At 69.4% G+C, this 57,067-nt stretch carries 54 protein-coding genes and 2 pseudogenes (2 of these 56 running past the window's edge); 7 read left to right on the forward strand and 49 right to left on the reverse strand.

What is annotated here, in order from left to right:
- The 5 genes in view from U4012_RS02170 to U4012_RS02190 are tightly spaced (at most 20 nt apart) and all read right to left on the reverse strand, a layout consistent with a single transcriptional unit that may run on beyond the window.
- Positions 1–1,026, reverse strand: partial view of an alkene reductase gene (locus U4012_RS02170; protein WP_321795772.1) — the 5' portion only. Its footprint begins 81 nt before the window's first position; the window shows 1,026 of its 1,107 coding nt (coding positions 1–1,026); its start codon is at positions 1,024–1,026; the stop codon falls past the left edge of the window.
- A 20-nt stretch (positions 1,027–1,046) separates the two neighbouring features.
- On the reverse strand, positions 1,047–1,682 hold the full coding sequence (locus U4012_RS02175) for a nuclear transport factor 2 family protein (protein ID WP_321795774.1): 636 nt from the start codon (positions 1,680–1,682) through the stop codon (positions 1,047–1,049).
- Positions 1,679–2,530 (reverse strand): SDR family NAD(P)-dependent oxidoreductase, encoded by an 852-nt coding sequence (locus U4012_RS02180; RefSeq protein WP_321795776.1) that lies wholly within the window; start codon positions 2,528–2,530, stop codon positions 1,679–1,681. Before U4012_RS02180 ends, U4012_RS02175 begins: the two co-directional genes overlap by 4 nt.
- A 9-nt stretch (positions 2,531–2,539) precedes the next feature.
- A complete protein-coding gene (locus U4012_RS02185) occupies positions 2,540–3,367 on the reverse strand; it encodes an SDR family NAD(P)-dependent oxidoreductase (RefSeq protein WP_321795779.1) in 828 nt (275 codons plus the stop codon).
- A 12-nt stretch (positions 3,368–3,379) separates the two neighbouring features.
- Entirely contained in the window at positions 3,380–4,462 is a 1,083-nt protein-coding gene (locus U4012_RS02190; RefSeq protein ID WP_321795781.1) for a Rieske 2Fe-2S domain-containing protein, read from the reverse strand.
- Positions 4,463–4,844: 382 nt separating this feature from the next.
- Here U4012_RS02190 and U4012_RS02195 point away from each other — a divergent pair, with 382 nt between their 5' ends.
- Positions 4,845–6,005 (forward strand): helix-turn-helix transcriptional regulator, encoded by a 1,161-nt coding sequence (locus U4012_RS02195; protein ID WP_321795784.1) that lies wholly within the window; start codon positions 4,845–4,847, stop codon positions 6,003–6,005.
- Between the two features lie 69 nt (positions 6,006–6,074).
- Positions 6,075–6,257, forward strand: a pseudogene (locus tag U4012_RS02200) (MFS transporter); the annotation flags it as partial.
- Positions 6,258–6,405: 148 nt separating this feature from the next.
- Here the strand turns inward: U4012_RS02200 and U4012_RS02205 are convergent.
- From U4012_RS02205 to U4012_RS02365, 33 genes are all read right to left on the reverse strand, one after another.
- Positions 6,406–8,478 (reverse strand): Na/Pi symporter, encoded by a 2,073-nt coding sequence (locus U4012_RS02205; protein ID WP_321795786.1) that lies wholly within the window; start codon positions 8,476–8,478, stop codon positions 6,406–6,408.
- Between the two features lie 692 nt (positions 8,479–9,170).
- Positions 9,171–9,434, reverse strand: coding sequence for a translation initiation factor IF-1 (gene infA, locus U4012_RS02210; protein ID WP_006483034.1), 264 nt, complete (start codon positions 9,432–9,434; stop codon positions 9,171–9,173).
- 461 nt (positions 9,435–9,895) lie between these two features.
- Positions 9,896–10,099 carry a cold-shock protein gene (locus tag U4012_RS02215; RefSeq protein WP_006751843.1) on the reverse strand — a complete coding sequence of 68 codons (204 nt, stop codon included), beginning with the start codon at positions 10,097–10,099 and terminating at the stop codon, positions 9,896–9,898.
- 304 nt (positions 10,100–10,403) lie between these two features.
- Positions 10,404–11,483, reverse strand: coding sequence for a Rieske 2Fe-2S domain-containing protein (locus tag U4012_RS02220; protein WP_321795789.1), 1,080 nt, complete (start codon positions 11,481–11,483; stop codon positions 10,404–10,406).
- Between the two features lie 77 nt (positions 11,484–11,560).
- The gene (locus tag U4012_RS02225) at positions 11,561–14,038 is read right to left on the reverse strand and encodes an efflux RND transporter permease subunit (protein ID WP_321795791.1); all 2,478 of its coding nucleotides are present in this window, start codon (positions 14,036–14,038) and stop codon (positions 11,561–11,563) included.
- A gap of 74 nt (positions 14,039–14,112) precedes the next feature.
- The gene (locus tag U4012_RS02230; RefSeq protein ID WP_321795793.1) at positions 14,113–15,072 is read right to left on the reverse strand and encodes a sialidase; all 960 of its coding nucleotides are present in this window, start codon (positions 15,070–15,072) and stop codon (positions 14,113–14,115) included.
- A gap of 168 nt (positions 15,073–15,240) precedes the next feature.
- Positions 15,241–16,446, reverse strand: a complete 1,206-nt coding sequence (locus U4012_RS02235; protein WP_321795795.1) for an acetyl-CoA C-acyltransferase — start codon at positions 16,444–16,446, stop codon at positions 15,241–15,243.
- Positions 16,447–16,468: 22 nt separating this feature from the next.
- Positions 16,469–16,954, reverse strand: coding sequence for a MaoC family dehydratase (locus U4012_RS02240; protein ID WP_044845711.1), 486 nt, complete (start codon positions 16,952–16,954; stop codon positions 16,469–16,471).
- Positions 16,954–17,754, reverse strand: a complete 801-nt coding sequence (locus U4012_RS02245) for an SDR family oxidoreductase (protein WP_321795797.1) — start codon at positions 17,752–17,754, stop codon at positions 16,954–16,956. Before U4012_RS02245 ends, U4012_RS02240 begins: the two co-directional genes overlap by 1 nt.
- Positions 17,751–18,950: an acyl-CoA dehydrogenase family protein gene (locus tag U4012_RS02250; RefSeq protein ID WP_321795800.1), complete on the reverse strand. Its 1,200-nt coding sequence runs from the start codon at positions 18,948–18,950 to the stop codon at positions 17,751–17,753. The genes U4012_RS02245 and U4012_RS02250 overlap by 4 nt, the downstream gene beginning before the upstream one ends.
- Positions 18,947–20,188 carry an acyl-CoA dehydrogenase family protein gene (locus U4012_RS02255; RefSeq protein ID WP_321795802.1) on the reverse strand — a complete coding sequence of 414 codons (1,242 nt, stop codon included), beginning with the start codon at positions 20,186–20,188 and terminating at the stop codon, positions 18,947–18,949. The genes U4012_RS02250 and U4012_RS02255 overlap by 4 nt, the downstream gene beginning before the upstream one ends.
- A 2-nt stretch (positions 20,189–20,190) precedes the next feature.
- Positions 20,191–21,069: an SDR family oxidoreductase gene (locus tag U4012_RS02260; protein WP_044845667.1), complete on the reverse strand. Its 879-nt coding sequence runs from the start codon at positions 21,067–21,069 to the stop codon at positions 20,191–20,193.
- Positions 21,070–21,110: 41 nt separating this feature from the next.
- Positions 21,111–22,262 (reverse strand): acetyl-CoA C-acetyltransferase, encoded by a 1,152-nt coding sequence (locus tag U4012_RS02265; protein WP_044845668.1) that lies wholly within the window; start codon positions 22,260–22,262, stop codon positions 21,111–21,113.
- Entirely contained in the window at positions 22,259–23,329 is a 1,071-nt protein-coding gene (locus tag U4012_RS02270) for an acyl-CoA dehydrogenase family protein (RefSeq protein ID WP_321795807.1), read from the reverse strand. The genes U4012_RS02265 and U4012_RS02270 overlap by 4 nt, the downstream gene beginning before the upstream one ends.
- 35 nt (positions 23,330–23,364) lie before the next feature.
- Positions 23,365–24,534, reverse strand: a complete 1,170-nt coding sequence (locus tag U4012_RS02275) for an acyl-CoA dehydrogenase family protein (protein ID WP_044845670.1) — start codon at positions 24,532–24,534, stop codon at positions 23,365–23,367.
- Positions 24,531–25,340, reverse strand: coding sequence for an enoyl-CoA hydratase family protein (locus U4012_RS02280; RefSeq protein ID WP_044845671.1), 810 nt, complete (start codon positions 25,338–25,340; stop codon positions 24,531–24,533). Before U4012_RS02280 ends, U4012_RS02275 begins: the two co-directional genes overlap by 4 nt.
- 25 nt (positions 25,341–25,365) lie before the next feature.
- Complete coding sequence (locus U4012_RS02285) at positions 25,366–26,454, reverse strand: nitronate monooxygenase (protein ID WP_321795811.1); 1,089 nt, start codon at positions 26,452–26,454, stop codon at positions 25,366–25,368.
- On the reverse strand, positions 26,451–27,377 hold the full coding sequence (locus U4012_RS02290) for an enoyl-CoA hydratase (protein ID WP_321795813.1): 927 nt from the start codon (positions 27,375–27,377) through the stop codon (positions 26,451–26,453). Before U4012_RS02290 ends, U4012_RS02285 begins: the two co-directional genes overlap by 4 nt.
- Before the next feature lie 8 nt (positions 27,378–27,385).
- A complete protein-coding gene (locus U4012_RS02295; protein WP_124484681.1) occupies positions 27,386–28,183 on the reverse strand; it encodes a CoA-transferase subunit beta in 798 nt (265 codons plus the stop codon).
- A 10-nt stretch (positions 28,184–28,193) separates the two neighbouring features.
- Entirely contained in the window at positions 28,194–29,087 is an 894-nt protein-coding gene (locus U4012_RS02300) for a CoA transferase subunit A (RefSeq protein WP_124521988.1), read from the reverse strand.
- A 9-nt stretch (positions 29,088–29,096) separates the two neighbouring features.
- Complete coding sequence (locus tag U4012_RS02305; RefSeq protein ID WP_044845676.1) at positions 29,097–29,993, reverse strand: VOC family protein; 897 nt, start codon at positions 29,991–29,993, stop codon at positions 29,097–29,099.
- A 249-nt stretch (positions 29,994–30,242) separates the two neighbouring features.
- Positions 30,243–30,659, reverse strand: coding sequence for a type II toxin-antitoxin system VapC family toxin (locus U4012_RS02310; RefSeq protein WP_193759899.1), 417 nt, complete (start codon positions 30,657–30,659; stop codon positions 30,243–30,245).
- Positions 30,646–30,882, reverse strand: coding sequence for a FitA-like ribbon-helix-helix domain-containing protein (locus U4012_RS02315; protein WP_014899176.1), 237 nt, complete (start codon positions 30,880–30,882; stop codon positions 30,646–30,648). Before U4012_RS02315 ends, U4012_RS02310 begins: the two co-directional genes overlap by 14 nt.
- Positions 30,883–31,156: 274 nt before the next feature.
- Positions 31,157–32,476 (reverse strand): glycosyltransferase family 87 protein, encoded by a 1,320-nt coding sequence (locus tag U4012_RS02320; protein ID WP_321795819.1) that lies wholly within the window; start codon positions 32,474–32,476, stop codon positions 31,157–31,159.
- Positions 32,477–32,483: 7 nt separating this feature from the next.
- A complete protein-coding gene (locus U4012_RS02325; RefSeq protein WP_321795821.1) occupies positions 32,484–33,137 on the reverse strand; it encodes a hypothetical protein in 654 nt (217 codons plus the stop codon).
- Between the two features lie 811 nt (positions 33,138–33,948).
- The gene (locus U4012_RS02330; RefSeq protein WP_321795823.1) at positions 33,949–34,722 is read right to left on the reverse strand and encodes an SDR family NAD(P)-dependent oxidoreductase; all 774 of its coding nucleotides are present in this window, start codon (positions 34,720–34,722) and stop codon (positions 33,949–33,951) included.
- 37 nt (positions 34,723–34,759) lie between these two features.
- A complete protein-coding gene (locus U4012_RS02335; RefSeq protein ID WP_321795825.1) occupies positions 34,760–36,346 on the reverse strand; it encodes a FadD3 family acyl-CoA ligase in 1,587 nt (528 codons plus the stop codon).
- 46 nt (positions 36,347–36,392) lie between these two features.
- On the reverse strand, positions 36,393–37,460 hold the full coding sequence (locus U4012_RS02340; protein ID WP_321795827.1) for a ferredoxin--NADP reductase: 1,068 nt from the start codon (positions 37,458–37,460) through the stop codon (positions 36,393–36,395).
- 10 nt (positions 37,461–37,470) lie between these two features.
- Positions 37,471–37,692, reverse strand: coding sequence for a hypothetical protein (locus U4012_RS02345; protein ID WP_124570887.1), 222 nt, complete (start codon positions 37,690–37,692; stop codon positions 37,471–37,473).
- A gap of 39 nt (positions 37,693–37,731) precedes the next feature.
- Positions 37,732–38,250, reverse strand: a complete 519-nt coding sequence (locus U4012_RS02350) for a flavin reductase family protein (RefSeq protein ID WP_044845681.1) — start codon at positions 38,248–38,250, stop codon at positions 37,732–37,734.
- Positions 38,247–40,007, reverse strand: a complete 1,761-nt coding sequence (locus tag U4012_RS02355) for an FAD-dependent oxidoreductase (RefSeq protein WP_321795831.1) — start codon at positions 40,005–40,007, stop codon at positions 38,247–38,249. The genes U4012_RS02350 and U4012_RS02355 overlap by 4 nt, the downstream gene beginning before the upstream one ends.
- A 10-nt stretch (positions 40,008–40,017) precedes the next feature.
- Positions 40,018–41,211, reverse strand: a complete 1,194-nt coding sequence (locus U4012_RS02360) for an acyl-CoA dehydrogenase family protein (protein ID WP_321795833.1) — start codon at positions 41,209–41,211, stop codon at positions 40,018–40,020.
- Positions 41,212–41,387: 176 nt separating this feature from the next.
- Positions 41,388–42,527, reverse strand: a complete 1,140-nt coding sequence (locus U4012_RS02365) for an LLM class flavin-dependent oxidoreductase (protein WP_044845714.1) — start codon at positions 42,525–42,527, stop codon at positions 41,388–41,390.
- 260 nt (positions 42,528–42,787) lie between these two features.
- On the opposite strand from U4012_RS02365, the gene U4012_RS02370 reads away from it, so the two are divergent.
- On the forward strand, positions 42,788–43,138 hold the full coding sequence (locus U4012_RS02370; protein ID WP_124484670.1) for a VOC family protein: 351 nt from the start codon (positions 42,788–42,790) through the stop codon (positions 43,136–43,138).
- A gap of 89 nt (positions 43,139–43,227) precedes the next feature.
- Here U4012_RS02370 and U4012_RS02375 read toward each other — a convergent pair.
- A pseudogene (locus tag U4012_RS02375) lies at positions 43,228–43,374 on the reverse strand (LysR family transcriptional regulator); the annotation flags it as partial.
- A gap of 146 nt (positions 43,375–43,520) precedes the next feature.
- Between U4012_RS02375 and U4012_RS02380 the strand changes: the two are divergent.
- A complete protein-coding gene (locus U4012_RS02380) occupies positions 43,521–44,909 on the forward strand; it encodes a DHA2 family efflux MFS transporter permease subunit (RefSeq protein ID WP_321795837.1) in 1,389 nt (462 codons plus the stop codon).
- 25 nt (positions 44,910–44,934) lie between these two features.
- On the opposite strand, the gene U4012_RS02385 is transcribed toward U4012_RS02380, so the two are convergent.
- Positions 44,935–45,315, reverse strand: coding sequence for a DUF4377 domain-containing protein (locus U4012_RS02385; protein WP_321795839.1), 381 nt, complete (start codon positions 45,313–45,315; stop codon positions 44,935–44,937).
- 241 nt (positions 45,316–45,556) lie between these two features.
- On the opposite strand from U4012_RS02385, the gene U4012_RS02390 reads away from it, so the two are divergent.
- Complete coding sequence (locus U4012_RS02390) at positions 45,557–46,732, forward strand: helix-turn-helix transcriptional regulator (RefSeq protein WP_321795841.1); 1,176 nt, start codon at positions 45,557–45,559, stop codon at positions 46,730–46,732.
- 227 nt (positions 46,733–46,959) lie between these two features.
- On the forward strand, positions 46,960–48,153 hold the full coding sequence (locus U4012_RS02395; protein WP_321795843.1) for a tyrosine-type recombinase/integrase: 1,194 nt from the start codon (positions 46,960–46,962) through the stop codon (positions 48,151–48,153).
- A 21-nt stretch (positions 48,154–48,174) separates the two neighbouring features.
- Here the strand turns inward: U4012_RS02395 and U4012_RS02400 are convergent, their stop codons facing one another.
- The 8 genes from U4012_RS02400 to U4012_RS02435 all read right to left on the reverse strand — a co-directional run bounded on the left by U4012_RS02400 (position 48,175) and on the right by U4012_RS02435 (position 54,400).
- Positions 48,175–48,393, reverse strand: coding sequence for a YXWGXW repeat-containing protein (locus tag U4012_RS02400; protein ID WP_124484665.1), 219 nt, complete (start codon positions 48,391–48,393; stop codon positions 48,175–48,177).
- Positions 48,394–48,491: 98 nt separating this feature from the next.
- Positions 48,492–49,655 carry a DUF1501 domain-containing protein gene (locus tag U4012_RS02405; protein ID WP_321795845.1) on the reverse strand — a complete coding sequence of 388 codons (1,164 nt, stop codon included), beginning with the start codon at positions 49,653–49,655 and terminating at the stop codon, positions 48,492–48,494.
- Positions 49,656–49,657: 2 nt separating this feature from the next.
- Positions 49,658–51,052 (reverse strand): DUF1800 domain-containing protein, encoded by a 1,395-nt coding sequence (locus U4012_RS02410; protein ID WP_044845689.1) that lies wholly within the window; start codon positions 51,050–51,052, stop codon positions 49,658–49,660.
- Between the two features lie 229 nt (positions 51,053–51,281).
- Entirely contained in the window at positions 51,282–52,127 is an 846-nt protein-coding gene (locus tag U4012_RS02415; protein ID WP_321795848.1) for a GNAT family N-acetyltransferase, read from the reverse strand.
- Between the two features lie 75 nt (positions 52,128–52,202).
- Positions 52,203–52,706, reverse strand: coding sequence for a periplasmic heavy metal sensor (locus U4012_RS02420; protein ID WP_321795850.1), 504 nt, complete (start codon positions 52,704–52,706; stop codon positions 52,203–52,205).
- A complete protein-coding gene (locus U4012_RS02425; RefSeq protein ID WP_321795852.1) occupies positions 52,703–53,122 on the reverse strand; it encodes a hypothetical protein in 420 nt (139 codons plus the stop codon). Before U4012_RS02425 ends, U4012_RS02420 begins: the two co-directional genes overlap by 4 nt.
- On the reverse strand, positions 53,119–53,883 hold the full coding sequence (locus U4012_RS02430; protein WP_321795854.1) for an RNA polymerase sigma factor: 765 nt from the start codon (positions 53,881–53,883) through the stop codon (positions 53,119–53,121). Before U4012_RS02430 ends, U4012_RS02425 begins: the two co-directional genes overlap by 4 nt.
- Before the next feature lie 217 nt (positions 53,884–54,100).
- On the reverse strand, positions 54,101–54,400 hold the full coding sequence (locus U4012_RS02435; RefSeq protein ID WP_321795856.1) for a YXWGXW repeat-containing protein: 300 nt from the start codon (positions 54,398–54,400) through the stop codon (positions 54,101–54,103).
- 305 nt (positions 54,401–54,705) lie between these two features.
- On the opposite strand from U4012_RS02435, the gene U4012_RS02440 reads away from it, so the two are divergent.
- Entirely contained in the window at positions 54,706–56,391 is a 1,686-nt protein-coding gene (locus tag U4012_RS02440) for a purple acid phosphatase family protein (RefSeq protein ID WP_044845717.1), read from the forward strand.
- Positions 56,392–56,598: 207 nt separating this feature from the next.
- Here the strand turns inward: U4012_RS02440 and U4012_RS02445 are convergent, their stop codons facing one another.
- Positions 56,599–57,067 carry the 3' portion of a LysE family translocator gene (locus tag U4012_RS02445; RefSeq protein ID WP_321795859.1) on the reverse strand. The gene runs 164 nt beyond the window's last position, so 469 of the gene's 633 nt are visible here — the last part of the coding sequence; its start codon lies beyond the right edge, outside the window; the stop codon is at positions 56,599–56,601.

Below are 57,067 nucleotides of genomic sequence, written 5' to 3' on the forward strand. Positions count from 1 at the left end.
TGGCGTATAGAGCGTCGCGCGGTCGAATGCGGCAAGCGGCGCGCCGTCGCGCAAGCGGGCGACGAGGTCCGGGTTCGCGATGAAGTGTCGCGCGAACGACACGGCGTCCGCGTGGCCGGCTGCCAGCGCATCGGCCGCGCTGTGCGCGTCGAATCCGTCGTTCGCGATCAGCGCCCCGCGAAAATGCCGGCGAGCGAGCGCGAACGCATCGAGCCGCCGGTCCGGCGAGCGACTCACGTGCAGATACGCAAGCCCGAGCGGCGCCACCGCATCGAGCAAGGTGCCGTACGTCGACGCGGGATCGTCGTCATGCATGTCGTTGTACGGATTGCCGGGGCAGATCCGCAGCCCGACGCGCTGCGCGCCGATCGCACCGGCCATCGCGTCGAGCGCGTCGATCGTGAAGCGCGCGCGCCGCGCGGGCGTACCGCCGTAGTCGTCGGTGCGGCGATTCGAACATGCGAGCAGGAACTGCATCGGCAGATAACCGCTGCTCGCGTGCAGTTCGACGCCGTCGAAGCCGGCGGCCATCGCATTGGCGGCCGCCTGCCGGAAGCCGTCGATCACGTCGGGAATCTCAGCGCGCGTGAGCGCGCGCGGCATCTCCATCGGCACCGCGCCGTGCCCGTCCGCGTGAATCGTGCCGTTCGCACGCAGCGCGGACGGTGCGACGGTCTCGGCCTCCGGCGCCTTGTTGAAGCGCGATGCGACTCGCCCGACGTGCATCAGCTGCAGCACGATACGGCCGTGCGCGCGGTGCACGGCGTCGGTCACGCGTCGCCACGCATCGATCTGGTGTTGCGTCGCGATGCCGGGCGTGCGGCAGTAACCCTTGCCGTCGGCGTGCGGATACGTGCCTTCCGCGACGATCAATCCGGCGCCCGCGCGCTGCGCGTAGTACGCGACATGCAGGTCGCCGGGCGCGTCGTGTTCGTCCGCGCGGCTGCGCGTCATCGGCGCCATCACGATGCGGTTCGGCATCGCGAACGCACCGATGCGCGCCGGTTCGAAAAGCGGCATGCTCATGGTCGGCCTCCGTGCGCCCGTCAGCGCGTGCGAATCTTCGGGAACGGCGAACCGCGCCGCATCGTTGCGAGGAACGCATCGAGCGGTGCGGGCGGCGCGACGTCGGGCAACCCTTCCGGCTTGTCGTTCCAGAACGCCTGCCACGACGGCCACAACGCGTGCCACGAACCGTCGTACGGCTCGCGGCCCGGCCAGCGCATCTTGCGCTCGCCGATCGGCGGCCGGTTCAGGTCCGACGCGTACAGGTAGCATGGATAGCGCCGGCGGAAATACCAGCGTCCGTCGATCCGCTCGTAGTCGTCCCAGTAGAGCATCTGCATGACGACCCACTCGGGGCCCGTCTCGTGCTCGTTCTTTGAATAGACGACGCCGCTCGCGTGGTCAGCGTCCGAGAACTCGATGATGTGGCCGCCGATGTGATGCGACGTGACGGTGAACTGGTGGCGCAAGGTGTCGTCGATCCAGCGTTTCAGGTGCGCACGTCCGACCTGGTCGCGGCTGACCACGACGTCCTCCGGAAACAGGTTCGTCCATGCGTCGAGATCGCGCATGTCGAGCGCGAGCGCGTATTGCGCGGGCAGCATCCGGATCGCCTCGATCGATTCGAGCCGGTCGATCCGCGCGAGCAGGGCTGTGTCGCTCGTCGTGTCGTTCATCGCGTAGCGGCTCCGGCCGGATCGGGTTGCAGGCCGGATTGCGCGCGCCGTTCGGTCGACGTGTCCGACACGTAGTCGGTCGCGCCGACATCGAGGCGGCAGGTCTTGCCGCCGTCGACGACGAGGCTTTGCCCGGTGATGTACGACGCTTCGTCGGATGCGAGAAACAGGATCGCGTCCGCCACCTCGCGCGGCTCGCCGATGCGCCGCAGCGGCACCGCGCGCGCGGTGCCGTCGCGCATCGCGTCGTCCTGCAGCGCTTCGCGCGTGCCCTCGCTCCATATCACACCCGGAATCACGACGTTCACGCGGATTCCGTCGGCCGCGCCTTCGAGCGCGACCGCGCGGCTGAAATTCAGCACGCCGGCCTTCGCCGCGCCATACGCGGACAGCCCCGGGCTGCCGAGCAGCCCCGCGACCGAGCCGAGGTTGACGATCGCGCCGCCGCCCTGCTCCTTCATCGCGCGCATCGCCGCACGCGTGCCGAAGAACGCGACGTCGAGCGTGCCGCGCAGGCAGCGATGCCAGTCGTCGGTGCTCACCTGGTCGACGAGGCCCCACGTATAGTTCACCGCGTTGTTGACCATCACGTCGAGTCGGCCGAAGCGCTCGCGCGTCGCGTCGACCGCGCGGCCGACCGCCGCCTCGTCGGTCACGTCGGCCTGGACCCAGCCGGCCTCGCCGCCCGCCGCGACGATCGCGCGCGCGACCTGCTCGAGCGGTTCGCGGCGCCGGCCGCACAGCATCACGCGCGCGCCTTCCGCCGCGAAGCGCTGCGCGGTCGCCGCGCCGATTCCCGTGCCCGCGCCGCTGATCAGCGCGATTTTGTGCTGCAAACGTCCTGTCATGCCGGTCTCCTAGATCATGTACATGCCGCCGCTGACCGACAGCGTCTGGCCGGTCATCTGCCGCGCGTCGTCGGATGCGAGGTAAAGGATCGTGCGCGCGATGTCGTCCGGTTCGGCCATGCTGCCGAGCGGAATCGCGCGTTCGAGTTCGCGCGCCCATTCGTCGGGAATCGACTGCATCATCGGCGTGCGGGTCGGCCCCGGGCAGATCGCGTTCACGCGAATGCCGCGCGGCCCGAGGTCGCGCGCAAGACAGCGCGTCAGCCCGAGAATCGCGGCCTTCGACGCGCAATAGGCCGGCGGCCCTTCGCCGGACAGCGCCGACACGCTCGCGATGTTGACGATCGCGCCGCGCACGCCCGCGGCAATCATCAGCCGCACGGCGGCGCGCGAGCAGAAGAACGTGCCGTTCAGGTTGATGTCGACGACGCGGCGCCAGCCCGCGTCGGTGAGATCGACGATCGTGTCGGAAAACACAGTCGGCGTTTCGCCGTTCGCCAGTTGCTGCGCACGCTGCGCGATGCGCTGCTGCGCGAGTTCGAAGCCGTCGCCCGGCACCTGCCCCGCGCCCGCGTTGTTGACCAGCACGTCGAGCCGCCCGTAGCGTTGCGCGATTGCGTCGAACAGCGCGGCGACCGCGTCGCTGTCGGCCACGTCGCACGCGCGGGCGAGACCCGTGCCGGCGGCCTGTGCGAGACGCAGCGTCTCGTCGGCGCGTGCGCCGTCCAGATCGGCGGCCACCACCGTCGCGCCGTGCGCGGCGAACCGCAGCACGGTCGCGCGCCCCATTCCCGAGCCCGCGCCCGTGACGAGCACCACCTTGTCGTTGAATGACATCGTCGCGCTCCGTCAGATCGTATGCAGCCGGCTGGCCGCGAGCGGCGGCACGTCGTGCAGCGTGCGCCACGCGCCGTCGTGCCATTCGAAGACTCTCTTGCGGTCGAGGTCGGCGGGCAGCTTCGCGATGTCGGTATAAAACTGCCGGTACCAGTCGCGCAGCTGATAGATCGGGCCGTCGCCTTCGCACAGCACGGGGAAATCGATTCGCGTCTTGTTGTGCCAGATCTCGACGTCCTGGAAGAACGAGCGGTGCGCCTGCTCGACGTACGCATTCGCGATCGCGCGATTCTCGTCGTCGGACAGCGCCGGATCCTTGCGGATCATCACGCCGTAACGCAGATCGAAGCTGTGCTGGTCGATCGGCACGTGGCAGTTGAGCAGGATGCTGTCGACCGCGCGACCGTCGACGTCGGCCGTCATCCGCGTGACGTGATACGCGGGGCCGAAATACGCGCTGTCCGCGACGAGCCCGTTGCCGAGCAGCTCGCTCTGGCCGCCGCGAAACATCTGGTAGCCGGTATGGCCGACGAAGGTATTGCAGAAGTAGTTCGCAGGCGAGCCGTGGACCGGGCCGAAATGGGCGACGTCCGCGAGGTTGTCGACGAGTTCGCGACAGTTCGTGTGGATCGTCATCTTGCGGACCGCCCACGGCGTCCACTCGCCGGAGAAGCACGCCTCGATGCGCGGGATCGCGACGTGCGGCGGCGGCTCGCCGCCTTCGTGGTCGTGCCACACGAACAGCAGCGCGTTCTGCTCGCACGCGTGCCACGACCGGATCCGCGCCTTGTGCGGCACGCGGTTCGCATACGGCACGTGCTCGCAACTGCCATCGCCGCCCCAGCGCCAGTGATGGAACGGGCAGACGAGCGCGTTGCCGCGCACCTCGCCCTTCGACAGGTCGGCGCCCATGTGCGGACACCACGCATCGAGGATCCGGATCGCGCCGTCGTCGCCCGCGAACGCGACGAGCTGCGTGCCGAAGATGTCGAGCCGGTGCGGCCTGCCGTCCCGGTAGTCGGCGGCGAGCCCGAGGCAGTGCCAGCCGCGCGCATACCGGTCGCCCAACACCTGGGCGGCGTGTTGCAGTTCCATGTGTCTCCTCCGTGATCGAGTCGTGTGCGGGCCCATTGTCGGAACCGGGTCGGGGCCGGACATACTCCGGATGGACGAGATCGCCGTCCGCGCGCGGAACCGGCGCAAGTTCGTGCGCGAAGCGGGCGTAAACAACCCCGGTTTGGACTAGAAACGGCACGTCGCCACGCCGATCGCGCGACGATGGCCGGCGCCGACGCCACCGCCGCCGACGACGCCGGCGGCACGCGGGACCCGCCGGCTCCGGCGATCTTTGGCGATCGTTCGACGCAGCTAATGGCACGCCCGCATTCCCGTTCCCGCCCGCGTGCGGCAACCTCGCGATATCGCCCGTCGCCCTCGAACGCGGCGGCGACACCACGACAGGACAGGAGACACCGCAGTGCCCACGATCGCCCCACCGCCCGCGCACGCCGGCGCCGACCTCGCCGCCGCGACGCCCGACGAACTGAGCGACCTGATCGGCCTCGTCTACGAAGGCGTGACGTCCGCCGTCCCGTGGCGCGGGCTGCTCGACGCGCTCCGCATCCGGCTCGCGGCCAACTACGCGACGCTCGTGCTGCGCCCGCCCGCCGATGCGATGAAGGGGCTGATCGTCACGTCGAGCCTCGTCGATACGTCGGTTGGCACCGGCGCGTATCTGCAGCGCTTCTACACGCTCGACGCGTTCGTCGACCTGCCACGCGACACGGTCACGACCGTCCATGAAATGCTCGGCGAACGCTGCTGGCTCGACAGCGAGAAATACCGGAACTTTGATCGGATGTACGACGTGCTGCACGTGATGGGTGCCGACATCCACGTGGACGCCGACAATGAGTGCCGGCTGCGCATCTGCCGGCCGCACGGCGCGCCGGCGTTCGACGCGAACGACAAGCGGCTGTGCCGGTTCCTGCTGCCGCACCTGAAGCGCGCCGCGGCCCTGCGCGCGAGCCTCGAGGTGACGGCGCACGAGCGCCACCTGTATGCGGAGACGGTCAGCCAGTTGCGAATCGGCGCGATCCTGCTCGACGAGCAGGCGCGCGTGATGAAGACCAACGACGACGCGGCGCAGGTGCTGGCCGAACGCGACGGGCTGTTCATCGTCGACGGCAAGCTCGCCTGCGACGGCGCTGCGAACCAGCGCACGCTGCACGCGCTGATCCGCGACGCGCTGGCGCGCAAGGCCGGCGCCGCGCGCGGGATGACGCTGGCGCGCCGCGCCGGGCGCACACGGCTGGGCCTGCTCGTGCGGCCGCTGCCGATCGACGAGCAATCGGGCCGCAAGCGGCGCGCCGCGGCGGTCGTCCTGGTGCGCGATCCCGACTGCCGGCCGCAGATATCGGGCGAAACGCTGCAGGCGATGTTCAACCTGACCCGCAGCGAAGCGTCGCTGGTGCTACACCTGACGCAAGGGCTGTCGCTGCAGGACGCCGCCGAAACGATGGCGATCCGCCACAACACCGCGCGCTCGCATTTGCGCGCCGTCTTCTCGAAAATGGGCGTGACCCGGCAGACCGAACTGATCCAGGCGATCGAACATTGCGTGATCCCGCTCCAGTGATGTCGCGCTCGCGTCGATGCGGCCCTGCGTTCGATATCCCCCGCCGGCTACTGACGGCACGGTGTCGGCAGCATCGGCCGTCTCGACTCGACTGGTGCGGGCCTCGCGCTGCTGCCGACGGCGCTCGTGTTCGTCGCCGTGTCGCCATGCTCGGGGCCGTTGTCGGAACGCGTCGGCATGCGAGTGACTACGGCCCGCGGCGGCGCGGTGATCGCGAACGGCCTCGCGATGATCGGCGCGTCGGCCGCAGCACGCGCGGCAGTCGACATGATGCGAGCCGTTCGTCGAAGATTTCCTGCGAGACGCGGCCGCTCGAGCATTGCGCACGCTTGAGGCAGTGATTCGGAGCCGGTAGCCGAATCGGCCGCCACGCGATCGGCAGCCCCCGGCTTCCTTGTTGTCACCGCCCCTTGCTCAGAAGCACGACAACCAGGATCGCGACCAGCGCAGCGAGCCACTTCAAGCCGGTGGACACCTTGTCGAGCCTTTCCGTCAGCGCCACGACGGGATTCCCGTCGTCCGTGCGCAGCGGCATCCGCGCTGACCGGCCATCTCGCGGCAGACTGACCTTCGGGAGATCGATGGCGAGATACACGACGTATCCGCTGGCGATCGGCGCCGCCTTCAATGCGTTGCCATCCTCGCCGGGCCTCAGGAACACGCGCAATCCCCCCGTCAGCACGGCACCGGGCGGGATCGACGTGTAGACGTCCCGCAGGCACAGCCCGGCCTTGACGGCTGTGACCTGCCCCGCCTCGACGCCGTCGGCAAGCGCCTGCATGCTGCTCGCCGGCACGTCGCACCATGCCCACCACTGAGCCGGTTCCTGCATCTCGTCATCGGACTCGTTGTAGCCGAGCCGTGCCGTGCCAAGCGGTTCGTCCGAATGGGTGATGCCCAGTTCGTCCTGCAATTCGCGAAGGCCGTGCCGTTCAGGCTGGCCGATCTCGCGAGCCGCGAAGGTGATGTGTATCGTGCGCGTGCTGTTCTGCACGTCACCCATGATCGACAGACAGCAGTCGTCCAGACTCGCCGTCCCCTGGACATAGGTCGAAAGCGTCGAATGCGTTGTCCCGCCGGCCGGCTCCAGTCGCCTGACGACCTGGATGTCCTGCAGGGTGAGCCACAGCGACTTCGCCGGGTAGTACGTCTGCACGTTGCCGTCGGCGCCAAGGTGCTCGATCGTATGGCCGGCGCATTTACTGATTTCGATGCAATGCCGCGCGTCCTCCTGTAGCCGGTCGTCGCCTGCATGCCGGTGCCGTCCCTCGTAGCCGGCAAGTTGTCCGGCATCGGGGCGCGTCAGCGGTGTCCGGGGCGCAATCCTGACATTGTCGAGAACGTCGTCGTGGGTACGGACTTCCGTGACCGACGCTCCGGCACGGGCGATCGATGCGGCACGGGCTCGTGAACGTATCCCGTATCCCGCGTCGACGACGGGAAGCACATCACGGGCTTCCATGCCGAGCGTGATCCCGGGCGCCTGTTCCGCGAGCGGATCGGCGTACTGCGATCGGGACGCGGCCGAGACCTTCACGAGCGAAGGAAGCAGTCGGGTCAGCAGGTCGGCGTACGGGACCAGCAGCGGCAGGAACAGGCCGGCCAGCGACAGGTTGAACAGCGTATGGAAATCGGCCACCACCCGCCCGTTGTCCGGTTCGATCCTGACCATGACGCAACCGATCGGCGTCAGTGCGACAAGCGCAATCACCACGCCGGCCGACAGAATGAGCAGCATGCCGACCGGCACGCATCGGGAGGCAGGATCGTGTGTCGCGGTCTCCTCCAGCACCGGGCGGATGGCCACGCCCAGGTTGGCACCCAGCACCAGTGCGAAAGCCGTATCGGGGGGAATGACGTTTTGCGCGCACAGTGACATGATCAGGAGCACGATCGCGACGTTCGAATCGGCGGCCCAGGCCAGGCCGGCCGCCAGCAGGACGTCGATCAGCGGTATCGTGGATGCGTCGCTCAGCAACATCCGAAGATTCGGCGCATCCTCGTAGTCCGTCATCAACTCCTGCAGATGATGCAGTGCGAGCAGCAACAGACCCAGGCCGATGAGCGTGCGCCCCAGTTCATGAGCGCATGTATTCGATACCTTGCGGAACATCAGCACGCCAACGAGGATCAGGGCGGGCGACACGGCGCCGACTTCGAACGAAAGCACCTGCACGAGCAACGTCGTACCCACGTTCGCGCCGAGCACGACGGCCAGTGCCGGGACAAGGCCAACGCGCCCCTGCGCGGCGAGCTCGCTCGTCATGACCGCGGTCGTCGTACTGCTCTGCAGCACCGCTGTTACGCCCATGCCGCCGAAGAAGGCAGGGAGTCGCCCGAAAAGCGCCCGTTCCAGCAGCGACCGCAGGCCAGCGCCGAACGCGCGCTGCATGCCGGTCTGAAGCATCTGCGTCCCGAGCAGCACCAGCGCAATCGAGCCGGCGAGATCGACCAGCGTGAACGTGAATGTCATGACTCTGGGCCCCAGACGCCGACCGGTTGTTCTTGTAACGTTTCCCGTCGTGAAGTTCGATCACGCCCGTCGCCGGCCGGCGAGGAAAGGCGAACTCGAATACGTCTTGTCACGACGGAGAAACGCACGACCGAACCGTAGATCACGCGACGGGCCTTCCCCCGAAGACGCCGTGCGCCACGTTACGGTCACCCACGGCGGTTTCCATGAAATCATGCGCCGGCAGGCACATCCCCGCTGCAAGTGGCATGCCACCAATGCGGGTCGGGTGCGCAAGGCGCGTTGAAACCGAAAAATACGGAGATGGGCCCGCTGGGCGAATGAATGTGTTGCAGCGTTGATACAGGCCTGACTCTCTCCTGCATCGGCCCGCGTTGATTGCCGCCATCACGCGCGCCCGGCGACCACGTGGTGGCGTCACCGTCACGAGCGGGCCGAGCACGCCGCTGTGCCGGCGCATCGGCACGTTTCGAATTTGAAACGCGCAGTGCGGCACGTGGATGCGTACAACTGGATGGGAGCGGAGCGCGCGCTTTGGGCCGGCGCTCGTCGGAGATGGCTCGCCGATGCCGAATCCGCGAACCAGACCGGCGAACGGCGCGACCTGCGCCGTCCATCCGGTGTGCCCGGCTGCATGACCGGGCCGGACGGGTTTCGATCGGTACGGCGTTGCGCCGCCCGATCGCTACTGCTTAGCGACGCGGTTGCCCGCTGCGCGGCGGACGCGGCGAATTCGCGTCCTTGTGGCGGAAGTTGATGCGCCCCTTCGTCAGGTCGTACACCGACAGTTCCAGCGTCACACGGTCACCCGCGAGAATGCGGATGTGGTTCTTGCGCATGCGGCCCGACGCATACGCGCCGACCACGACGCCGTTTTCCAGCGTGACACGGTATTTGCTGTCCGGCAGCACTTCGTCGACGATTCCGTCCAGTTCCAGCAGTTCTTCTTTTGCCAAACCAATTCCTCCAGACAAGTGAGTGACCGCGGCCGCGGCGAGCCACCGGCGCCGTGTCCCGCAACGGGACGGCGGCCGGCAGGATGCCGGGTATCAATTCGTTCAGGCGGGCGACGGGCCCGCCTTGCAATCGGAGCCCGGCGCGTTGCGGCGGTCGGGCGGTCAGTGGCGGCGATGCAATCGGCACCGCGCAAAGTCGGGACCGCGCCGCGTGCGGCATGGCGACGGTCTACTCGGGTTGCAGCATGGGCCGCTGGCGACACGGCGAACGCGTCGCGAGGGCGTTGGATCGCACGTCGTACGGACGTGCGATGGATGAGGGAAGCACACGACCGATGCATCGTGAATGCCGCGATGCATCGGTCGTGTGCGTCGGAACGCGCTGGACGCCGGCTCGGGCCGGCCTCCGCGCGAGATCCGTCCGGCAGCGGCCGCCGCTTGGCGACCGGTGCCGATACGGCTTACTGCGGCGTGATGTTCGACGCTTGCAGACCCTTCGGGCCGCGCTTCACTTCGTAGCTGACCTTCTGGCCTTCGGCCAGGGTCTTGAAACCCGTGCCGCGGATTTCAGAGAAATGGGCGAACAGATCGTCGCCGCCGTTGTCCGGGGAGATGAAACCAAAGCCCTTGGTTTCGTTGAACCACTTGACGGTACCGGTATCCACAAATACTTCCTTAATACGAATGAAATGAACATGCGCCCGTGACGGGCACAGAAAGAATCAAAGAGGGAGAGACCAACGACTGCCGCACGCCGTGCGGCCAATGATGAGCAATCGAGCTTCTTGAAGACTTCGGTCTCGGACACTACGCGGTGCAAGCCGATCCGTCAAGTCCTTTCGATGCGACGCGTGCGCGCGGCAGCATGCGCCGCCTTGTCCGGCGGGCGTTTGCGGCAATCGGAGGCGTAGCGATACGCCCCCATTTTTCCCGCCACTCGCCACGCCGCGCCGTGACTGCGCTATTGCATTACTGCGGTTCGAACACGTGATGCAGCGCCGGCGGCGTCTCGCCGTCGCGGATCTTCATCTCGAACGACTTGCGCGCGACGCTCGACGGCCGCACGTCGGCCGCGTCCAGATAGAACTGCGAATACCAGTCGCGCATCTGGTACAGCGGCCCGTCGCCTTCGCACAGCAGCGGGTTGTCGATCCGCGTCTTGCTGTGCCAGATGTCGACGTCCTCGTAGAACGCGCGCTGCGCTTCCTTCACGTAAGCGTTCGCGATCTCCAGGTTCTGCGCGTCGCTCAGGCCGGCCACCTTCTTCACGATCACGCCGTAGCGCAGCTCGAAACTGTTCATGTCGATCGGCACGTGGCAGTTCAGCAGCACCGAATGGATCGGCTGCCCGCCGCTCTGCCCCGTCATCTGCGTGATGTGCACGGCCGGCCCGAAATACGTCGACAGCGCGGTCAGGCTGTCACCGCCGAGCCTCTCGCTGCGGCCGACCATCAGCTGCGTCGCCTTGTGATCCTCGAACAGGTTCGCGAAATAGTCGATCGGCGCGTGGTGCACGGTCGCGAAGTGCGCGACGTCCGAGATGTTGTCGACCAGCTCGCGGCAGTTCGCGTTGATCACCATCTTGTCGACGACCCAGTCCGACCATTCGTCGGAGAAGCACACGTCGAGCCGCGGAATCGCGACTTCCGGCGGCGGCGCATTGCCTTCCGGGTCGTTCCACACGAACAGCAGGTTGTTCTCCTCGCAGGTCGGCCACGCGCCGATGCGCGCCTTCGGCGGAATCCGCTTGCAGTACGGGATCGACGCGCACTGCCCTGCGCCGTTCCACGCCCAGCCGTGGAACGGGCAGACGAGGTTGTCACCTTCGACCGTGCCGAGGCTCAGGTCGGCGCCCATGTGCGGGCAGTATGCGTCGACGATGTTGATCCTGCCGGTCGAATCGGCGAACGCGGCGAGTTTGCGACCGAAGATGTTCAGCGTGTGCGGCTTGCCGTCCTTGTAGTCGCGGGCGAGGCCGAGGCAGTGCCAGCCGCGCGCATAGCGCTGCGCGAGCGGCTGGGCTTCGATCTTGTAAGGGCGTGCGGACATGTGGGTTGACTCCTCTTTGGGGGACGCGCGGCGGCCCGCCGCGCACCGGGGTAATGGGGGTTCGGGGGTTGCGTCGTTCAGCGCGCCGGATTGCCGGGTTCGAGCGCGCGCGTCGGTTCGCGCGCGGGTGCCGGCGCAGACGACGCAGACGACGCGGACGGCTGCGGCAGTTGCGCCACGCGGCGCTCGGCACGCTCGACGCCGAGCCACGCGGCCAGCGCGGGCAGCAGGAACACCGCGCCGAACAGGTTCACGAGGAACATGAACGCGAGCAGCACGCCCATGTCGACCTGGAACTTCAGCGCGGAGAACGCCCACGTGCCGACGCCGATGAACATCGTGACGGCCGTGAACAGCGCCGCGGTGCCGCGCTGGCGCATCGCGTCGGCGAATGCGTCGGGCAGCGTCGCGCCGTGGCGCAGGTCGTGCTGCAGGCGTTCGTACAGGTAGATCCCGTAGTCGACGCCTACGCCGACACCGAGCGTGATCACCGGCAACGTCGCGACCTTCAGCCCGATGCCTAGTCGCGCCATCACCGCGTTGCACAGGATCGACACCAGCGTGAGCGGCACGATGATGCACAGCACCGCGCGCCACGAGCGGAACGTGACCGCGCACAGCAGCGCGATCGCGCCGAAGATCGACAGCAGCATCGCGACCTCCGCGTCGCCGACCGCCTCGTTGGTCGCGGCCATCACGCCGACGTTGCCGCCCGCGAGCCGGAACGCGACGTTCGGCGTCGGGTTCTCGGCCGCGTAGCGCTTGATCTCGTCGACGATGTGCGCGATGGTCGTGCCTTCGTGGTTCTTCGTGTAGATCAGCACCTGGATCGCCTTGCAGTTCGCGGTGTTCATCCCGTTGTCGGGGTCGAACGCGTTGGAACCCTGCGTGAGCCCGTCGCTGGAGCGCGGCAGCGCGGCCCAGCGCGGATTGCCTTCGTTGAACGCGGCGATGAACACCTTGCCCTGCGACGCGACGCTCGTCACCGACTGCACGCCCGCCACGCCGCGCATGTTCATCTCGAACTTCTCGATCGCGCTCATCACCGGGTAATGCAGGCACGCGTCGTCGAAGCCGGTCGTCTCGACGATCACCGACAGCACGTCGACGCCGATGTTGTACTGGTGCGTGATCGCCGCGTTGTCGACGTTGTAGCGCGAGTTCGCGCGCAGCTCCGGCGCGCCGGTGCCGATGTCGCCGATCTCGAGCCTGCGCGACTCGAGCGTGCCGTACGCGAGCAGCGCGAGCGCGACGGCGAACACGCCGAGCGCGGGCGCCGGGCGCGCGAACAGCGCGAAGCGCGACCACATCGGGCTTCCGCCGGCCGCCGCGGTGCGCTGCGCCCGCGCGAGCGTGCCGCGTTCGAGGCGCGTGTACGACAGCAGGATCGGCAGGAACACCTTGTTGGTGACGATCATCAGCAGCACGCCGAGGCACGCGGTGATGCCGAGCTCGCGCACGATGTCGATCTTGATCCGCATGATCACCATGAAGCCGAGCGCGTTGGTCAGCAGCGCGACCGTGCCCGGCACGAACAGCTTGCGGAACGCGTCGCGCGCGGCCTCCGCCGACGATGCGCCGTGCACCAGCGCCTGCTTCCACGCATTGGTCATCTGCACCGCGTGCGACACGCCGATCGAGAAGATCAGGAACGGCACGAGGATCGACATCGGATCGATGCCGAGCCCGAGCAGCGGCAGCGCGCCGAGCAGCCAGACGACCGGCAGCAGCGCGACGACGAGCGCGAGCACGGTCGTCTTCAGCGAGCGCGTATAGGCGAACAGCAGCGCAGCCGTCACGAGGAACGCGAGCGCGAAGAACGCCATCACGCCGGCGATCCCGGCCTCGACGTCGCCGACCAGCTTCGCGAAGCCGATGATGTTCACGTCGATGCCCTGCTTCGCGTAGCGCGCGCGGATTTCCTCGAGCTGGCGCGCCACCGCGCTGTAGTCGAGCCGCTTGCCGGTGGCCGGATCGGTCTCGCGCAGCTCCGCGCGGATCAGCGCCGACTTCAGGTCGTTGCCGACCAGCCGGCCGATCTGCCCGGAGCGCGCGACGTTGCGGCGCACCTTCGCGAGGTCGTCCGGGTTCGCGCTCGAGAACTGGCCGGGCACGACCACGTCGCCGCGAAAACCGGCTTCCGTCACCTCGGTGTAGTGGACGTTCGGCGTGAACAACGAGAACACGCGCGAGCGGTTCACGCCGGGGATGAAGAACACGTCGTCGGTCGCGTGGCGCAGCGCGTCCATGAACGTCTGGTTGTAGATGTCGCTGTCGCCCTTCCAGCGCAGGCTCACGAGGATCGTGTTCGCGCCGGGGAACGCGCCCGCATAGCGCTCGAACACCTGCATGTACGGGTGCTGCATCGGGATCATCTTGTTGAAGCCCGGATCGAGCTTCAGGCGCGTCGCGGACAGGCCGAGCGCGAGCGTCACCGCGACGCACAGCAGCATCAGCAGCCGGCGCTGCCGGATGATGGTATCGGCGCAGCGCTCGACGAACGCGGCGAGGCGCGACGCGGGAACGGCTTCGGTGGAGCGTGACAGGTCGTTCATGGATTTCTCGTGTCGGAACGGACGGAACAGGCGATGCGGACGATGCGGGCGGCGGCAGGCAGCGCCGCCGCGCATCAGGACGGCGACGCAGCGAGCGGCGCGACGCCGGCCTCGCCGCCGAGCAGCAGCGCGCCGCGGCCCATGTCGAGCACGGCCGCGAGGCTCTGCACGCCGCCGAGCTTGCGCACGTCGAAGGTCAGGCCGCCGTCGCGCGACCCGACGATCGCGCCGCCCTGCCCGACCAGCACGAGTTCGCCATCGGCAAGCTGGGTCGCGCCGAAATACGACACCGGCACGTGGCTGTCGACGTGCGTCCAGGTCGCGCCGCGATCGGTGCTGCGCAACACGTTGCCGCGCATGCCGTATGCGACCCAGTCGCCGTTCGCGAGCATCAGCGCGCCGAACAGCGAGCCTTGGTACGGCGACGGCACCTTGTCCCAGCTCTCGCCGTTGTCGGTCGAACGCAGCAGCGTGCCGCTCTCGCCGGCGATCAGCAGGTCGCCGTGGCCGTCGCCGACGATCGCGTTCAGGTGGCGGTCGCCCGCCGGCGTCTTGAGCGGCTGCCACGTGAGCCCGGCATCGTCCGAGCGCAGCAGCTGGCCGAAACTGCCGGCCGCGAACAGCGGGCCGTTCGCGGTTCCCCACACGGACAGCAGCGGATCGGAATGCGCGTTGTCGCCATGAACTTCGCGCCAGTGCACGCCCGCGTCGTCGCTGCGCAGGATCCGGCCGTCGTGACCGACGGCGATGCCGAGCGTCGGCGTGACGAAGCTCACCTGCGTGAGCGTCGATCCCTGGTCCGGCGTGACCGACGCCGGCCGCCAGCGGCCGCCCGCATCGTCGCTCAACAGGATCACGCCGCGCTCGCCGACCGCGACGATGCGCGTGCCGGCGCGGGCGAGCCCGTTGATCTGCAGGCGGTCCGCATGGATCGCGGTGACCGGGAACGCCGGCAGCGGGCGCGGCGAGAACGCGAACAGCGCGGCGCCGAGCACGAGCGCCGACATCGCGAGTCCTGGCAAAGTACGTTTCATCGGTTTGTCTCCTTCTCTGCGAGCGGCCCGGGCCCGCGCCGACGCGCTCGCCCTGCCGCTGCAAGTCTCCGGGCCGTCGGTCGTTGCCGCGGCCTCGAATGGTCCCGAATGGATGGCAGCCGAACCGGGCTGCCGGCTCGGCTGCCGGTGAGCCTTGCTCGAGCGTCGTTACGCGCCGACCTCGAACAGCGCGGCGGCACCCATCCCGCCGCCGATGCACATCGTCACGACCGCATGCCGCACGCCGCGGCGCGCGCCTTCGAGCAGCGCGTGCATCGTCATCCGCGTGCCCGACATCCCGAACGGGTGGCCGAGCGCGATCGCGCCGCCGTCGACGTTCAGCCGCTCGTCGGGGATGCCGAGCGTGTCGCGGCAATACAGCGCCTGGCACGCGAACGCCTCGTTCAGCTCCCACAGCCCGACGTCGCGCACGGTCATCCCGAAACGTTCCAGCAGCTTCGGAATCGCGAACACCGGGCCGATGCCCATCTCGTCCGGCTCGCAGCCGGCCACGGCCAGCCCGCGGAACGTGCCGAGCGGCGTCAGTCCGCGACGCTCCGCCTCGGCCCGCGACATCACGACGACCGCCGCCGCGCCGTCCGACAGCTGCGACGCGTTGCCGGCCGTCACAAACTCGCCCTGCTCGACGACCTTGCCGCCGCTCCACGACGGCTTGAGCCCCGCGAGCCGTTCGGCCGTCGTGTCGGCGCGCACGCCCTCGTCGCGCGCCGCGCGGACGGCTTCGTGGCCGGTCGGATTGCCTTCCTTGTCGAACAGCGCGCGCCGCACGTCGAGCGGCGCGATTTCCGCGTCGAAGCGGCCGGCCGCCTGCGCGTCGGCCGTGCGCTGGTGGCTCTGCAGCGCGAATTCGTCCTGCGCGGCACGCGAGATGCCGTAACGGCGCGACACGATCTCGGCCGTTTCCATCATCGCGATGTACGCGGCAGGCTGATGGTCGAGCACGGCCTGCGAACGCGCGCGGTAGCCGTTCTTGTGCTTGTTCTGCGTGAGCGAGATCGATTCGACGCCGCCCGCGACGACGATCCGCGCATCGCCCGCGCCGATGCTGCGCGCGGCGCTCGCGATCGACATCAGGCCCGACGAGCACATGCGGTCGATCGACATCCCGGGCACCGACGCCGGCAAGCCGGCCGCCGCGGCCGACAGGCGGCCGATGTTGTAACCCTGCGTGCCCTGCTGCGCGGCGCAGCCGATCAGCACGTCGTCGACGTCGGCCGGCGCGACGCCCGCGCGTTCGAGCGCCGCGCGCACGACGTGGCCGCCCAGCGCGGGCGCCTCGGTGTCGTTGAACATGCCGCGAAACGCCTTGCCGATCGGCGTGCGTGCGACGGAAACGATGACTGCGTCTTCCATGAGCTGGCTCTCTGAATCGAAACTAGAAGTAGTAGCGGCTGATCGTGTCGGCGACGCAGCCGGGCTTGGCCTCGCCTTCGATCTCGACGGTCACGCGGACCCACGCCTGCACGCCGCCGTCGAGCGGCTCGACGCGCAGCAACTCGCCGACGCCGCGCACGCGCGCGCCGACCTTCACCGGCGCCGGGAAGCGGATCTTGTCGCAGCCGTAGTTGACGCCGAGCCGCGCGCCGTCGATGCGCACGATCTGCGGCAGGAAATAATTGACGAGCGACAGCGTCAGGTAGCCGTGCGCGATGCACGCGCCGAACGGGCCGTCCTTCGCGCGCACCGGGTCGACGTGTACCCACTGGTGATCGCCCGTCGCGTCGGCGAAGCCGTCGATGCGGATCTGGTCGATCGCGAGCCAGGCGCTCGCGCCGAGCGTGTCGCCGACGGCGGCCGCGAGTTCGCCGGGATGCGCGAACACGCGGGGCGTCGCGCGCACGGGGTCGAGGGTCGCGCTCATCATGCGTGCTGGCTGCTGACCGACAGCACTTCGCCCGTCATGTACGACGCGTAATCGCTTGCAAGGAACACCATCACGTTCGCGACCTCCCAGACTTCGGCGGCGCGCCCGAAGGCTTCGCGCGACGCCAGTTGATTCAGCAGGTCGGCCGGGGCCGACTTCTTCAGAAAATCGTGCATCGCGATGCTCGGCGCGACCGCGTTGATGCGCACCCCGTAAGGCGACGCCTCAAGCGCCGCGCAGCGCGTGAGCGCCATCACGCCCGCCTTCGCCGCCGCGTAGTGCGCCTGTTCCGCCTGCGCACGCCAGCCGAGCACCGATGCGTTGTTGACGATCGCGCCGCGGCCGCGGGCCTGCATGTGCGGCAGCATCGCGCGCGTCATCCGGAACGTCCCGGTCAGGCTAATGTCGATCACCCGCGACCATTCGGCATCGTCCATTTCGATGATGCGTTTCGCGCCGCCGAGCCCGGCGTTGTTGATCAGTACGTCGACGCCGTCGAGCTTGTCCTGGGCTTCCGCGACGAGCGCCTGCACGTCGTCCTCGACCGCGACGTTGCACAGGCGGCCGTAGATCTGCTGCAGCCCCGTTTCGGCGCGCAGCGTCTCCACGGCCTGTTCGAGGCGTTTCTCGTGGATGTCGGAGATGAACAGCGCGCGGCAGCCTTCCTCCGCGCAGCGGCGCGCGGCCGCGAAGCCGATGCCGGCGCCGGCGGCGGCCGTGATCAGCACCGATTTGCCGGCGAGCAGCTGGTGGCCCGGCACGTACGCCGGCGCTTTCTGGATCTGGAGTTCGGTCATGCGTTTCCTCGCGGTTCCCTGGGCATGCCGAGCCCGCGCTCGGCCATGATGTTCAGCTGGATTTCGTTGGTGCCGGCGTAGATCGTGTCCGCACGGGAGAACAGGAACACGCGCTGCAGATGGGTGAGCTTCTCGTCGGCCGGATCGATCACGTTCGCGCGGGACCCAAGCGCATCCATCGCGAGCTGGCCGAGGTCGCGGTGCCAGTTCGACCAGAAATACTTGTAGATCAGCGCCTCGCGGCGCAGCGGCGCGGTGGCGCCGTTCGCGTCGTCCGCGCCCGACAGCATCCGCAGCGCGTTGTAGCGCATCACGCGCAGCCCGGCCCACGCGCGGCCGATCCGCTGGCGCAGCACCGGGTCGCGATCCGCGCCCGATTCGCGCGCGGCGTCGATCACCCAGTCGAGTTCGCGGACGAACTGCATCTGCTGGCCGAGCGTCGACATGCCGCGCTCGAAGCCGAGCAGCGTCATCGCGATCCGCCAGCCGTCGCCCGGCGCGCCGACGAGATCGCATGCTTGCGCGCGCGCACCGTCGAAGAACACTTCGTTGAATTCGGCGCCGCCGTTGAGCTGTTTGATCGGGCGAATCTCGATGCCCGGCTGGTCGAGCGGCATCAGCAGGAACGACAGCCCCTTGTTGCCCTTCGACGCCGGATCGGTGCGCGCGAGCACGAAGATCCAGTCGGAGTCGTGCGCGAGCGACGTCCACACCTTCTGGCCGTGCACGCGCCAGGTACCGTCGGCGTCCTGCTCGGCGCGCGTGCGCACGTTCGCGAGGTCCGAACCCGCGCCCGGCTCCGAGTAACCCTGGCACCAGAACTGCGTGCCGGCGAGAATTCCGGGCAGGAAGCGCGCGCGCTGGTCGTCGGTGCCGCACGCGACGAGCGTCGGGCCGAGCAGCCCTTCGCCGATGTGCCCCATCCGCCCGGGGCCGCCGGCGCGCGCGTATTCCTCGTGGAAGATCACCTGCTCGGCGACCGAAAAGCCGCGGCCGCCCGCGTCGGTCGGCCAGCCGAGGCCGGTCCAGCCGCCCTGCGCGAGTTCCCGTTCCCACGCCTTGCGCAGTTCGGGAAACGCTTCCTCGTCGCCGGGGCCGCCGCGGTATTTCAGGCACGCGAATTCGCCGGTCAGGTGCGACTGCACCCAGTCGGCGACTTCGTGCCGCAATTGCTGTTCGCGCGATTCGCTGTTCATTGGAGGGCTCCGGTGCGCGCGGCGGACGAACGCGTGGCGATCGAAGCCGACGGCGACGACGCGAGCACCGCGTCGTGCCGCGACGCGCCGCCGTCGATCGCCTGGCTGGCGATCCATTCGAGCAGTTGCGGCGTGCTGCCGAACTGCGCGCCCGACGCCTGCGCGCGCTTGAAATAGAGATGCGGGTCGTATTCCCACGTGAAGCCGACGCCGCCGTGCAGCTGGATCGCCTCCTGTGCGCAGAACGCATACGCATCGTTGGCGGCGGCTTTTGCGGCCGCGACGTCGGCGCGCAGCGCAGCGCCGGGCGTGCCGCTGCCGGCTTCCGCGTCCCACGTGTGGGCGGCGCCGAGCACGGCCGAGCGCGCGGATTCGATCAGCACCATCATCTGCGCGCAGCGGTGCTTGACGGCCTGGAACGATGCGATCGCGCGGCCGAACTGCACGCGCTGGCCGGTGTAGTCGAGCGTGAGATCGAGGCATTGCTGTGCGCCACCGAGTTGTTCGGCGGCCAGCGCGAGCGCTGCGAACCATGCGGTGCGTTCGAGCAACTTCGCGGCAGCGCCGCCGCTCGCGAACAACACATCGCGGCTCACGCGGGCCTCGTCGAGCACGACACGCGCGATCGGCCGCGTCGCGTCGAGCGTGTCGAGCGGCGTGACGCACAGGCCCGACACCGTCGCGACGTCGATCGCGAACACCCCGATCGCCTGCCCTTCGTTCGCGATCCGTGCCGGGATCATCAGCAGGTCGGCGCGCGCACCGTCGATCACCTGCTCGATCGTTCCGGACAGCGCGTAACCCCCCGCCGCTTCTTCCGCGACGACCGGCAGTTGACCCGCGCCGGCCGGAAGCGCGAGCGGCAATGCCAGCGTCGCGCTGCACGCGCCTTCGGCCAGCTTCGCGAGCCAGCCGGTCGCGCCCGGCGTATCGCAGCCGGCCAGCGCGGTGCCCGCCAGGCACGCGGTCGAAAAATACGGCACGCACGCGACGCGCCGCCCAAGCTGCTCCATCAACAGCGTCTGTTCGACCGCGCCGAGCCCCATCCCGCCCGCCGCCTCCGGCAGCGCCAGCGCGTTCCAGCCCAGCTCGCCCGCGAGCGCGGCCCACAGCGCGTCGTCGCGGCCGGCCGCCTGTTCGATCGCGCGACGCACGTCGGCCGACGCGCTGCGCTCGGCGAGCACGTCGGCTGCCGCGTCGCGGATCATCGCCTGTTCGTCGGTGAGCGCCAGATCCATCGTCAGCTCCCGTACACGCGCTGCGCGGGCCGCGCATCGGCGAGCAGCCGCGCGACCGCCGGGCCGACCTCGGCCGGCGCCCAGCGCGCGCCGCGATCGACGCTCGGGCCGGTGCGCCAGCCCTCGGCCACCGCGATCATCCCGCCCGCGACCTCGAACACCTGGCCCGTCACGTCGGCCGACAGCGCGCTGCCGAGCCACACGACGAGCGGCGCGACGTTGGCCGGATCGAAATAGTCGAAGCCGCCGTCCTCGGGCTTCTTCATCATGTCGGCGAACACGCCTTCGGTCATCGACGTGCGCGCGGCCGGCGCGAGCGCGTTCACGCGCACGCCGTAGCGCTGCAGTTCGACCGCCTGCATCAGCGTGAGCGCCGCGATGCCGGCCTTCGCCGCGCCGTAGTTCGACTGGCCGATCGAGCCTTGCAGCCCGGCGCCGGAGCTCGTGTTGACGATGCGCGCGTCGACCGGATGGCCGGCCTTCGCGGCGTCGCGCCATACACGTGCCAGCACGCTCGACAGGCAGAAGTGGCCGCGCAGGTGTACGCGCATCACGTCGTCCCAGTCGGTTTCGGTCATGCTGGTGAACATCTTGTCGCGGCAGATGCCTGCGTTGTTGACCAGCACGTGCACGTCGCCGAATGCTTCACGTGCGGCGTCGACGATCCGCTGCGCGGTGTCGATCCTGGTGATGTCGTCCGAATTCGCGAGCGCGCGGCCGCCGCGTCGTGCGATCTCGTCGCACACGGCCTGCGCTGCCTCGTGCCGGATGTCGTTGACGACGACCGCCGCGCCCTCGGCCGCGAACGCGAGCGCGTATTCGCGCCCGAGCCCGCCGCCGGCGCCGGTGATGATGACGGTGCGTCCGTTACAGATTCCCATGCTGGTGCCTCCTGGATCGAGAGATCGTGAAAGTGACGCGCTCACAGGCGCTCGATGATCGTGACGTTCGCGAGACCACCGCCTTCACACATCGTCTGCATTCCGTAACGTCCGCCAGTGCGTTCCAGTTCGTGCAGCAGCGTCGTCATCAGTCGCGCGCCGGTCGCGCCGAGCGGATGGCCGAGCGCGATGCCGCCGCCGTTCGGGTTGGTCTTCTCGTGCGGGAAGCGCGTGTCGGCAAGCCAGGCCTGCGCGACCGACGCGAACGCCTCGTTCATCTCGACGACGTCGATCTGCGCCCAGTCGAGCCCGCTCTTCTTCAGCGCGGCCTTGGTCGCCGGGATCGGCGCGGTGAGCATCCACAGCGGATCGTCGCCGAGCACGCTCAGGTGATGAATGCGCGCGCGCGGTGTGAGCCCGTAGCGCTTCAGCGCATCTTCCGACACGATCAAGAGCGCCGCGGCCGCATCGCAGGTCTGGCTCGCGACGGCGGCCGTCAGCGAGCCGCCCGGCATCAGCGGTTCGAGCGTCGCCATCTTGTCGAGCGACGTGTCGGGGCGCGGCGTTTCATCGTGCTGCACGCCTTCGAGCGGCACGATTTCCCGCTTGAAATGGCCGGCCTCGATCGCCGCCACCGCGCGGCGATGGCTTTCCAGCGCATAGCGTTCCATCGCGTCGCGCGACAGGTTCCAGTGATCGGCGATCCGCTGCGCGGCGACGAACTGCGACACCGGCGCATCGCCGAAGCGCGCGCGCCAGCCGGTGCTGCCCGAGAACGGGTCGTTGAAGCCCAGCGACACCGCGCTCGTCATCGCGGACGAGATCGGGATCTGCGTCATCGTCTGCACGCCGCCCGCAACCACCACGTCCTGCACACCGCTCATCACGGCCTGCGCGGCGAAGTGCACGGCCTGCTGCGACGAGCCGCACTGGCGATCGACCGTCACGCCCGGCACCTGCAGCGGCAACCCGGCCGCGAGCCAGCAGGTGCGCGCGATGTTGCCCGCGAGCGGGCCGATCGTGTCGACGCAGCCGAACACCACGTCGTCGTATTCGTCGGCCGGAATCGCGTTGCGTTCGACGAGCGTCTTCAGCACGAAGCCGCCGAGGTCTGCCGCGTGCACGTGTGCGAGCCCGCCCTTGCGGCGGCCGGTCGGCGTGCGCAGCGCGTCGACGATATAGGCTTGTTTCATTGATTGGTCTCCTCGAAGTCGAAGGTCTGCGCGGGGCCGATCGGCAATGCGTCGCCGAGGATCGCGTCGGCCACGCGGGCCTTGTGGAACGCGGTGTCGCCCCAGCTGCCGGAGAGCGCCCAGATCCGCTTCATGAAGATCTGCAGGTCGAGCTCCCACGTGTAGCCGATCGCGCCGTGAACCTGCATCGTGTGGCGCGCGGCCAGCTGCGCGGCGGCGCTCGCCGCGAGCTTCGCGTGCGACACCAGCACCGCGCGCTGCGGGTGATCGTCGGCGATCGCTTGAGCCGCGCGCGCAACCACCGGCCGCGCGAACTCGTAGCGGATCGCGACGTCGGCGAGCAGGTGCTTGAGCGCCTGGTACGAACCGATCGCCTTGCCGAACTGCTTGCGCTGCGCGCTGTAGTCGATCGCGACGTCGAGCACGCGTTGCGTGAGGCCGAGCAATTGCGCGGCCACCGCGAACGCGCCGTGGTCGAGCGCGCGGTCGAGCAGCGGCGCGGCTTCGTCGGCGCCCGCGATGCGCGTGGCCGCCGACGGTTCCCAGTCGAGCGTGAACAGGCGCCGCGACGGGTCGACGCTGTCGACCGCGCGCCACGCGCACTGCGCGGGATCGACGCGGTGCAGCTCGCCGCGGTGCTCGCAGAGCAGCGCCTGCGCGACGTGCACGTCGGCCGCATACGGGTTCACCGGATGCACGAACGCGACACGCGCGCGCCCTTCGGCGATGTCGCGCAGCAGCGCGTCGCGCCAGCCGCTGGCGGGCAGCCGCGCGAGCACGCCGGCCGATACCAGCGCCGTGTCGAGCAGCGGCTCCGGGCTGCCGAAATAGCCGTAGGTCTGCGCGAGCAGCGCCCATTCCGCTTCGGTCAGGCCGAGGCCGCCGTGCGCTTCGGGCACCGACACGGCGGTCAGCCCCTGCGACGCGAACAGCGACCACAGCGCGTCGGAGCGGCCGCTCGGCGTGGCCCACAGCTCGCGGATCAGCTCCGGGGTCATCTCGGTCATCAGCAGGCGCTTCACGCTGTCCGCGAGCGCTTCCTGGTCTTCATCGAATACGAAATCCATACGATGTCCGTTCAGTGAGGGAATCGCCGGCGCGCTTACGCGCGCGGCATGCCGAGCATCCGTTCGGCGACGATGTTGCGCTGGATCTCGTTGGTGCCCGCGTAGATCGGGCCGGCCTGCGCGAACAGGAAGCCGTCGAGCCAGTGGCCGAGCGTCGCGTGCTGCGCGGCCGTCTGCGGGACGACCTCGCCGTGCGCGCCGAGAATGTCGAGTGCGGTCTGGTGCATCCGCAGGTCGAGCTCCGACCAGAACACCTTATTGGTGCTCGACTCCGCGCCGATGTGGCCGCCCTTCAGCAGCCGGCTTGCGGTCGCATAGGTCGACAGCGCGTACGCCTGCGCGTCCATCCACGCGGCGACCACGCGTTCACGCAGCGTCGGGTCGCGATCCGCGCTGTCGCGGTGCGCGAGATACAGGTCGCGCAACGCTTGCGCGGTGCGCTGGAACCGCGCGGGCGAACGCAGCATCAGCCCGCGCTCGAAGCCGGCCGTCGCCATCGCGACCTGCCAGCCCGCGCCTTCGGCCGCGAGGCGGTTCTCGACCGGCACGCGCACGTCGTCGAAGAAAATCTCCGCGAAGCCCGTCTGCCCGTTGAGCTGGCGGATCGGACGCACCGTGATGCCCGGCGCGGACAGCGGCACCATCAGGAACGTGAGCCCGTGGTGACGCGACGATTCGGGATCGCTGCGGAACAGCCCGAACAGCCAGTCGGCCCACACCGCGCGGGTCGACCAGATCTTCTGGCCGTTGAGCACGTATTCGTCGCCGATGCGGATCGCCGTCGTGCGGATCGCTGCCATGTCCGAACCCGCGTTCGGCTCCGACCAGCCCTGCGCCCACACGTGCTCGCCGGCCGCCATCGCGGGCAGGAAGCGCGCCTTCTGCGCGTCGGTGCCGAAGTCCATCAGCGTCGGGCCGAGCAGGAAGATGCCGTTCTGGTTCACGCGCATCGGTGCGTCGGCGCGCCAGTACTCTTCTTCGAAAATCAGCCACTCGATCAGGTCGCAGCCGCGCCCGCCGAGTTCGCGCGGCCACGTGACCATGCTCCAGCGGCCCGAGTGCAGCGTGCGCTCCCATTCGCGGTGCGCGGCGAAACCTTCCTCGGTATCGAAGCTCGGCAGCCGCTCGCGCGGCACGTGCGCGGCGAGCCATGCGCGGATTTCCGCGCGGAACGCCTGCTGTTGCGGCGTATAGGTCAGGTTCATGCGCGTGCCTCCTCGACGCCTGCCTGCGCGTCGAACCGTGCGTCGCGCTTCTCGACGAATGCGGCGCGCGCTTCTGTCGAGTCGTTCGTCATGTAGGCCTGCAGCGTGAAGCCCTGCTCCCAGCGGTATTTGTCTTCGAGATCGCCGTCCTCGACGCCGTTCAGCGCCTCCTTCGCGAGCCGCACCATCGCCGGGCTTTTCTCCGCGATCTTGCGCGCTATCGCGAGCGCCGCGTCGCGCAACGCGTCGCGCGTCACGACCTGCTCGACCGCGCCGAGCCGGTACGCTTCGGCTGCGTCGATCATGTCGCCGGTGAAGTACATCGCGCGCACCTTCTGCACACCGAACAGTCGTTGCAGATGCGCGCCGCCGCCCATCGCGCCACGGTCGATCTCCGGCACGCCGAAGCGCGCGCAGTCGGCCGCGACGACGATGTCCGCCGCGCCGCAGATGCCGATCCCGCCGCCGAGCACGAAACCGTGCACGGCCGCGATCACCGGCTTCGGGTTGCGGTGCACCGCGCGGAACGTCTCGTAGTTGCCGGCGTTGACCGACACGATCCGCTCCGGATGCGCGGCGAGTTCCTTGATGTCGACGCCAGCGCAGAAGCCGCGGCCTTCGCCGCGCACGACGATCACGCGCACGTCGTCGTCCTCGCCGAGCGCGTCGAGCGCGCGCGCGAGTGCATGCCAGCCCTGCGCATCAAGCGCGTTCACGGGCGGATGAGCGATCACCAGTTCGGCGATGCCGTCGGCGCGCTCGATCCGGAACGGCGTCGCGCCGCCCGGTTGATTGGATGCAGTCATCTCCAAAGCCTCCCTGTGATGTTTTTTACGCAGCCTGTGCCGCGGTCGCGCCGCGCAATGCGGCCAGCGCGTCGAGCCGCTCGCCGGCTTCCGCGACGATCCGCGCGATCAGCGCGTCGCACGATTCGATCGCGCCGATCATCGCGGCCGCCTGGCCGCTCGGCAGCACGCCTTCGTCCGGCCGCCCCTCGACGATCGCGCGCTGGATCAGGAACGGCGCGTTCGCGGCCATCAGCGTCTGGCTCGCCGTGTAGTCGTGCGAGCGCAGCGCCTTGATCGCGAGGCCGAGCATGTCGCCCGTGCTCAGCCCGTTCTGGCGGCGCCACGCTTCGGCCGTCTTCAGCGCGAACCACGTGCGGCGCAGCGGGCCGAAGCGTTCGAGCTTCAGCAGGTACGGGTTGTCGATCATCCGTTGCGGCAGCCCGTCGAGCGCGTCCGAAACGCGGATCCGCGCCGGATCGCCGACCGCGACGTAGCGGTCGAGCGTTTCGCGCGGCACCGGCGATTCGGCGCTCATCAGGAAACGCGTGCCCATCGCGATGCCGGCTGCGCCATACGCGAGCGCGGCCGCCAGCCCGCGGCCGTCGAAGAATCCGCCGGCCGCGACGACCGGCACCCGCACCGCGTCGAGCACCTTCGGCAGCAGCAGCGTGGTCGGCACCGAGCCCGTGTGGCCGCCGCCTTCCGCGCCCTGCACCGTCACGATGTCCGCGCCTAGCTCGACCGCCTTCGACGCGTGCTTCGGCGCGCCGACGGTCGGCATGCAGACGATGCCGGCGTCCTTGAAGCGTCGGATCGTCTTCGCGTCCGGCCCGCGGCCGTAACTGACCGCACGCAGCTGGTGCTTGATCGCGAGATCGACCACCTGTGCGGCGTTCTTCTGGAACATGTGGAAATTGATGCCGAACGGCTTGTCGGTCAGCGACTTCACCTTCAGGATCTCGGCCTCGACCTGCTCGGGTTCGAGCGTCGCGCCGGCGAGAAAGCCGAAGCCGCCCGCGTTGGCGGTCGCCGCAACGAGCCGCGCGTCGGCCACCCAGCCCATCGCGGTCTGCACGATCGGGTAGCGGCAGCCGAGCAGGTCGCACAGCGGCGTATGCAACGTCGTGCTCATGCGGCGGCTCCGTTGACGGCGGCCGGTGCCGCATCGGCCTGCGCTTCGCCGTCGGCCGGTTCGGGCTTGCGCTGCGAGCTGGCCATCTTGCGGGCGTCGTAACCGCCGAGGCGGTCGCCGCTGACGAGCTCGTTGTGCGCATGCGCGAAGTGGTGCCATGCGAATGCCGCGTCCATCGCCGCGCGCTTGCCCTGCAGTTCCTCGACGTGGTTCAGCGCCTGCTTGGTCAGCGTGAGGCCGAGGCGCGGCATCGTCGCGATCTTCGCGGCGATCGCGTAGGTTGCATCGCGCAGCCGCTCGCGCGGCACCACGCGGTTGACCATGCCCATCTGATACGCGCGCTCGGCCGGCATCCGCTCGCCGAGGAACAGGAACTCCTTCGCGATGCGCGGGTTCAGCTCGTACGCATGCGCGAAATACTCGACGCCGGGAATCCCCATCCGCACGACCGGATCCGCGAAGAACGCATCCTCCGACGCGACGATCAGGTCGCACACCCACGCGAGCATCAGCCCGCCCGCGATGCACGCGCCGTGCACCATCGCGATGGTCGGCTTCGGCAGGTCGCGCCAGCGCCGGCACATCCCGAGGTACACCTCCTGTTCGCGCGCATAGAGGAATTCGCCGCCTTCCTTGTCGACGTGGTCGTACCACAGCGACGCGCGGTCGAACGACTCGTGGATGTCGCGGCCCGGCGTGCCGATGTCGTGACCCGCCGAGAAATGCTTGCCTGCGCCCGCGAGCACGATCGCCTTCACCGCGTCGTCGTGCGCCGCGCGCCGGAACGCCGCGTCGAGCGCATACGTCATCTTCGAGTTCTGCGCGTTGTGATACTCGGGACGGTTCATCGTGATCGTCGCGATGCCGTCCTCGACCGCGTAGTCGACGACACCGTCGCCGAACGTCATCTGGGTCGCTTCCATGTCGGACCTCATCCGCGGCGCGGCGCCGGATTGTTGCGCACGATCGTCGCGCGCAGGTTGTGAGGGTCGAGCGCACGCACGATGCGCAGGTCTTCCGCATTCGGCGCGGCCGTCGTGCCGAGGTCGGGCGCGGCGATCAGCGGGAAGCCGGTCGCGTCCTGCACCTCGTCGAAGCTCACGCCCGGATGCAGCGAACGCACGCGGATCGCGTGGTCGGGCCCGCCGAAATCCATCACGCACAGGTCGGTGACGATGCTGCGCAGGTCGACGAAGGTCTTCATGCCGGGCAGCCGGCGCGCCGGGTTGTAGCCGACCGTGCACACCATGTCGACTTCGCCTGCGACGAACGTGCGCTTGCCGTGGCCGCTCACGAAAAACGAGTTCGCGTGGTTCGTCGAGTTGCCGGGGAAGCCGCGCGCGCCAAGCAGCTGCGTCTTCGGACGCGCGTAGTCGTCGCCGAGCCACGAGATGTTGGCCTGGCCGAAACGGTCGATCTGCGTCGGCATCACCAGCGCGTGGCGGCGGCCGTGCCACAGGCAGTCGAACACGCGCTCGTAGGTCATCCAGCCGCTCGCCTGCACGCGATAGCCGTCGGGACGCGGCCCGAGCGGGATCGGCGCCTCGACGAGATACGCTTCGCCGTCGGTCAGCATCAGCCCGCTGTTGTACGCGAGCCGCGCGAGGCCGGCCGCGAGCCGCGGGCCCGTGCCGATGCCGGTCGCCAGCACTTCGCCGTCGTCGCGCCAGAGTCGCGCGGACGCGACGATCATCAGTTCCGCGAGGGAATGGTCGAGAGATTCGCTCACAGGCGCTCCTTTACAGAATCGGCAACGGCAGCGTCGTCACGTGCGACAGCCCGCCGACACCTTCGAGATACTGGCGTTCGTCCTGGCCGACCACGTCGCGCAGGTAAGCCGCCGTCTTCGCATCGTCTTCCGCGCTCGCGCAGTACGCGCGCAGGTGCGGCAGGTCCCAGCCGTAGTCCGGCCCGCACGACGTCGGGTGCGCGCCGCCCGGCGCGTGCACGACGCCGGTGACGAGCGAGCGCTCGAACGGATTGCGGCGCGCGGCGTCGAGGTCGTCGCTCGCGAGCGACGCGTCGACCGTTTCCGCCGACACGTAGCAGCGCTGCGCGGCGCGCGCCATCCACGCATCGAAGAACGGATCGGGACCGTCGATGCGCGTGTTGCCCATCCGGTCGGCCGCGTTCACGTGCAGCAGCGCGACGTCGAGTTCGATCGCCGGCATCGCGAGCAGCGTTTCGCCGTCGTCGTACGGCGATTGCACCGTGCGCAGCTGCGGCGCGTGATCGAGCAGCGCGGTGCCGAGACCGGCGCGCGTCGGCAGGAACGGCAGGCGCGCGGCGGCCGCGCGCAGGCCAAGCTGCAGCATCCCTTCATCGAGTTCCAGCACGTCGACGCGGCCCTGTTCGCGGGCCCGGCGGAAATGCGGCTCGAGCGGAATCACGTCGAGCGACACGAAGCCGAACACCGCCTTGCGCACCTTGCCGGCCGCGCACAGCAGGCCGATGTCGGCGCCGCCGTACGCGACGATCGTCAGGTCCTTCAGGTTCGAGCGCGCGATCTCGCGCACCAGTGCCATCGGCTTGCGCCGCGGCCCCCATCCGCCGATGCCGATCGTCATGCCGTCGGCGAGTTGCGCGACCACGTCGCGCGCGGACATCGTCTTATCGAGAGGTTTCATCGTCATCGTGCTGGCTTACCGGTATCCGATGCTGAAATCGTGGCCCCACTGGCTCACCTTGGTGGCCTCGAACACCGCGTGCTTCGACCAGTCGACCGTGAGGCCGCCGAAGCCGTATTCGAGATCGAAGCCGCCGGGGGTCTTCATGTAGAAAGAAATCATCTGGTCGTTGCAGTGGCGGCCGAGCGTCGCCGACATCTTCACGTCGTGCGCGGCGACCCGATCGAGCGCGCGGCCGACTTCGTCCATCGAGTCGACTTCGGCCATCACGTGCACGCAGCCCGACGGCACCGCCATCTCGAACAGCGCGAGGCTGTGATGGCGCGCGTTGCGGCAGTGCATGAAGTGAATGCGCTTCTCGGGTTCGGCGGGGTCCGGCGTGAACTTCACGCGGTAGATGTCGGACAGCTCGAAGCCGAGCACGCCGCGCACGAACGCGTCGGTCGCGTCGAACTGCGGCGCGGGCAGCACCGCGTGGCCGAGCCCCATGTCGCCGGTGACGAAGCGCGCGACGCCCAGCGGCGACACGAAACGGCGGAAGTCGCAGCGCGCGCCCCAGTACAACTCGTGGCGGTTGCCGGACGGGTCGGTGCACCACGCCATCGCCTGCACGCGGCGCAGCGCGGCTTCGTCGCGCGTGGCGCGCACGGCCTCGACACCCGCCTGCCGCAGTGCCGTCAGCGCGGCGTCGAACGCGGCGCCGTCGGGCAGTTCCCAGCCCGACGCGAAATAGCGATCGGTCGCACCGGGGACGATCACGTAGCGGAAATCGCGCTCGTCCATCTTCAGGTACAGCGCGCCGTCGGGCGCGTCGAGCACCTGCATGCCCAGCACGTCTTCCGCGTAGCGGCGCCACGCATCGACGCGGGTCGCCTCGACGACGACGTAGCCGAGCGCACGGACATCGATCATGTCGGCCTCCTCCAGGTTCAGAATCCATTGTTCGTGAAAGGATTCTGGCCGGTCGGGGATGGCGTCACATCGTCTGTTGGGACGAGAGCGGACGGGTCTTTTAGGACGACGCCGGCCGGGAGAGGACCGGGAATCGGACGCGCGCTAAAGCCCGGCGATACGGGCTGCAAGCGGGCGATGCGCGACGGAGAACACGCAAGGGAAGAAGGCGGGAAGCGATGGCGGATTGCCGCGACGCGGCAACCCGGCTCACTCGAACGGGTTCAGCAGCCGGACGCCGGTGCGGGCGAAATCGTCGACATTGCGCGTGACGACCGTGAGATCGTTGATCAGCGCGGTGGCCGCGATCAGCTTGTCGAGTGCGTGGGCCGGATCGGGCACGCGCAAATGGCCCCACATCTGGCTGGTCTCGAGATCGACCGGCAGGATGTTCGACGCATAGCCGGACAGAATCGTCGCCATCCATGCCTCGAGCGCCGACGCCTGCGGATGATCGCCGCGATGGCGGATCAGATCGACGCCGCGCCGAAGTTCGGCCACCGTGACGATCGACAGGTAAAGCGGGCTCGCGTCGGCCTCGGCCTGCCTGAAGAACGCGCGCACGCCGCGGTTGGTTCGCTTGCCCTTCCTGATCTCGCTGATGACGTTCGTATCAATCAAAAACACGCCTGACCTCGCCGGAATCCTGAACACGTTGGAAATCCGCGTCTTCGCCGACGTCCGGCATGCTCATCAGCACTTGCGCGAATGTCCTTCGCTTCGGCCGGCCGAGCGCATCGGCCAGAATGGCCCGATGTTCGGCCTCGGCACTCCTGCCGTTGGCCGCAGCCTGCTCTCGAAGGCTCTGAACGATACTGTCATCCACGTTACGCACCAGAAGATTTGCCATGAGTCCCTCCATCCAGATTGCTATCAATGATAGCGCCAACGCGGTGAATTGCAAGCATTGCTATCATCGTTGTGATCGGACGGAAGCCGGGTGTCGGCGTCGGCCGGCGGCAGCGGGCGACGGGAACCCGCCCACGTTGCGCCGCCGGCCGGACGCGTCGAACTGCTGTCGTGCAAGGTAAGCCGGATCGGGACGATGAAAAAGACGGCCGAATGGCCATTCGCTGACAAGTGCTCGCAACGGGACTCCGGCCGCGGCGACCGGAGTCACTGTATCAACGGCTTGCGGCGTCGTTCCGGGCTTTCGTCGGAATCGACTCCGACGCGCGCCGCACGACCATCGCCAGCACGGCGACCAGAATCGCCGGCGCGACCGGCCACGTCGCACCGGTAATGACTGCAACGAACGCCTGGGCCGGCGCGATCCAGGCGAGCGCCACGACGACCGTCTCGAGCCGGTCCGGCCGGACGTTCCGACAGTCGAGCAACAGGAAGGTCAGCGGCAACACCAGCCACATCAGGTCGTAATACATGTAGTACGGTTGCACGAGCAGCGTCGCCGTGGCGAGTGCGGCCGCACGCAATTCGAAGCGCGCCGCGCGAATCCACACATACGCGACGGCCGCGGCGGCCGCCATCGCAACGCACATTTGCAGGCCGTACGCGATCCGGACCGGCAGGCCCGCGGCCCGCGCGCCCCCCACCATCGACGGCATGCCGCGCCAGAACGTTTCGCCGTACTCGATCACGCCGCGGTTGAAGGTCGGCAGGAACGCGAAGAACGCGGTCCACGCCCGCCATCCGAATACGGCCGCCGATGCCGCGACGATCGCCGCACTGAACATGCCCGCCGAGACCAGCACTTTCCAGTGCCGCCCGCAGATCAGGGCCAGCGGGAACAGCACGCCGTATTGCGGCTTCACCATCAGGAGCGCGATGCATGCCCCCGCGACGACCGGGCGCGACCGGAGCAGCAGCAGCGCCGCGCCGGCCGCCGCGACGGTCAGGAACGCATTCTGCATCGTAAGGACGGCGCCGATCAGTCCCGGAAACGCGGCGACCGCCAGCCGCCACTGACTGTCGAGCGAACGCGTCAACCGCGCCACGACCAGCGCGTAGCAGCCGATCGACAGTAGGCCGAACAGCACGACGGCGCTCGCGAACGGCAGCAAGCCGAACGGGACGACGACGAGCAGAAAGGTCGGCGGATACGGCCACGGCGCGAAATCGTCGAACGGCCGGAGCGCCGCCTCGATCGGCTGGATCCATTGCGGCGAGAAGATCGCCGTCGGGCCATGCTCGAGCGCAACCCGGGCCGTCGCCCAGAATATCGCGAAGTCCGACCCGACCATCGGCGCGGACCGGTCGTGCAACAGGTAATAGCGGATCACCCAGACGGCGAGGAAGACGATCTGCAGCGCAAGCGCCGCAACGGCATACGTTCCGACGCGCCGCGCATCGCCGGCACGATCGTCCGATCTGCGTACCGTCTCCATCGACCACCCCGCGCGTTTTGTTCGGTGAAGTATAGGCGCAGCCCGGCACGCCTGACGGCCGAACCCGCGCGGGCGTCGCGCGGCCGTGCCGTAATGCACGTCCCGCTCAAAACCGGTACGAGATCCCGATCTGCAGCACCGGGTACCACCGATACCGCGACATCACGCGGTTCAGTTCGTCGAGGCCGCTGGCGGTCAGAATCTGGCTCTTCTGCGGTCCGGCCGCGGCGGCGAGTTGCGGCGACAGCGTGTACGAGCAGCGCGGGATGCCGTACGCGACGCCCAGGTCGGCGACGAAACCGAGCCCCTTCGACGCCGGCCGGTGCCCGTAGCCGATCCCGACATACGGCATCACGGTCGGATAGCGTGCCTCCGCGACCGCGTACATCCCCGGCAGCGCCGGAAAACGCTTGCCGGCGAACACGTAGGTCCCGTCGGTGGGCACCGACACGCCGCGGATATCGTCGTCGTTGAAGCGCAATCCGATCGTCGCGCGAAAGCCGCTGCCGCGCCACGGAAAGATGTCCGCATACAGGCCGCCTTGCCGCAACTTGATGTCGTCCTGGTAGCGGTTGCCGGCCACCGTGAAGTCATGCGTCAGATTGATCGCGTTGAAATCCGCGTGCGCGCCCAGCACCGAATTGAAGCTCACTGCCGCGCCGATGCCGACGCCCTGCGTGCCGCCCTGCAGGTAGATTTCCTGCGCGTGCGCGCCGGCCGCGAACCCCAGTGCCAGCGCTGCCCATTGGTTCATTGTCATTTTCACGGGCGTCCCCCCCCGACATGTGCCGGGCGCGCCGACCCGCCACGTGCAGCGCATGTCGCCACGCGCGGCGGGTCCCCCGGCACGACATCTTGCAAGCAAGCTTGCTGTTTGACGGATCGAGCGTACGATGCCCGTGCGTGTCGCCGATACGACGCAGCGTGTCCGGCACGACGGGCCGCTATCCCGCGGCTCGATCCGATCCCCGATATTTCGATGTCGTTACGTACCGCTCCCGCGATTTGTCGTTGCCATCAGTCGCGATTGTGTCGAGCGGCCCCGACCTAACCGCAAGGCATGTGCCATGCGGCGCGAACCGGCACGGGACAAGCGTCGCGGCCAAACGTCCGCGGTGATGCGGGGGAGAATCGACGGAAATGTTTCAGGAACGCATCTGTTTTCGGCACGTCAGCACCGTGCCCGATGCAGCGGAGCGATGCATCGGGTGCCGCGACGCGCGACGGGCAAGCACGCGCGGCTGTCGGCACGCGCGACATCGCAACGGCGTGCAAGCACGTGTGACGTCACGCATGGCAGGAAATGTTTCATCGACGTGACCTCGCGCGAGTCGCGCGTGGTCAGGATACGAGAAGCGCGCAGCGCGGATCAGGGTGAATACCGAGGACGGTGCGCGCGCAACCAGTTGCCGCCGAGACGGCCGTTCATGCGCTTCGACGCATGCATGCGGGCAGTCGCTCCCGGGCGCCTGCGGCGCGAAGATCCGGGATCGATACGGCGGATTCGGCGCCGAAAGCAACCGAACGTTCGTCTGCCGGGCCCGCTCTCCCGAGCGGGCTCCGCGCATCCGCTACAACCCGTACCCGCCCGAGACGTTCAACTGCTGCCCCGTGATGTAGTTCGCGCGATCCGACGCGAGGAACACCGCCGCACGCCCGATATCGTGCGCCTTCCCCCAGCGCTTGAGCGCGAGCATCTTCTGCGTGTCGTCGATCCACGCCTGGTCGAACTGCCCCTGTTCGAGCAGCACCGGAAACATCCCGGCCTCGATCACGCCGACCAGGATCGAGTTGGCGCGAATCTCGTGACGGCCTTCCTCGCGCGCGAGCCCCTTCACCAGCGCCTCGTTCGCCGCCTTCGGCGCGACCGACAATCCGTCGCGATCCGGCCAGCGCAGATGCCCGGCCGAGCCGAGCGTGACGAACGACCCGCCGCCCGACGCACGGAAATGCGGCAACGCGGCCTTCGCCGCATTGAAGAAGCCGACCGTCTCGACCTCGATCGCGCGACGCCAGTCGTCGTGCGTCATGTCGCCGATGCGACGCTGGTTCACGAACGGGCCGGCCGCCCACACGATCGTGTGCACGCGGCCGTGCGCGCCGATCGCGGCCGCGAGCGCGGCATCGATCTGCGCGGGAGCGGTCACGTCCGCGCAATGCGTGGTGGCCGCGACGCCTGCGGCGCGCACCTCGCGCGCGACGCGCTCGGCCACCTCGGCCTTGCTGCGGTAACCGAGCGCGACCGGCACGCCGGCACGCGCGAATTCGAGCGCGACGCCCTGTCCGATTCCGCCGCTGCCGCCGAACACGAGTACCGCGCCCTGCGGAAATCCGTTGTCGTTCATGCGTTCGTCCCGTTGATTTCGTGGCGTGCGCCGGCGTTCAGGCCGCCGCTTCGGTGCCCGCGCGCAGCCGGTACTTCAGCACCTTGCCGGCCGCGCTCGTCGGCAGTTGTTCGACGAACGTGAAATGCCGCGGCACCTTGTAGTTCGCCATGTTGCTGCGCGCCCAGTCGTTCAGTGCGTCGGCGTCGGTGTGCGCGCCGGGACGCAACACGACATACGCATGTCCGACCTCGCCGAGCCGCGTATCGGGCACGCCGACCAGCGCGACCTGCGCGATCGCCGGATGCGCGGCCAGCAGCCGCTCGATCTCGGCCGGATAGCAGTTGAAGCCGCCGACGATGAACATGTCCTTGATCCGGTCGGTGATCTTCAGGTTGCCGTTCGCGTCGACACAGCCGAGGTCGCCGGTATGCAGCCAGCCGTCGGCGTCGACGGCTTCGCGCGTCGCATCCGGCTGGTTGAAGTAGCCGCGCATCACGTTGTAGCCGCGCACCCAGATCTCGCCGGTCTCGTCCGGCCCGAGCGCCGCGCCGTCCGGCCCCGCGATGCGCAGCTCGACACCCGGCATCGGGCGGCCCGACGTACAGGCGACCGTCTCCGCGTCGTCGCCGTGGCGGCACAGCGTCGCGAACCCGCACGATTCGGTCAATCCGTAGCCGGTCAGCACGGTCTCGAAGCCGAGCTCGGCGCGCATCCGCTCGATCAGGCTCGGCGCGATCGCGGCCGCGCCCGTCACCGCGATCCGCAGCGACGACAGGTCGCGCGTCGCGCGATCGGGCGCATCGAGCAGCGCGTAGTACAGCGTCGGCGGGCCGGGCAGCACCGACACGCGTTCGTCGGCGATGCGGCGCAAGACGTCGGCCGGCTGGAACACGAGATGCGGCAGCACGGTCGCGCCGCTCGACAGCGCGGCGAGCCAGCCGGCCTTGTAGCCGAACGTATGGAAGAACGGATTGACGATCAGGTAGCGGTCGTCCCGGCGCACGCCGGCGATCGTCGCCCACGCCTGCGCGGCGCGCAGGTTCTGCCCGTGCGCGGTCATCACGCCCTTCGGGCGGCCCGTCGTGCCGGACGTGAACATCAGGTCCATCACGGTATCCGGCGTCACCTGCGCCTCCCGCTCGCGCGCGGCGGCGAGCGGCACCGCCGCGCCGCGCGCGAGGAATGCATTCCAGGTTTCATCGTGCGCGCCGGACGGCGGCTCGCCGTCGAACACGACGACGCGTTCGAGCGTCGCGGGCCGGTGCGGCGCGAGCAGCGCCGGATAGGATTCGCCGAGGAAGGTGCCGCAGCAGAACAGCAACCGCGCACCGCCGTCGTGCAGGATACCGCCCACTTCCATGCCCTTCATCCGCGTGTTGACCGGCACGAGGATCGCGCCGACGGTGTGGATCGCCAGCGCCGCGACGATCCATTGCGGCAGGTTCGGCGCCCATACGGCGATCCGATCGCCGGCGTCGATGCCGCTCGCGAGCAGCGCGCGCGCCGCTTCGAGACGCGCCGCATCGAGTTCCGCGTAGGTCAGCCGGCCGTGCTCCGACTCGATCGCCGGATGCGCGCCGTGGCGCGCGGCAGCCCGCGCGATCAGCGCGGGCGTGGTGAGGATTTCGTTGTCCATCGTCATATGCGTCGAAACAGGGTTGCCGTCGGTGCCATCGACACGTCGCGGCTCAATCGGGGAACACCACGCGCAGCGCGTCGCTCGCGGGCCGCGCGCAGCAGGCGAGCGTCCAGCCCGCCGCGATCTCGTCGTCGTCGAGCACGTGGTTGCTGTCGAGCGTCACCGCGCCGCGTTCGACGCGGCACATGCACGCGCCGCACTGCCCCATCCGGCAGGAATTCGGCGCAGGCAGGCCGGCGCGCAGCATCGCGTCGAGCAGCGTTTCGCCGGGCGCGCTGTCGAACGCGAACGCCTCGCCGTCGAGCACCGTCTCGATCGCCGCGCCTTCACCGTCGCCGTCGCGATCGTCATCGCCGGACGCCGCCGCCGTTGCGGTCGATGCCGCCGGATCGGCCTGCGCCGGCGCATCCGGCAGCGACGCAAAGCGCTCGACATGCACGCGCGCACGCGGCAGCCCGAGGCCGAGCATCGCGGCGAGCGCGTTCTCCATGAACAGCGCCGGCCCGCAGATGAACGTCTCCTGCTGGCTGAACGGCCGCGCGAGTTCCTCGAGATGCCGCTGCAGCGGCACGCCCTGCACGCTGTCGAGCCAGTGGATCACGCGCAGGCGGCCCGGATGACGGTGCGCGAGCTGCCGCAGTTCGTCGCGGAAAATCACCGCGCGCTCGTCGCGGTTCGCATAGATCAGCGTCAGCATCCCGCGTCCGTGCACGAGCGCCGATTTCAGGATCGACAGCACCGGCGTGATGCCGCTGCCGCCCGCGAACAGCAGCAGGTCGCCGTCGAGCGAGCGCGGCGTGAAGACGCCGGCCGGCGGCAGCACGTCGAGCGCATCGCCCGCGCGAATGCGGTCGCACAGCCAGTTCGACGCACGGCCGTCGCGCACGCGCTTGACGGTGATCTTCGGCGCCGCGTCGATGCCCGGCGCGCTCGACAGCGAGTAGCAGCGCGCGACGGTCGCGTCCGTGCATGGCACGTTCAGCGTCAGGAACTGGCCGGGCCGATACGCGAACGCATCGCGCAACGCGGCGGGCACGTCGAACACGAACGAGCACGCGTCGTCGCTTTCGGCGATGACGTCGGCCACGGTCAGCCGGTGAAATCGGGGATCGCTCATCGCCGGCTCCTCATGCAGTGCGAGCCGCGCCGGCCGCGCCCGCCGAAGCCGTATGCCAGCCGGCTTCTCCCGCACGGCACCGCGCGTCGTTCGACGCCAGCGCCAGCGCTGGCGCAACACCGGCGAACGCGTTCAGCACCTGCGTTGCCGCCGCGCCGATCAGCTGCACGAACTCGTGCACGATCGTTGTGTCCGCACCATTCTCGATATTGCGGTTCAATCTGCGTGTCATGGATCGTCTCGTTCCGATGCGGAAAAACGCGCACCGCCGTCACGCGGCCGCGCGGGCCGCGGGCGCGCCGGGCGTCGTGTACGCGCCGTCGAGATAGACGAGCGGATCGACGTCACCGCTCATCAGCACCTCGCGAATGCGCCCGATGAACACCGTATGCGTGCCGTATTCGAAGCGGCCGTCCTGCTCGCACACGAGGCTCGCCTGCGAATCGTGCAGATACGGCACACCCAGCGGCGACGTGTGCCACTCGCCGGTCGTGAAGCGCGCCTCGCCCTTCAGGCGGCCGCTGCAATCGATCGCGATGCCTTCATGCCGTGCCGACAGCACGTTCACGCAGAACGGTGCCCCCGCATCGAGCGGCGGATACAGCGACGCATTGCGGTTGATGCAGATCAGCAGCGACGGCGGATCGGTCGACAGCGAATCGACCGCCGTCGCGGACATCGAGTAGCGCCGGCCGTCGTGCGCGCTGCTGATGACCGTGACGGAGCGCGCGAGGCGGCGCATCGCGAGCAGCATGTCGGTGCGCAGCGGATGGGTGGTGAGATCGCTCATGATTGGACTCCGTCAAGTTCTGTCGTGGACGGCCGGGCTGACCGGCCGCCGGCGTCGGCCGCTTGCGCGGCCAGGTGGTCGGCGGCGATGAACCCGAAGGTCAGCGCCGGACCGAGCGTCGAGCCCGCGCCGGGGTAGCTCGCGCCCATCACCGATGCACTGGTGTTGCCGATTGCATAGAGACCGTCGATCGGCGCGCCGTCGGCGCGCAGCACGCGCGCCTGCGCGTCGGTGACGAGCCCACCCTTCGTGCCGATGTCGCCCGCGTCGATCCGCACCGCGTAGAACGGCGCCTCGTCGACCGGCCCGAGGCACGGATTCGGCCGGTTCTTCGGATCGCCGTAGTACGTGTCGAACAGGTTGTCGCCCTTGCCGAACGCTTCGTCGATACCGGTTGCCGCGTAACGCGCCATGTCGCGCAGCGTGTCGTGCAGCCCGGCCGCATCGACGCCGATCCGCGCGGCGAGCGCGTCGATCGTGTCGGCCTTCACGAGCACGTCGCGAAACGCGTCCGGAATGCGGGAATCGGGCATCATCGACGCAGGCATGATCGGCCCGCACGGATACTTGCGGCGAAAGCGCGCGTCGAACACCATCCACGCCGGCACGCACGCGCCGGTGCGCGCATGGTCGCGATACATCGCCGGCACGAATTCCGAATACGGCGCGGCTTCGTTGACGAAGCGCTTGCCGAGACCGTTGACGATCACGCAGCCGGGCAGGTTGCGCTCGACGAACAGCGCGCGCTGCTTCTCCTCGCCCGCGACGCCGACCGTAGGCGCGCCCCATACGTGTTCCATCAGCGCGAGCGCGCCGCCGAGCCGGTGGCCTTCGGCGATCGCGTCGCCGGTGTTGGCCGGCGGCGTCGCGCTCCATTGCATCTGCGTCGGTTGCGGCAGGTAGCGTTCGCGCATCGGCTGGTTGCGCTCGAAGCCGCCCGCGCCGAGGATCACGCCGCGCCGCGCGGCGATCGTCACCGGCTGCCCGAAGCGCTGCGCGCGCACGCCCGTCACGCGGCCGTCGACGTCGAGCAGGTCGCGCATCGGCGTGTCGAGCCACACGGGCACGTTGCGCTCGAGCAGCGCGCGGCGCAGCCCGCCGATCAACGCGTTGCCGAGCGTCAGGCGCCGGTCGCGCCGCGTGCGGCGGCGCACGCCGAAATCGAGCCAGTAGCGGCCGAACTGCGCGATCGCGAGCCTCATGAAGCCCGGCCCGCGCGAGAACAGCGTGTGCGCCTCCTTCGACGTCACGGCCACGCGGCCGCCGATCAGCGTGCCGGGCGACGGCGGACGCAGCCGGTCGAGTTCGTCGCCGAGCAGCCCGCCGTCGAACGGCAGCGGATCGAGCGCGCGATAGCCCGGCATCGCGCCCGGCAGCTTCTGGAAATAGTCCGCGTACTTCGGCAGCGCCTGGTAGCGCACCGGCGTCTTCGTTTCGAGGTAACGCAGCATCTCGGGCGCCTGGTCGAGATACGCGTCAAGCCGCTCGCGCGACGATGCGCCGGCCGTGCACGCGTCGAGATAGCGGCTCGCAGCCTCGCGCGTGTCGGTCGCGCCGAGTTCCGCGATATGGTGATTGCACGGCACCCAGATGCCGCCGCCCGAGACCGCCGACGTGCCGCCGTACAGCGCCGTCTTCTCGATCACGACGACGGACAGCCCGCGGTCGGCCGCGCGGCACGCCGCGAGCAGCGCGCCCGCGCCCGAGCCGACGACCACGACGTCGAACACGTATTGCTGCGCTTGCGTGTCGTTCATCGCCGCCTCGTCAGATGAAATAGTCCGTGTTCTCGCGGCCGAGCATCACGGCGCCGAGGTTCTGGCCGAAGCGGTCCACGTTGTTCGCGTAGTGCGCGCGGGCCGCGTGCAGGTCGAGGAAGCGGCGCACCAGCGGATTGCGGTGATAGATGCCGTTGCCGCCCGCATAGCGCAGCAGTGCGTTCGCGGCCTGCGCGCAACGCTCGGCGACCTGCGCGGACTGGTAGCGAAAATGCACGCGGCGCTCGATCGACACGACCGGGCCGCCCGTCACCGACGCCATCAGTTCCGCGAAATTGCGCTTGAGCAGCACCTTCATCTCGTCGATCGCGACGGCCGCGTTCGCGCACGCGTTCTGCGCGCCCGGATCGTCGGTCGTCTTCGTGCCGCTGTTGGCCGACACGCGTGTGGCCGCATAGCCGGTGAAATCGTCGAGCGCGCCCTGCAGCGCGCCGATGCACGACGTGCACACCGCGCGCACGAAGATCTGCGCGAACGGCAGCCTGAACAGCGGCGCGTCGTTGACGGCCAGGCCCGGGCTCGTGCCCATCATCCCGTCGATCGCCTTGTGCGTGCGGTACGCGGGCACGAACACGTCGTCGACGACGATGTCGTGGCTGCCGGTCGCGCGCAGGCCGAGCACGTCCCAGTCCTGCTGGATCCGGTAGTCGGATTTCGGCAGCAGGAAGGTGCGGTATTCCGGCGGCTGGCCGGCCTCGGCCGGCGGCACCAGCGCGCCGAGGAACACCCATTCGCACAGCTCGCTGCCGCTCGAGAACTTCCAGTGGCCGGACAACCGGAAGCCGCCTTCGACCGGCGTCACGCGGCCGACCGGCATGTAGGTCGACGCGATCAGCGTCGCGGAATCCTTGCCCCATACGTCCTGCTGCGCGCGCTCGTCGAACAGCGCGAGCTGCCAGTTGTGCACGCCGACGACGCCGTATACCCATGCCGTCGACATGCAGCCGCGCGCGAGCGCCATCTGGATGTCGAAGAAGGTTTGCGGATCGAGCTCGTAGCCGCCGTAGCGTTTCGGTTGCAGCACCTTGAAGAAGCCGGCGGCCTGCATGTCGGCGATCGTCTCGGCCGGGATGCGGCCCTGCGCTTCCGCCTGCGCGGCGCGGCCGGCCAGCGTCGGCGCGAGCGCCTCGGCCCGGGCGATCAGCGTGGCGGCCAATGCGTTCGAATCGTTGTCGCGATGCACGAATGTCTCCTGTGATACGGAGCGCGCGCGGCGGCGCCCACCCCGGTCTCTCTTTAAGTGATTCGTCGCGGGCGGCGCCGCGAGCGAGGGTTCCTGCCGACGATGGTCGGCTTCGCGCGGCCGCGCCGCATCGTCCGAAGGGACGACGGGCGCGGCGTGGCGCGACACGCCTCGCCTTATGCGCAGGCGCGCTCCTGTTCCTTGTTGAAGAACGGGATCACGTGCTCGCCGATGTTGCGGATCGTCTCCATCTGCGCGTCGTGCGGCACCGTGCCCATCTGGCACAGGAACAGCACTTCGTCGACGCCCGCTTCCTGCAGGCGGCCCACGTAGCCGATGCAGTCGTCCACCGTGCCGTACGCGTGGTTCGGGTTCATCATCGCGAGCGCCGGATCGGCGAAGTTCACGACGACTTCCTCCGACGCGAAGCGCGAGCGGATCACCATCTCGCCGGTATCGGCCTGCACGAGGTCGTCGCCCCACTTCGCCGGGTCCGGACGCTCGCCGCCCGTGTACCAGTACGCGAGCGATTCCATGAAGTAGCGCTGGCCACGGATGCCGATCTTGCGGGCCTTCTGGCCGTCGGCCATCACGACCGTCGGGCACAGCGCCGCGAGGTGCTGGGTCGGGCGGAAGCCGACCTGGTCTTCCGGCTTGCGGTTCGCCCACGCTTCGCGATAGATCGCGTTCTTCTTCGCGACCTCATCGGGACCGCCGAAGCCGAGCACCAGCGCGCCCATCCCGCGCTGGCCGGCGCGCAGCAGCGCGTCGGTGTTCGTGCAGGCGAGGTACATCGGCGGATGCGGATCCTGGAACGGCTTCGGGTGGATCGGACGCTTCGGAATCTTGATGTACTTGCCGTCGTGCTCGATCTCGTCCTGCACGAACATCTTCGGCACCAGGTACATCGACTCGTCGATCATCGGCTGCAGTTCGTTGAGGTCGTAGCCGAACGCGCCCGCTTCCTGCTGGCTGCCGCCCTTGCCGACGCCGAAATGCACGCGGCCGCCCGACAGGATGTCGAGCAGCGCGACGCGCTCGGCGACCTTGATCGGATGGTTCATCGCCGGCGGCAGGCACACGACGCCGTGACCGAGGCCGATGCGCGTCGTGCGGCCGGCCAGGTACGCAAGGAAGGTTTCCGGCGCGCTCATGTGCGCATAGTTGGTCAGCGACGTGTGCTCCACGCACCAGATCGTGTCGAAACCGACCTGCTCGGCCAGCAGCGCCTGTTCGACCGTCTCCTTGAACACCCGGTGGTCGCCCTCGCGCGATGCGTCGGTGGTCTGGGCTTCGTAGATGAGGGAAAACTTCATTGCGTGCGTCTCCATGTATGTTGGACGAGTCGGGGTCGCGCAGGCCGCCCGCACGATACGGACGAATAGCGACGGTCCACGGATGGGAGTGTCGGCGCGCGGGGCCGCCCGGGCATCGTCTGTTTGGAGTAACGGCACGCATGCGGGGACAGAGGGGTTTCACCGTCGTCCGATCGGACTGCGTCGCGGCCGGCACCGCGCGCTAGCATCGAACGACGGTGCGGTGCGCGCCGGTCACATCACGACAAGGGAGAGAGGGAATGAAGGTATCGATGCTGCTGTACCCGGTCGACGACATCGACACGGCGCTGCCGCTGTTCGTCGACGGACTGGGCCTGAACGTGAAGTTCCGCGACGGCGACCGCTATTGCGCGCTCGACGGCGGCCCGCTGACGATCGCGCTGGTCGCCGGCGACGAGCAGATCGTCGAGCGCGCGGCGCTCACGCTGCGGGTCGATGAGGATGACGACCTTTACGCGGCGATGGCGCGGGTCGTGAAAGCCGGTGCGTCGGTGCGCGTGCCGGTGCAGGCCGGGCCGCACGAATACCGCGCGGTGCTGGAGGACAGGAACGGCGCGCTGCTGGTGCTTTCGCAGAAACGCGCGGCATGACACGGCGACGCGGTGCGTGGCGCGCGGACCGGCCGGCGGGGACCCGGCCGGATGCCGCGCGAAGCGTCGCCGTCCGGTAACGACGTGCGCTACCCGCTTTGATCGACCGCGCCGGGCGCGCGCAGGTCGCTGGTTTCCGGTAGCTCGAGCAGCGTGCCGGCCGGCTGGCTGAGCCGCTTCGCGGCGCGCGCGATGCATTCGACGTCGGGCAGCGCGGGCGGCCGGTCGCCGTTCAGCGCATCGAGGCATCTTCCCGATGACCACCGGAATCGGTACCATCGAGTGCTCGTAGACCGGCCGTGCGCCGGCGCGCGCCTGCCGCTGCCGGGCCGCGCCCCCGTCGCGTCGCCGCCACGCCGGTCGCCGCACTTCCCGTTTCGTCATGTCCCGCGAACCCTCACACTCCGCGCTGCTGTGGATCGTCGCCGCCGCGTTCTTCATGCAGTCGCTCGACACCACGATCGTCAACACCGCGCTGCCGTCGATCGCACAAAGCCTGCATGCGTCGCCGCTCGCGATGCAGCCGGTCGTGGTCGTCTATACGCTGACGATGGCGATGCTCACGCCGGCCTCCGGCTGGCTCGCCGACCGCTTCGGCACGCGCCGCGTGTTCTCGCTCGCCATCCTGGTGTTCTCGCTCGCATCGATCGGCTGCGCGGCGTCGCACACGCTCGGCCAGCTCGTCGTCGCGCGCGCCGTGCAAGGCGTCGGCGGCTCGATGCTGCTGCCGATCGGGCGGCTCGCCGTGCTGCGCCGCGTGCCCGGCGAACGGTACGTCGCGGCGATCGCGTTCGTGTCGATCGCCGCGCAGCTCGGCCCGATCGTTGGCCCGACGCTCGGCGGCTGGCTCACGCAGGCGATTTCCTGGCACTGGGTGTTCATCGTCAACATGCCGGTCGGCGTGGTCGGCTTCATCGCGGTGCAGCGCTTCCTGCCGCACGACCAGGCGATGCAGCCGCCGCCGTTCGACTTCGTCGGCTGCGCGCTGCTGTCGGTCGCGATGATCGCGCTGTCGCTCGCGATCGATCCGCCGATGCGCGCGCACCGCACCGGCTGGGCGATCGGGCTGGCCGCGCTCGGCGTGGCGAGCGCGCTCGCGTACCTGCCCCATGCGCGGCGCCGCGCGCAACCGCTGTTCCGGCTCGGGCTGTTCCGCGAGCCGAACTTCGGCGCGGGGCTGCTCGGCAACCTGCTGTGCCGGATCGGCACGAGCGCGGTGCCGTTCATGCTGCCGCTGCTGATGCAGGTGCAGCTCGGCTATACGCCGCTGCAGTCGGGGATGATGCTGCTGCCAGCCGCGATCGCCGGCGTGATCGCGAAACGCTGGATCGCGCCCCTCGCGAAACGCTTCGGTTATGCGACGTTCCTGGTCGTGAACACGGGGATCGTCGGCGGCGCGATCGCCGGGTTCGCGCTGGTGTCGGCCCGGCCCGCGCCGGTGCTGGAGATGGCGTTGCTGGTCGTGTTCGGCGCCGCGAACTCGATGCAGTTCGCCGCGATGAACGCCGTGACGCTCAAGGGCCTGTCGCACGCCGACGCCGGCAGCGGCAACAGCCTGTTCACGATGATGCAGATGCTGGCGATGGGGCTCGGCGTATCGATCGGCGGCGGGCTCGTGAACCTGTTCGCCGCGCATTGGGGCTCGATGGCGAACGGCTTCATGCTGTCGTTCGTCTGCATGGGCGCGGTCACGCTGCTGTCGTCCGTCGTGTTCCGGCGGATCGATACCGCCGCGCCGCCGCGGCCGGTCGCGCCGCGGCCGTCCGCGTAAGCGCCGCCGCGGGCGAGCGCGGCCGTCAGTTCACCGGGCGACGCTCGACGACCCGCTTGAGCACCCAGCGGATCGACGAACCGTCGGCCGGCGGCTGCGCGACGCGATATTCGTCGACTTCCAGCACATATTGATAGCCGGGCTGGTACGCAAAGCCCTCGATGCCCGCGTACCACAGGCTCCACGGCTCGGCCGGACTGCTGCGCACCTGCAGGCAGTCCATCGGCGCGACGCCCGTGCAGCGCGCCGCCTGCGGCGCGACATAAACGGTCCGGGTCACGGGCCGGCCGTCGGCCGAGCGGTCCGCGCGTGCATCCGGCGCGGCCGCGCCGGTCTGGCATCCGGCGAGTAGCGTGCTGCCGGCAATCAAGGCCGCGCCGAGCAGCGTTCTGGTGTTGCGATTCATCTGATGGTCCTCGGGAAGCGTTGGCGGGCCGTTTAGACGAATGCTGCGCCGGCAAAGTTCACAAATAGCTTACAGCGTGCGCGCCGCCACCCTCATTCGTGGGATGTCACGTCTGCACGGGCACGTTACCGTATTCCGGTGCAGGCAACCGCGCGCCGCCGCCGGCGGTCCGCATTCGCGCATGCACGCACCCGCACGCCCGGCGCACCGCGACCCGGCGGCGGCAACAGGAGACAACCCGATGACCACGGCGCCCCCGGCCCTTCCCCCGTGCCTTGCCCAATCGAAACTGACGCTCGAGCAGTACGACGCGCTGCTCGCGACAATCTACGAAGGCCCGCTGGAAGACGTGCCGTGGGGCGGCGCGCTCGAACAGATCCGCGTGCACCTCGACGCGAACTACGTGACGATGATCCTGCGCTGGCCCGCCAGCGGCCACGCGGGGCTCATGATCAATGCGTCCGCGGCGAGCGCGCCGCTGACCGGCGTCGCATCGTACAACAACTACTATTACGCGCTCGATCCGTTCGTGAACCTGCCGAGCGATCGCGTCGTCACCGTCGACGAGCTGCTCGGCGTCGGCGCGTGGCGCAGCAGCGCGATGTATCGCGAGTTCCTCGAGCCGTTCGACGTCGGCTACCTAATGGGCGCCGACCTGCGCACGCCCGACGGGATCGAATGCCGCTTCCGCGTGTGCCGCTCGCATCACGGCCGCGCGTTCTCGGCGACCGACAAGGCCGTCTGCAATGCGCTGCTGCCGCACCTGAAGCGCGCGGTGCGGCTGCATGCGAAGTTCGGGATGGTCGAATCGGAGCGCACGCTGTATGCGAGCGCGATCGACCGCATGCTCGTCGCGACCGCGATCCTCGACGAGCGCGGCACGATCATGAAGACCAATTCCGTCGCGGACGAGATCTTCGCCGAATGCGACGGCCTGCGCGTGCGCGCCGGTGCGCTCGAGGCATCGTATCCGCTGGAGGACCGCAAGCTGCAAAAGCTCATCCGCCAGGTGCTCGCGGAGCGCGCGGGCGGCGCGCCGTCGGTCGCGCAGGCGATTGCCGTGCCGCGCCCGTCCGGCAAGCCGCCGCTCGGCGTGCTGATCCGTACGGTCCCGCTCAGCGAATGGTCGGAGGACAATCCGCGCCGGCCCGCGTGCGCGATCTTCATCCGCGATGCGGAGCGCAAGTCGCAGGCGTCTCACGACATCGTGCGCAAGCTGTTCGATCTCACGCCGGCCGAGACCGCGCTGGCGCTCGCGCTCGTCAACGGATCGACGCTCGAGGAAGCGGCCGACGAACTCGACATCAGCAAGAACACCGCGCGCTCGCACCTGCGGGCGATCTTTTCCAAGACGGGTGTCACGCGACAGGCGACGCTCGTGCGGACGTTGCTGAACAGCGTGTTGTCGCTGGGGTGAGGCGTTCGACAGGCCGGGAAGCCGGATTCGTGGACGGGTTGCTCCCGACGCCGGAAAGCAGGAAGCGGTCAGCACCGAAACGGCCGATGCAGACGGTATGAGCGCCAGCCGTAAACCCGTTGCGCTTCGCCAAGTCGTGATCGTGTATTACCATCGGCGTTTCCTCGTACGCTTCGTCGCGGCGCGTGCGCCCGCCCGGCCACGGGCGAGCCGCGCCCCCTGTTCGCATGACCTCACCCGTTCCGTCCGACACCGCGCTGCGGCCGCAGCCGATCGACGCGCTGACCGTGCCGGCCGCGCTCGACGGACGCGCGGGCACCAATCGCTCCACGAGCGCGCATCCGCAGATCGCCGCGAACCATGATCTCGACGCCGTGCGCGCATGGCTCGCACGCTTCGTCGATACGCCCACCACGTTCCAGAACTACCGCAAGGAGGCCGAGCGCCTGCTGCTGTGGGCCGTGATCGCGTGCGGCAAGCCGCTGTCGTCGCTCACGCACGAGGATCTGGTCGTGTACCGGCAGTTCCTGCTCGCGCCCGCGCCCGCCGACGTGTGGTGCGCGAACGGCGGCCGCAAGCATCCGCGCGGCGACCCGCGCTGGCGGCCGTTCTACGGGCCGCTGTCGGCGGCCAGCCAGCGGCAGGCGATGGTGATCCTGAACGTGATGTTCTCGTGGCTCGTGCAGGCCGGCTATCTGGCAGGCAATCCGCTCGCGCTGTCGCGGCAGCGGCAACGGCGGCCCGCGCCGCGCGTCACGCGCCATCTCGGGCCGCCGCTGTGGCAGGCGGTCAAGGATGCGATCGCCGCGATGCCGCGCGACGATGCGCGTGCCGCCTTCCATGCGGATCGCGCGCGCTGGGTGTTCACGCTGCTGTATCTCGGCGGACTGCGCATCACCGAGGCGGCCGACACGACGATGGGGCAATTCTTTGCACGGCGCGATGCGAACGGGCGCGATCGCTGGTGGCTCGACGTGACCGGCAAAGGCGGCCGCCAGCGCCTCGTGCCGGCCACCGCCGAGATGATGGCCGAGCTCGCGCGCTACCGGCGCGCGCATGGCCTGCCCGCGCTGCCAGCCGACGGCGAAACCACGCCGCTCGTGCTGCCCGCCGGTCGCACGCGCAAGCCGCTCACGCGCGCGGCGCTGCACCGGATCGTGAAGCAGGTGTTCCGGTTCGCGGCCGACCGGTTGCGTGCGCAAGGGGATGCAGGCGAACAACAGGCGCGCGTGCTCGAACAGGCATCGGCCCACTGGCTGCGCCACAGCGCGGGTTCGCACATGGCGGACGGCCGCGTCGACCTGCGGCTCGTGCGCGACAACCTCGGACACGTATCGCTGACGACGACGAGCCAGTATCTGCACGCAGACGACGACTGGCGACACAGCGAAACCGAGGAGAAGCACCGGATCGGCTGGTGAACGGCGCGCCGGTCCCCTGCTTCAATACACGGCGGCCCAGTGCCCGGGCACCCACGCCCAGTGGTTGCCGGCCCAGCGGTAATGACCTTTCGCCCAGCGATAACCGGGCGCGGGCGGCGGCGGCATCACTTCGGCGACCGGCGCCGGCTGCGGCGGCCGCGCGGGTTCGACCACGCACGCGGACAGCAGCGCCGCGCTCGTCGCCACCCATACGGCAAGCGATACGGATCGGATCTTCATCGTCGATTCTCCCTGTTGTGTAATTGATCGGTCAGCGGAGGCGAACCCGCGTACGCCGTGCATCGAGCCGTGCATCGAGCTGCGCATCACTCCGCGCGTCACGCGGCTCCGCGAACGAGGCCCGTCATCGGCCGCGTCGCGCCGCTTTCCGCGAACAGCATCGACGCGGTATGAGCGGGATCGAGCCGCAGGCTTTCGGCGGCCGCGCCCGCGATCAGCGCGTCGAGCGACGCGGTCGGCTTCAGGTCGCGCCCTTCGTACAGGTCGCCCGGCCGCAGGCCCGGCCAGTCCGCGATCACGCGTCCGCCCGCGACCGCCCCGCCCGCCAGCATCGCGACCGACGCCTGCCCGTGATCGGTGCCGCCCGTGCCGTTCGCGGCGGCCGTGCGGCCGAACTCGGTCGCGACGAGCACCGTGGTCCGCTGCCACACGGGCCCGAGACCGTCGCGCAACGCGGCGAGCATCGTGTCGAGCGCCTTCAACTGATTCGCGAGCCGCGCGTTCTGCGCGCTGTGCGTGTCCCAGCCGGCCGTCTCGATCATCGCGATCCGCGGGCCGTCGTCGCGCGCGAGAAACGACGCCGCGAGCTTGCCGACGCCCGCCGGATCCTGGCGCGCATGCGCGTTGCCGGCGAGACCGCGCGCGGCCATCGCCGATTGCCACAGCGGCCCGAGCTGTGCGTCGGCCTCGTACAGCGCCGACACGCGCGCGAGCAGGTCGTCCGGTGCGGCCGGCAACCCGGACGCCGCATACGACGCGGCCTGCACGCTGCCGCGCAACGCGAGCGGCACCGTCGGCGCGAACGCGATCGCGTTGTCCCGCGTCGCCGGCAACATCGCGGCGAGCCGGTTCAGCCAGCCGTCCTTCACCTGGTACGGCGCGCGCCCGCCCGTCTCGAGCACGTTCTGGCCGTCGAAATGCGAGCGGTCGCGATACGGCGACGCGATCGCGTGGACGAACAGCGCCTCCTTGTCGCGAACCATCTGCACGGTCCGCACGAGCGACGGATGCAGCGCGAACGTGCCGTCGATGCGGGTCGCCGTCGACGCATCGATCGCCAGCGGGCCGCGCAACGACGCATACGCGGGTTCCGCATACGGGACAACGATGTTCAGCCCGTCGGCCGCGCCGCGCTGGATCACGAACACGAAGCGCCGGTCGGTTTCGACGTTCGCGAACACGATGCGCGGCGCGACGAGGATCGCGCCCGCACCGGCGGCGGCGATGCTCAGGAAATGTCGACGGGTAAGGGATCGGGCCATGTTCATCTCCGTTGAAAATCGGGCGACACGAGCAGCAGTGCAAGCGACGTGGTCGCGCTCTCGGCACGCGAGAGTGCCGTCGCCGTCGGTGCGCTCAGCGAGCCGGCCAGCAGCGTCTTGCCGAGCGTGCGCGGGTCGAGCCGGTCGCCCGTGCGTGCGGCAAACCGCTGCGCGATCTCGACGCGGCGCACCAGCGCGTCGGGCGCGGCCCAGCTCGCGGCGACGTCGTCGTAGCCGGCCGGCGACCCGGGCCGCCATACCGGCTGGCCGAGCTGCGCGAGCAGCGGCGCGGCCTTCAGGTCGCCGGTATCGCGCCAGCCGAGCCCGCGCAGCGACGACACGGCCCACTCCCACGGCGTCTTGAACTTGCGATTGACCGGCGACCATGCGTCTGGCGCATCGACCAGCGCGCGATAGACGGTCGGCAAATCGCCGCCGCTCGTATCGAACGCACGGGCGAGCCGGTCGGTGAGCGCGGGCGGCGGATCGTCGGCGACGAAATGTCGGGCGAGCTGGAACGCGACATGCCGGCCCGTCGCCGGCGAACGCGCCAGATCGCCCAGGATCGCGCGCGCTTGCGCATCGCCCGGCTGATCGTAGGTGCGGCCCATCACCGTGCGCGCGCCCGGTTCGTGCAGTTTCGGGCGGAACACGAACGCGCCGGGCGCCACATCGCCGGGCTGCGGCCCGCGTCCGCCGGCGATGCTCCAGCCGGTCAGCGCACGCGCGAATTCCGTCACGTCCGTTTGCGTGTAACCGGTGCGTACCCCGAGCGTGTGCAGCTCCATGATTTCGCGCGCGAGGTTCTCGTTGAGGCCGCGCCGTGCCGCCGGCTGGCGGGCTTCGGCGCGCAGCGCGGCCGGGCTGTCGGGGCCGACCGAGCGCGCCTGGTCGAGGAACAGCTGCATCGCGGGATGCTGCTCGACGGCGACGAGCATGTCCTCGAAGCGGCCGAGCACGTGCGGGCGGATCGCATCGCGCTCGAATGCGCCCGCATACGCCGCGACCGGCCCCTTGTCGACCGACACCGCGAAATGGTTCGACCAGAAATGCACGAGCCGCTCGACGAACGGCGTGGACGTGGCGAGCGCGCTGTTCAACCGCGCGGTGACGGCGCTGCGATAGGCGTCATGGCCGTCGCGACGGATCGACTGCGCACTCGCGCGCCTGGCCGCCGCGTCGTCGCCCGTCATCGTGTTGCGGGTCGTCGCGAAGCGCGTGGCGAGCGTGATCGCGTCCGGCTCGCCGGCCCATGCGGCCGGCCTAGGGTCGTAGCGGTCGAGCTGGGCGACCAGCGCGCCCTTCGGATCGGCAGGCGGCGCTTCGTCGGCCCGCGCGCCGAGACCGAAGCGGTTCAGCGCGATGGCGGCCGGTGAGATGTCGTTCGGGTGGTCCATGACGGGGGCTCTCGCGATGCGTACCCGTGTTTAACGGAGGGTGGCGGGAAATCCGTCGCGGAATGAGCGAAATATTTCGGGTTCGGCGCGGGGATGTATAGCTTGCGGTCGGCTTTCAAGCAGCGGCGAGCTGCGCGCGTGCCGCGCCCGATCGTCAGATTTCCACAGCACTGGTGTTCCCTCCATCACGAGCTGCCGGACGGCAATCGTCCGAGCCTATTCGTGACCGTCACCCCAGCTCGAACGACGTCACGCCGAACACGCGGTCGATCGCGATCGCCGGCGCTTCCTTCGTATACATCCGCGCGGTTTCGAACACGCTCGACATGCCGTGCCGTTCCGCCAGCGCGACGGCCGCGGGATTCGTTTCCGGCACGTCGAGCACGATCATCTCGCCGGGCATGCGCGCCGCCAGCGCGCGAAACAGCCCCGTGGCGACGCCGGCGTCATCGGCGAACAGCGGGCCGATCTTGCAGCCCGCCTTGCAGCGGCGCACGACGCCGTATCCGGTGATGCGACCCGCGTCGACCGTTGCGAGCGCAACGGCATCCGGTTGCGCGAGCCACGCGGAAACGAAACGCGCGCGCGGCGCAGGAAAACACTGGCGGTCGTACGCCAGCAACTGCTCGAACGGGGCCTCGGCCGCCGCGGCCGCGTGCGCGCATCCGATGCCGTCGACGCGCCCCTGATAACGGATGTTGCGATACGCGAGCCGGAACCCCGACTTCCGGTAGTTCGCCTGTTGTGCCACGACACCGTCGAGACCGACATTGCGGTTTCCCAGGTAACGCATGCCGTGCTGCCAGATTCGCATGCCGAAGCCTTTGCCGCGAAACCCGGGTTTCACGATGTACAGACCGATGAAGCCGAAGCGTTCGTCATACGCGACGGCAGCAAGGCACGCGACCGGCTCGCCACGCCACACGCCGACGAAAAAACCGGCCGGGTCCGCTTCCCTGAAACACGGCGGATCATGCAGGCCGGGGTTCCACCCTTCGGCTGCCGCCCATTCGACCGACATGGCCACCTCGTCGGCCGACATGGTGCGCACGATCAAGTCTTCGCTTCGATCCATGATTCGCCTCCGTCGCGGCACTCGAGATCGCCGCCAACCGATTCGCGAGCGTGACGCGTCGTCACGCCACGCCAGTTACTGGCTCCCCGCCGCGTCGTGCTTCCTCTGAAACCTCGCCGGCAGCCGCCAGTTCCCGCTGCGTCGCAACCCGTCGACGAATTTCACGCGCTCGTCGGGCGTCAGCGTCGCCGCGAAATCGACGATGCTGCGCTCGACCTGCCCCCGCAACGCACTATCGGCCGCCCGCGTCCGATCGAGCGCCGCGTCGATCGCCGCGCGATCGAGCTGCGGCGCCGCCAGCAGATCCAGCACCGTGATCCGCCCGTCACGCCCTTCCCGCGCGAAATCCCGACCTTCCTTGCGCGCCGCCTTCAGCGCCGCCGCAAACGCTTGCTGACGCGCGTCGGACAATTCGTCCGCGGCGAACCGCAATGCCGTGCGCTGTCCGGGCATCCCGCCCCCATCCAGGCCTCGATGCGTAGAAAACCACTGATACGCGCCGCCGCCGATCGCGCCGAGCATGAACACGTTCAACACGACCGACCCGACGAGCATGAATTTCCAGCCGCGTTCGCTCATTCGTCGCCTCCGTCGATGCCCGGGCCGCCGAACGTCGTCGTCAGGTAGCCCGGTTCGTGTTGCGCGAACGGCGCACTGCCGAGCATCAGCATCGACACGGCCACCGCGCCCGCCAGCGCGCCGGCCAGCCCGACACCGGCGAACGCCGCGCCCGACCACCACACCGTGCCCCGGCGCCGCGCACGCTCCGGCGCGGGCGCCGACGCGACGATGCGTTCGACGAGCGCCGGCGCGGGCGGCGCGACCGTATCCTGCATGAGCCAGGCATCGAGCGCGGCGGCATCGTCGAGCGCCTCGAGCGCGTCGTGCGGATGCGCTTGCGCCCACGCTTCGGCCGCCGCGCGTTCGTCGCGCGGCCAGCGCCGCGCATCCGAGCCGTACGCGGCGACGATGGTACGGAATCGTTCGGGTGTCATCGCTTGTCCTCGCTAGGTGGGTCGCCGGCCAGTTGCGCGCGCAGGTTGCGCCTCGCGCGCGCGAGCAGGCTTTCCAGCGCATCGACGGTGATGCCCATCAGGTTGGCCGCTTCAACGTTCGACATGTCCTGATAGTACTGGAGCACGAGCGCTTCCCGCTGCCTGGGCGGCAATGCGGCGAGCGCCTCGCGCACGCGCGCATCGCGCGCGCGCAATTCCGCGTGCGCGGCCGGCTCGGGTTGCGGGTCGGGCACGTCGGGCAGCGTGTCGACCGGCTCCTCGCGCCGCCCGCGCAACCGGTCGTAGCACAGGTTCAGCACCACGCGATGCAGCCACGTGTCGAAGCGCGCTTCGCCGTCCCGCCAGCGCGGCGCGTGATGCCAGATCCGCAGGAAGGTTTCCTGCGCAACGTCTTCGGCTTCGGTCCGGTCGCCGAGCATGCGCGTCGCGAGCGCAAGCAGGCGCGGCAGCTTGCGTGCGACGAGCACGCGCACGGCCGACGTGTCGCGCGCGCCGACCCGCGCGACGAGTTCCGCATCCGGATCGGCGTCGCTCAACGCGGGCTGCTCCGCCATGCGCGGCGCGCCCGCCGCATGCTGCCGGCGAGCGTACCCGCCGTCCGGCTGAAGCTCATCGTCGTGCTCTCCTTGCATGCGTCGGGCCGGCGCCGCACGGCGCCATGCCGGCGCGTCCACGGCGCGCCGCGCGCCGTGCCCGGCATCTGCCCGGCCGGTTTCGTCGACATCCGGTTCGAACGGCATATCGATCCTGTCGATCGCGAGCCGGCCGGCGCGATCAATATACGACGACCGGCGCCGGCCGGTAATACACCGGACGCGCCGGCACCACGACGCAGCCGGCCAGCACGACGGCCGCGGCTGTCAGGATCACGATGGTTCGAAAAGGCATGGCTCGACGGATGAGGTTGTGTGGAAGTCCCGCCGCACCGGCGCTGCGCGCCGCGCGGCACCCTGCGCGTCACGCCCAGTGACCCGGCACCCAGCGCCAGTTCGGGCCGCGCGCGGCCCAGTGTCCGGGCAACCAGCGATAGCCGACGCGCACCGCTTGCCAATGCCCGGGGATCCACACGTAGCGGCCCTGCCGCCAGTGCCAATGGCCCTGATCCCATACGTAGCCCGCGCGCGGCGCCGGCATCACTTCGACGCGCGGCGGCGGCGGCGCGACCGGCGCGACGATAACGGCCTGCGCGAATGTGGCGGAGGTCGCCAGCGCGGCCACGCATCCCGCGGCAACCCGTAATGAAATGGAAAGTTTCATGCAAGACTCCGAAGCGTCGTGTAGCGAACGTGATGGCCGGAAGTGGCCGTTCGTTCGTTAAACGACGCATGCGGAAAAATCCGTCGCGACGCGCGCAAATAAATTTCCTCCGCGCCGGCAACGCCGCGCTCACCCGGCGACGCATCGGGCCCGGGCGTGGACGACCGTCTGTCACAACCCGGCAAAACTGCGCTTCGACAATGCGTGTCACCGGGATCCCGCTCGTTTCCGGCCCACGCCCCGGACGCGCTCGCGCACGGCCGGGCGGTTCCGCATTTCGCGTGTCACTCAACGAAAATACGATCATGTCGAACCAGGACAACTTCCCCGCCGAGTCGAACGAGCCGGCCGCTTCCGTATCGCGTCGCGGCTTCCTGAAACTGGCCGGCGTCTCCGGCCTCGCCACCGCCGCAGGCGGGCTCGCGGCCGCCCGTGCCGCCGGGTCGAACCCGGACGGCACCCCCGAACAGGTGCACCTGACATGGGGCAGCGACCCGGCGTCGGAAGTCGCGATCTCGTGGGCATCGCTCGCGCCGGCCGTCAATCCGCGGGCGCGGATCGTCGCCGACGGCGAACCGGCACGCACCGTGCACGGCGTGCAGCGCCTTTACACCGACGGCCTGAACGGCGAAACGGTGTTCACGTACCACGCACGCGTGCACGGCCTGAAGCCGAACACGCGCTACCGCTACGAACTGACGGCCGACAACGACAGCAACGCCGCGCAGCCGTTTGCCGCGACCTTCACGACCGCGCCGCGCGGGCGCGCACCATTCCGCTTCACGAGCTACGGCGACCTCGCGACGCCGAACGGCGCATGGGTGCTGTCGTCGCCGCAAAGCCGCTTCGCGGTGCAGGCCGTCGAGCAGTTCCAGCCGCTGTTCCACCTGCTGAACGGCGACCTCTGCTACGCGAACCTGAACCCCGCGCATCAGCCGGAGGTGTGGCGCGACTTCGGCAACAACAACCAGACGTCGGCCGCGAACCGCCCGTGGATGCCGTGCCCGGGCAATCACGAGATCGAATTCAACAACGGCCCGCAGGGGCTCGACTCGTACCTCGCGCGCTACACGCTGCCGGAGAACGGCACGCGCTTTCCGGGCCGCTGGTACAGCTTCCGCGTGAGTTCGGTGCTGTTCATCTCGCTCGACGCCGACGACGTCGTGTACCAGGACGCTGCCGCGTTCGTCGGCGGCCCGGCTCCGCTGGTGCCGGCCGCGAGCACCGGCCGCGCGCCGATCGAGCCGGGCACGTCGTTCTACGTGCGCGGCTACAGCGACGGCGTGCAGACGCGCTGGCTCGAGCACACGCTACGTCAAGCGTCGCACGATGACGACATCGACTGGATCGTCGTGCAGATGCACCAGGACGCGCTGAGCTCGTCGAAGACGGGCAACGGCTCGGACAAGGGCATTCGCGAGGCATGGCTGCCGCTGTTCGACCGTTACGGCGTCGACCTCGTGCTGTGCGGTCACGATCACGATTACGAGCGCAGCTACCCGGTGCGCGGCTGCAATCACCGCGCGGGCGTCGATGCATCGACCGGCGAAGTCGTCGAGACGCTGCAGCCGCGTCCGGTCGGGTCGACCGATCCCGAGCGCACGACCTTCGACACGAGCCACGGCACGATCCACCTGATCCTCGGCGGCGGCGGCACCAGTGCGCCGCTCGACGTGTACGGCGAGAACCCGGCGACCGGCTTCGCGCAGGCCAAGGTCTTCACGAAGCCGAACCGGCCGGTGCCGGGCGCCGCGCCGAACACGTTCGTGCGCAAGCCGGCCGATGCGCTGGAGGATGCGATCTGGTCCGCGCGCCGCGATACGGGCACGGGCTACGGGATCGCCGTGTTCGACCACGATCCGGGCAAGCCGGGCGGCCACACGACGATCACGATGCGCTACTACCATGCGCCGGGCGCGGATCAGCACCCGAGCGCACAGTACGAGCTGTTCGAGACGATCGAGCTGAGCAAGAAGCGCCGCGAGCGCTGATGCGACGGCCGCCCGCAACGCATGATCGCGCGGCGGGCGGCCGGGGCTGGCGCGTGCGGGACGGCGCGCGCGACGCGCTGATGGATACGGCGAATACGTGACGGCTGCGCCATGCGGAGCGGCTGCGTCTATTCGACCGCCGCACCTTGCATGCTGCGCATCGGCACGCCGGTTTCCACAGCAAGCCGCGTTGCCGCCACCGTGCCCCTAGCTTCGCGATTCCAGCGCGATACGCACGGCCAGTCCGGCCAGCACGGTCCCCATCAACCCGCGCTGCACCCGCGCCCAGACGGGCCGACCGGCGAGAAACCCCGCGATCGAGCCGGCCATGCTCGCGATCAGCGCATTCACGCAGACACTGACCGCGATCTGCACGCAGCCCAGTGCCAGCGATTGCGCGAGCACGCTGCCGTGCCCGGGCGCAATGAACTGCGGCAGCAGCGACAGGTACATCACCGCGATCTTCGGGTTCGCGAGGTTGGTGACGAAGCCCATCGTGAAGAGCCGCACGCCGCTGTCGTGCGGCAGTTGCCGCACCTGGAACGCGGAGCGGCCGCCCGGCTTGAGCGCCTGCCAAGCGAGATACGCCAGGTACAGCGCGCCGGACAAACGCAGCGCGTCATACGCGTACGGCACGGTCAGCACCAGCGCGGTAATGCCGAATGCCGCGCAGAAC

It is taken from the genome of Burkholderia sp. BCC1988 (assembly GCF_905339895.1).
GTDB lineage: Bacteria > Pseudomonadota > Gammaproteobacteria > Burkholderiales > Burkholderiaceae > Burkholderia.

Coding starts and splice junctions, on each gene's coding strand:
- U4012_RS02175 (WP_321795774.1), bottom strand. CDS start 1,682: ATGAACGACACGACGAGCGACACAGCCCTGCTCGCGCGGATCGACCGG.
- U4012_RS02180 (WP_321795776.1), bottom strand. CDS start 2,530: ATGACAGGACGTTTGCAGCACAAAATCGCGCTGATCAGCGGCGCGGGC.
- U4012_RS02185 (WP_321795779.1), bottom strand. CDS start 3,367: ATGTCATTCAACGACAAGGTGGTGCTCGTCACGGGCGCGGGCTCGGGA.
- U4012_RS02190 (WP_321795781.1), bottom strand. CDS start 4,462: ATGGAACTGCAACACGCCGCCCAGGTGTTGGGCGACCGGTATGCGCGC.
- U4012_RS02205 (WP_321795786.1), bottom strand. CDS start 8,478: ATGACATTCACGTTCACGCTGGTCGATCTCGCCGGCTCGATTGCGCTG.
- U4012_RS02220 (WP_321795789.1), bottom strand. CDS start 11,483: ATGTCCGCACGCCCTTACAAGATCGAAGCCCAGCCGCTCGCGCAGCGC.
- U4012_RS02225 (WP_321795791.1), bottom strand. CDS start 14,038: ATGAACGACCTGTCACGCTCCACCGAAGCCGTTCCCGCGTCGCGCCTC.
- U4012_RS02230 (WP_321795793.1), bottom strand. CDS start 15,072: ATGAAACGTACTTTGCCAGGACTCGCGATGTCGGCGCTCGTGCTCGGC.
- U4012_RS02235 (WP_321795795.1), bottom strand. CDS start 16,446: ATGGAAGACGCAGTCATCGTTTCCGTCGCACGCACGCCGATCGGCAAG.
- U4012_RS02240 (WP_044845711.1), bottom strand. CDS start 16,954: ATGAGCGCGACCCTCGACCCCGTGCGCGCGACGCCCCGCGTGTTCGCG.
- U4012_RS02245 (WP_321795797.1), bottom strand. CDS start 17,754: ATGACCGAACTCCAGATCCAGAAAGCGCCGGCGTACGTGCCGGGCCAC.
- U4012_RS02250 (WP_321795800.1), bottom strand. CDS start 18,950: ATGAACAGCGAATCGCGCGAACAGCAATTGCGGCACGAAGTCGCCGAC.
- U4012_RS02255 (WP_321795802.1), bottom strand. CDS start 20,188: ATGGATCTGGCGCTCACCGACGAACAGGCGATGATCCGCGACGCGGCA.
- U4012_RS02260 (WP_044845667.1), bottom strand. CDS start 21,069: ATGGGAATCTGTAACGGACGCACCGTCATCATCACCGGCGCCGGCGGC.
- U4012_RS02265 (WP_044845668.1), bottom strand. CDS start 22,262: ATGAAACAAGCCTATATCGTCGACGCGCTGCGCACGCCGACCGGCCGC.
- U4012_RS02270 (WP_321795807.1), bottom strand. CDS start 23,329: ATGGATTTCGTATTCGATGAAGACCAGGAAGCGCTCGCGGACAGCGTG.
- U4012_RS02275 (WP_044845670.1), bottom strand. CDS start 24,534: ATGAACCTGACCTATACGCCGCAACAGCAGGCGTTCCGCGCGGAAATC.
- U4012_RS02280 (WP_044845671.1), bottom strand. CDS start 25,340: ATGACTGCATCCAATCAACCGGGCGGCGCGACGCCGTTCCGGATCGAG.
- U4012_RS02285 (WP_321795811.1), bottom strand. CDS start 26,454: ATGAGCACGACGTTGCATACGCCGCTGTGCGACCTGCTCGGCTGCCGC.
- U4012_RS02290 (WP_321795813.1), bottom strand. CDS start 27,377: ATGGAAGCGACCCAGATGACGTTCGGCGACGGTGTCGTCGACTACGCG.
- U4012_RS02300 (WP_124521988.1), bottom strand. CDS start 29,087: ATGACGATGAAACCTCTCGATAAGACGATGTCCGCGCGCGACGTGGTC.
- U4012_RS02305 (WP_044845676.1), bottom strand. CDS start 29,993: ATGATCGATGTCCGTGCGCTCGGCTACGTCGTCGTCGAGGCGACCCGC.
- U4012_RS02315 (WP_014899176.1), bottom strand. CDS start 30,882: ATGGCAAATCTTCTGGTGCGTAACGTGGATGACAGTATCGTTCAGAGC.
- U4012_RS02325 (WP_321795821.1), bottom strand. CDS start 33,137: ATGACAATGAACCAATGGGCAGCGCTGGCACTGGGGTTCGCGGCCGGC.
- U4012_RS02330 (WP_321795823.1), bottom strand. CDS start 34,722: ATGAACGACAACGGATTTCCGCAGGGCGCGGTACTCGTGTTCGGCGGC.
- U4012_RS02335 (WP_321795825.1), bottom strand. CDS start 36,346: ATGACGATGGACAACGAAATCCTCACCACGCCCGCGCTGATCGCGCGG.
- U4012_RS02340 (WP_321795827.1), bottom strand. CDS start 37,460: ATGAGCGATCCCCGATTTCACCGGCTGACCGTGGCCGACGTCATCGCC.
- U4012_RS02345 (WP_124570887.1), bottom strand. CDS start 37,692: ATGACACGCAGATTGAACCGCAATATCGAGAATGGTGCGGACACAACG.
- U4012_RS02350 (WP_044845681.1), bottom strand. CDS start 38,250: ATGAGCGATCTCACCACCCATCCGCTGCGCACCGACATGCTGCTCGCG.
- U4012_RS02355 (WP_321795831.1), bottom strand. CDS start 40,007: ATGAACGACACGCAAGCGCAGCAATACGTGTTCGACGTCGTGGTCGTC.
- U4012_RS02365 (WP_044845714.1), bottom strand. CDS start 42,527: ATGAAGTTTTCCCTCATCTACGAAGCCCAGACCACCGACGCATCGCGC.
- U4012_RS02370 (WP_124484670.1), top strand. CDS start 42,788: ATGAAGGTATCGATGCTGCTGTACCCGGTCGACGACATCGACACGGCG.
- U4012_RS02380 (WP_321795837.1), top strand. CDS start 43,521: ATGTCCCGCGAACCCTCACACTCCGCGCTGCTGTGGATCGTCGCCGCC.
- U4012_RS02385 (WP_321795839.1), bottom strand. CDS start 45,315: ATGAATCGCAACACCAGAACGCTGCTCGGCGCGGCCTTGATTGCCGGC.
- U4012_RS02390 (WP_321795841.1), top strand. CDS start 45,557: ATGACCACGGCGCCCCCGGCCCTTCCCCCGTGCCTTGCCCAATCGAAA.
- U4012_RS02395 (WP_321795843.1), top strand. CDS start 46,960: ATGACCTCACCCGTTCCGTCCGACACCGCGCTGCGGCCGCAGCCGATC.
- U4012_RS02400 (WP_124484665.1), bottom strand. CDS start 48,393: ATGAAGATCCGATCCGTATCGCTTGCCGTATGGGTGGCGACGAGCGCG.
- U4012_RS02405 (WP_321795845.1), bottom strand. CDS start 49,655: ATGGCCCGATCCCTTACCCGTCGACATTTCCTGAGCATCGCCGCCGCC.
- U4012_RS02410 (WP_044845689.1), bottom strand. CDS start 51,052: ATGGACCACCCGAACGACATCTCACCGGCCGCCATCGCGCTGAACCGC.
- U4012_RS02415 (WP_321795848.1), bottom strand. CDS start 52,127: ATGGATCGAAGCGAAGACTTGATCGTGCGCACCATGTCGGCCGACGAG.
- U4012_RS02420 (WP_321795850.1), bottom strand. CDS start 52,706: ATGAGCGAACGCGGCTGGAAATTCATGCTCGTCGGGTCGGTCGTGTTG.
- U4012_RS02425 (WP_321795852.1), bottom strand. CDS start 53,122: ATGACACCCGAACGATTCCGTACCATCGTCGCCGCGTACGGCTCGGAT.
- U4012_RS02430 (WP_321795854.1), bottom strand. CDS start 53,883: ATGCCGTTCGAACCGGATGTCGACGAAACCGGCCGGGCAGATGCCGGG.
- U4012_RS02435 (WP_321795856.1), bottom strand. CDS start 54,400: ATGAAACTTTCCATTTCATTACGGGTTGCCGCGGGATGCGTGGCCGCG.
- U4012_RS02440 (WP_044845717.1), top strand. CDS start 54,706: ATGTCGAACCAGGACAACTTCCCCGCCGAGTCGAACGAGCCGGCCGCT.